General features: G+C 43.7%; 53 protein-coding genes, 4 tRNA genes and 1 other RNA gene (1 of these 58 running past the window's edge). 25 read left to right on the forward strand and 33 right to left on the reverse strand.

What is annotated here, in order from left to right:
• The first annotated feature begins 507 nt into the window (after window positions 1-507).
• Together HQK80_01685 and HQK80_01690 are read left to right on the forward strand one after the other, a co-directional pair.
• Entirely contained in the window at window positions 508-729 is a 222-nt protein-coding gene (locus HQK80_01685; GenBank protein MBF0220935.1) for a ParD-like family protein, read from the forward strand.
• Between the two features lie 3 nt (window positions 730-732).
• Entirely contained in the window at window positions 733-1020 is a 288-nt protein-coding gene (locus HQK80_01690) for a type II toxin-antitoxin system RelE/ParE family toxin (protein MBF0220936.1), read from the forward strand.
• A 151-nt stretch (window positions 1021-1171) separates the two neighbouring features.
• Here HQK80_01690 and HQK80_01695 read toward each other — a convergent pair whose 3' ends face one another.
• The 20 genes from HQK80_01695 to HQK80_01790 form a co-directional block, all read right to left on the reverse strand.
• Window positions 1172-1996 (reverse strand): hypothetical protein, encoded by an 825-nt coding sequence (locus HQK80_01695; protein ID MBF0220937.1) that lies wholly within the window; start codon window positions 1994-1996, stop codon window positions 1172-1174.
• 153 nt (window positions 1997-2149) lie between these two features.
• Window positions 2150-3424 carry a group II intron reverse transcriptase/maturase gene (gene ltrA, locus HQK80_01700; GenBank protein MBF0220938.1) on the reverse strand — a complete coding sequence of 425 codons (1275 nt, stop codon included), beginning with the start codon at window positions 3422-3424 and terminating at the stop codon, window positions 2150-2152.
• Between the two features lie 695 nt (window positions 3425-4119).
• On the reverse strand, window positions 4120-4983 hold the full coding sequence (locus tag HQK80_01705) for a hypothetical protein (protein ID MBF0220939.1): 864 nt from the start codon (window positions 4981-4983) through the stop codon (window positions 4120-4122).
• Between the two features lie 41 nt (window positions 4984-5024).
• Window positions 5025-7235 (reverse strand): ATP-binding protein, encoded by a 2211-nt coding sequence (locus tag HQK80_01710; protein MBF0220940.1) that lies wholly within the window; start codon window positions 7233-7235, stop codon window positions 5025-5027.
• A gap of 952 nt (window positions 7236-8187) precedes the next feature.
• A tRNA-Pro gene (locus tag HQK80_01715) sits at window positions 8188-8264 on the reverse strand.
• A gap of 25 nt (window positions 8265-8289) precedes the next feature.
• Window positions 8290-8649 (reverse strand): MerR family transcriptional regulator, encoded by a 360-nt coding sequence (locus HQK80_01720; GenBank protein ID MBF0220941.1) that lies wholly within the window; start codon window positions 8647-8649, stop codon window positions 8290-8292.
• A 25-nt stretch (window positions 8650-8674) separates the two neighbouring features.
• Entirely contained in the window at window positions 8675-8974 is a 300-nt protein-coding gene (locus tag HQK80_01725; protein MBF0220942.1) for an integration host factor subunit alpha, read from the reverse strand.
• A gap of 2 nt (window positions 8975-8976) precedes the next feature.
• On the reverse strand, window positions 8977-11391 hold the full coding sequence (locus HQK80_01730; GenBank protein MBF0220943.1) for a phenylalanine--tRNA ligase subunit beta: 2415 nt from the start codon (window positions 11389-11391) through the stop codon (window positions 8977-8979).
• Between the two features lie 11 nt (window positions 11392-11402).
• Window positions 11403-12419 (reverse strand): phenylalanine--tRNA ligase subunit alpha, encoded by a 1017-nt coding sequence (gene pheS, locus HQK80_01735; protein MBF0220944.1) that lies wholly within the window; start codon window positions 12417-12419, stop codon window positions 11403-11405.
• A gap of 20 nt (window positions 12420-12439) precedes the next feature.
• Window positions 12440-12784, reverse strand: a complete 345-nt coding sequence (rplT, locus tag HQK80_01740; protein ID MBF0220945.1) for a 50S ribosomal protein L20 — start codon at window positions 12782-12784, stop codon at window positions 12440-12442.
• 87 nt (window positions 12785-12871) lie between these two features.
• On the reverse strand, window positions 12872-13069 hold the full coding sequence (rpmI, locus tag HQK80_01745; protein MBF0220946.1) for a 50S ribosomal protein L35: 198 nt from the start codon (window positions 13067-13069) through the stop codon (window positions 12872-12874).
• Between the two features lie 15 nt (window positions 13070-13084).
• Window positions 13085-13630 carry a translation initiation factor IF-3 gene (locus tag HQK80_01750; GenBank protein ID MBF0220947.1) on the reverse strand — a complete coding sequence of 182 codons (546 nt, stop codon included), beginning with the start codon at window positions 13628-13630 and terminating at the stop codon, window positions 13085-13087.
• Between the two features lie 49 nt (window positions 13631-13679).
• The gene (gene thrS, locus HQK80_01755) at window positions 13680-15605 is read right to left on the reverse strand and encodes a threonine--tRNA ligase (protein ID MBF0220948.1); all 1926 of its coding nucleotides are present in this window, start codon (window positions 15603-15605) and stop codon (window positions 13680-13682) included.
• 81 nt (window positions 15606-15686) lie between these two features.
• A tRNA-Val gene (locus HQK80_01760) sits at window positions 15687-15763 on the reverse strand.
• Window positions 15764-15929: 166 nt separating this feature from the next.
• Window positions 15930-16535, reverse strand: coding sequence for a recombination protein RecR (recR, locus tag HQK80_01765; GenBank protein MBF0220949.1), 606 nt, complete (start codon window positions 16533-16535; stop codon window positions 15930-15932).
• Between the two features lie 2 nt (window positions 16536-16537).
• On the reverse strand, window positions 16538-16858 hold the full coding sequence (locus HQK80_01770) for a YbaB/EbfC family nucleoid-associated protein (GenBank protein MBF0220950.1): 321 nt from the start codon (window positions 16856-16858) through the stop codon (window positions 16538-16540).
• A gap of 81 nt (window positions 16859-16939) precedes the next feature.
• On the reverse strand, window positions 16940-18715 hold the full coding sequence (dnaX, locus tag HQK80_01775; protein MBF0220951.1) for a DNA polymerase III subunit gamma/tau: 1776 nt from the start codon (window positions 18713-18715) through the stop codon (window positions 16940-16942).
• 198 nt (window positions 18716-18913) lie between these two features.
• Window positions 18914-19012, reverse strand: an RNA gene (gene ffs, locus HQK80_01780) — signal recognition particle sRNA small type.
• Window positions 19013-19104: 92 nt separating this feature from the next.
• Window positions 19105-19192 (reverse strand) — tRNA-Ser (locus tag HQK80_01785).
• Between the two features lie 20 nt (window positions 19193-19212).
• Complete coding sequence (locus tag HQK80_01790) at window positions 19213-19374, reverse strand: hypothetical protein (protein ID MBF0220952.1); 162 nt, start codon at window positions 19372-19374, stop codon at window positions 19213-19215.
• A gap of 70 nt (window positions 19375-19444) precedes the next feature.
• Between HQK80_01790 and rmuC the strand changes: the two genes are divergently transcribed.
• The 9 genes from rmuC (at window position 19445) to HQK80_01835 (ending at window position 27410) form a co-directional block, all read left to right on the forward strand.
• Complete coding sequence (rmuC, locus tag HQK80_01795) at window positions 19445-20884, forward strand: DNA recombination protein RmuC (GenBank protein MBF0220953.1); 1440 nt, start codon at window positions 19445-19447, stop codon at window positions 20882-20884.
• 125 nt (window positions 20885-21009) lie between these two features.
• Complete coding sequence (locus HQK80_01800; GenBank protein ID MBF0220954.1) at window positions 21010-22221, forward strand: glyceraldehyde-3-phosphate dehydrogenase; 1212 nt, start codon at window positions 21010-21012, stop codon at window positions 22219-22221.
• Between the two features lie 18 nt (window positions 22222-22239).
• Window positions 22240-22725 (forward strand): ribosomal protein S18-alanine N-acetyltransferase, encoded by a 486-nt coding sequence (gene rimI, locus HQK80_01805; GenBank protein ID MBF0220955.1) that lies wholly within the window; start codon window positions 22240-22242, stop codon window positions 22723-22725.
• Window positions 22712-23887 (forward strand): phosphoglycerate kinase, encoded by a 1176-nt coding sequence (locus tag HQK80_01810; protein MBF0220956.1) that lies wholly within the window; start codon window positions 22712-22714, stop codon window positions 23885-23887. The genes rimI and HQK80_01810 overlap by 14 nt, the downstream gene beginning before the upstream one ends.
• Before the next feature lie 78 nt (window positions 23888-23965).
• Window positions 23966-24721 carry a triose-phosphate isomerase gene (locus tag HQK80_01815; protein ID MBF0220957.1) on the forward strand — a complete coding sequence of 252 codons (756 nt, stop codon included), beginning with the start codon at window positions 23966-23968 and terminating at the stop codon, window positions 24719-24721.
• 67 nt (window positions 24722-24788) lie between these two features.
• Window positions 24789-25247, forward strand: coding sequence for a preprotein translocase subunit SecG (secG, locus tag HQK80_01820; GenBank protein MBF0220958.1), 459 nt, complete (start codon window positions 24789-24791; stop codon window positions 25245-25247).
• Between the two features lie 11 nt (window positions 25248-25258).
• Window positions 25259-25344, forward strand: a tRNA-Leu gene (locus HQK80_01825).
• A 378-nt stretch (window positions 25345-25722) separates the two neighbouring features.
• Window positions 25723-26214, forward strand: coding sequence for an SET domain-containing protein-lysine N-methyltransferase (locus tag HQK80_01830; GenBank protein MBF0220959.1), 492 nt, complete (start codon window positions 25723-25725; stop codon window positions 26212-26214).
• Complete coding sequence (locus HQK80_01835; GenBank protein ID MBF0220960.1) at window positions 26211-27410, forward strand: diaminopimelate decarboxylase; 1200 nt, start codon at window positions 26211-26213, stop codon at window positions 27408-27410. Before HQK80_01830 ends, HQK80_01835 begins: the two co-directional genes overlap by 4 nt.
• Window positions 27411-27474: 64 nt before the next feature.
• On the opposite strand, the gene HQK80_01840 is transcribed toward HQK80_01835, so the two are convergent.
• Both HQK80_01840 and HQK80_01845 read right to left on the reverse strand, forming a co-directional pair.
• Window positions 27475-28233, reverse strand: coding sequence for an SIMPL domain-containing protein (locus tag HQK80_01840; protein MBF0220961.1), 759 nt, complete (start codon window positions 28231-28233; stop codon window positions 27475-27477).
• A gap of 88 nt (window positions 28234-28321) precedes the next feature.
• A complete protein-coding gene (locus HQK80_01845; GenBank protein MBF0220962.1) occupies window positions 28322-30868 on the reverse strand; it encodes a glycogen/starch/alpha-glucan phosphorylase in 2547 nt (848 codons plus the stop codon).
• A 193-nt stretch (window positions 30869-31061) separates the two neighbouring features.
• Here HQK80_01845 and HQK80_01850 point away from each other — a divergent pair, with 193 nt between their 5' ends.
• Window positions 31062-32648, forward strand: coding sequence for a dehydrogenase (locus tag HQK80_01850; GenBank protein MBF0220963.1), 1587 nt, complete (start codon window positions 31062-31064; stop codon window positions 32646-32648).
• A 127-nt stretch (window positions 32649-32775) separates the two neighbouring features.
• Here the strand turns inward: HQK80_01850 and HQK80_01855 are convergent, their stop codons facing one another.
• Window positions 32776-34155 carry a sigma 54-interacting transcriptional regulator gene (locus tag HQK80_01855; protein ID MBF0220964.1) on the reverse strand — a complete coding sequence of 460 codons (1380 nt, stop codon included), beginning with the start codon at window positions 34153-34155 and terminating at the stop codon, window positions 32776-32778.
• 354 nt (window positions 34156-34509) lie between these two features.
• Here HQK80_01855 and HQK80_01860 point away from each other — a divergent pair, with 354 nt between their 5' ends.
• A complete protein-coding gene (locus HQK80_01860; GenBank protein MBF0220965.1) occupies window positions 34510-34953 on the forward strand; it encodes a hypothetical protein in 444 nt (147 codons plus the stop codon).
• Window positions 34954-35058: 105 nt separating this feature from the next.
• Here the strand turns inward: HQK80_01860 and HQK80_01865 are convergent, their stop codons facing one another.
• The 4 genes from HQK80_01865 to HQK80_01880 form a co-directional block, all read right to left on the reverse strand.
• Window positions 35059-35511: a nucleoside deaminase gene (locus tag HQK80_01865; GenBank protein MBF0220966.1), complete on the reverse strand. Its 453-nt coding sequence runs from the start codon at window positions 35509-35511 to the stop codon at window positions 35059-35061.
• A gap of 668 nt (window positions 35512-36179) precedes the next feature.
• Window positions 36180-36476 carry a HigA family addiction module antidote protein gene (locus tag HQK80_01870; GenBank protein ID MBF0220967.1) on the reverse strand — a complete coding sequence of 99 codons (297 nt, stop codon included), beginning with the start codon at window positions 36474-36476 and terminating at the stop codon, window positions 36180-36182.
• Window positions 36477-36493: 17 nt separating this feature from the next.
• The gene (locus tag HQK80_01875) at window positions 36494-36772 is read right to left on the reverse strand and encodes a type II toxin-antitoxin system RelE/ParE family toxin (protein ID MBF0220968.1); all 279 of its coding nucleotides are present in this window, start codon (window positions 36770-36772) and stop codon (window positions 36494-36496) included.
• Between the two features lie 572 nt (window positions 36773-37344).
• Window positions 37345-38265, reverse strand: a complete 921-nt coding sequence (locus tag HQK80_01880; GenBank protein MBF0220969.1) for an NAD(P)/FAD-dependent oxidoreductase — start codon at window positions 38263-38265, stop codon at window positions 37345-37347.
• 236 nt (window positions 38266-38501) lie between these two features.
• Here HQK80_01880 and HQK80_01885 point away from each other — a divergent pair, with 236 nt between their 5' ends.
• Window positions 38502-39503 carry a hypothetical protein gene (locus HQK80_01885; GenBank protein MBF0220970.1) on the forward strand — a complete coding sequence of 334 codons (1002 nt, stop codon included), beginning with the start codon at window positions 38502-38504 and terminating at the stop codon, window positions 39501-39503.
• 16 nt (window positions 39504-39519) lie between these two features.
• Here HQK80_01885 and HQK80_01890 read toward each other — a convergent pair whose 3' ends face one another.
• Entirely contained in the window at window positions 39520-40146 is a 627-nt protein-coding gene (locus tag HQK80_01890) for a nitrite reductase (GenBank protein ID MBF0220971.1), read from the reverse strand.
• 214 nt (window positions 40147-40360) lie between these two features.
• Between HQK80_01890 and HQK80_01895 the strand changes: the two genes are divergently transcribed.
• The 3 genes from HQK80_01895 (at window position 40361) to HQK80_01905 (ending at window position 43989) form a co-directional block, all read left to right on the forward strand.
• On the forward strand, window positions 40361-40786 hold the full coding sequence (locus HQK80_01895; GenBank protein ID MBF0220972.1) for a hypothetical protein: 426 nt from the start codon (window positions 40361-40363) through the stop codon (window positions 40784-40786).
• Between the two features lie 17 nt (window positions 40787-40803).
• Complete coding sequence (locus tag HQK80_01900; protein MBF0220973.1) at window positions 40804-42096, forward strand: radical SAM protein; 1293 nt, start codon at window positions 40804-40806, stop codon at window positions 42094-42096.
• Window positions 42097-42243: 147 nt separating this feature from the next.
• On the forward strand, window positions 42244-43989 hold the full coding sequence (locus tag HQK80_01905) for a YcaO-like family protein (protein ID MBF0220974.1): 1746 nt from the start codon (window positions 42244-42246) through the stop codon (window positions 43987-43989).
• 18 nt (window positions 43990-44007) lie between these two features.
• Here HQK80_01905 and HQK80_01910 read toward each other — a convergent pair whose 3' ends face one another.
• Window positions 44008-45816: a DUF2339 domain-containing protein gene (locus HQK80_01910; GenBank protein MBF0220975.1), complete on the reverse strand. Its 1809-nt coding sequence runs from the start codon at window positions 45814-45816 to the stop codon at window positions 44008-44010.
• Window positions 45817-46017: 201 nt separating this feature from the next.
• Between HQK80_01910 and HQK80_01915 the strand changes: the two genes are divergently transcribed.
• The 3 genes from HQK80_01915 to nrfD are packed head-to-tail and all read left to right on the forward strand — an operon-like array spanning window position 46018 to window position 48508.
• Window positions 46018-46491: a cytochrome c3 family protein gene (locus HQK80_01915; GenBank protein ID MBF0220976.1), complete on the forward strand. Its 474-nt coding sequence runs from the start codon at window positions 46018-46020 to the stop codon at window positions 46489-46491.
• On the forward strand, window positions 46488-47258 hold the full coding sequence (locus HQK80_01920) for a 4Fe-4S dicluster domain-containing protein (protein MBF0220977.1): 771 nt from the start codon (window positions 46488-46490) through the stop codon (window positions 47256-47258). The genes HQK80_01915 and HQK80_01920 overlap by 4 nt, the downstream gene beginning before the upstream one ends.
• Before the next feature lie 17 nt (window positions 47259-47275).
• The gene (gene nrfD, locus HQK80_01925) at window positions 47276-48508 is read left to right on the forward strand and encodes a polysulfide reductase NrfD (GenBank protein MBF0220978.1); all 1233 of its coding nucleotides are present in this window, start codon (window positions 47276-47278) and stop codon (window positions 48506-48508) included.
• A 49-nt stretch (window positions 48509-48557) separates the two neighbouring features.
• Here nrfD and HQK80_01930 read toward each other — a convergent pair whose 3' ends face one another.
• From HQK80_01930 to HQK80_01940, 3 genes are read right to left on the reverse strand one after another with little or no spacing between them, the layout of a single operon-like run.
• Complete coding sequence (locus tag HQK80_01930) at window positions 48558-48842, reverse strand: GIY-YIG nuclease family protein (GenBank protein MBF0220979.1); 285 nt, start codon at window positions 48840-48842, stop codon at window positions 48558-48560.
• Complete coding sequence (locus tag HQK80_01935; GenBank protein ID MBF0220980.1) at window positions 48835-49584, reverse strand: methyltransferase; 750 nt, start codon at window positions 49582-49584, stop codon at window positions 48835-48837. Before HQK80_01935 ends, HQK80_01930 begins: the two co-directional genes overlap by 8 nt.
• 22 nt (window positions 49585-49606) lie before the next feature.
• Window positions 49607-50965, reverse strand: coding sequence for a DUF1015 domain-containing protein (locus tag HQK80_01940; protein MBF0220981.1), 1359 nt, complete (start codon window positions 50963-50965; stop codon window positions 49607-49609).
• Window positions 50966-51119: 154 nt separating this feature from the next.
• Here HQK80_01940 and queD point away from each other — a divergent pair, with 154 nt between their 5' ends.
• Both queD and HQK80_01950 read left to right on the forward strand, forming a co-directional pair.
• Entirely contained in the window at window positions 51120-51491 is a 372-nt protein-coding gene (gene queD / locus HQK80_01945; GenBank protein MBF0220982.1) for a 6-carboxytetrahydropterin synthase QueD, read from the forward strand.
• A gap of 4 nt (window positions 51492-51495) precedes the next feature.
• Complete coding sequence (locus tag HQK80_01950) at window positions 51496-52146, forward strand: radical SAM protein (protein ID MBF0220983.1); 651 nt, start codon at window positions 51496-51498, stop codon at window positions 52144-52146.
• 36 nt (window positions 52147-52182) lie between these two features.
• Here the strand turns inward: HQK80_01950 and HQK80_01955 are convergent, their stop codons facing one another.
• On the reverse strand, window positions 52183-54123 hold the full coding sequence (locus tag HQK80_01955) for a response regulator (protein ID MBF0220984.1): 1941 nt from the start codon (window positions 54121-54123) through the stop codon (window positions 52183-52185).
• Between the two features lie 249 nt (window positions 54124-54372).
• Between HQK80_01955 and HQK80_01960 the strand changes: the two genes are divergently transcribed.
• The 3 genes from HQK80_01960 to carB form a co-directional block, all read left to right on the forward strand.
• Window positions 54373-55683 (forward strand): hypothetical protein, encoded by a 1311-nt coding sequence (locus HQK80_01960; protein ID MBF0220985.1) that lies wholly within the window; start codon window positions 54373-54375, stop codon window positions 55681-55683.
• Between the two features lie 66 nt (window positions 55684-55749).
• Window positions 55750-56859, forward strand: a complete 1110-nt coding sequence (gene carA / locus HQK80_01965) for a glutamine-hydrolyzing carbamoyl-phosphate synthase small subunit (GenBank protein MBF0220986.1) — start codon at window positions 55750-55752, stop codon at window positions 56857-56859.
• Window positions 56860-56946: 87 nt separating this feature from the next.
• Window positions 56947-57671 carry the 5' portion of a carbamoyl-phosphate synthase large subunit gene (gene carB / locus HQK80_01970; protein ID MBF0220987.1) on the forward strand. It continues 2491 nt past the right edge of the window, so 725 of the gene's 3216 nt are visible here — the first part of the coding sequence; it begins with the start codon at window positions 56947-56949; its stop codon lies beyond the right edge, outside the window.

Here is a 57671-nt window from a genome sequence, read left to right on the forward strand (position 1 = left end):
AATGCATGTTTTCTGGCCTTAAACGGTCATTTTCAGGCGTGAAATGGGTGCTGTAAGGGATGTTAAGTTCTCGGCATTTTCCTTAACGGTTCATTTTTGATATCAAAATCGACCTTCTAAGGATGATTTTAGGTCATTTTTCTTTCTATTGTGTTGTCATATCGGAATGTTGGCTCGGTCCGACCCCATTCACGCCACCATTCACGCCCCCCATTCACGACCCCCGATTACCAGCAAAGGCCCATGGCGTAGCTCTAAAACTCCGGGAATACAACAGGCGTTATCAAATGCTTATCTGAAATCCCAGGGTCTTTATTCGTTACGCGATGGATGGATCAAGCTTCATCATCCCAAGTGAACCGCCCTGTGCGGAGCCGCATGCAAGGTGGTGTGGGGGCTGGGGGTTAAAAACCCCCGGCTACCCGATTATGACTTTTTGATACGTTTAGTTGCAATAAAAAACTTTATATGTCAATATAAAACAAAACTCAAAATAAAGGAGACGATATGTCAACCGCAGTCAAAATTTCTGATGAACTTGTCGCAAAAGCAAAAGTACAATCCAAAGTATTCAAACGATCAGTAGCAGGACAGATTGAGTATTGGGCAAAAATCGGCCAAATAATTGAAGAAAATCCTGAGCTACCACTTCCCTTTATCCAAGATATTTTAATTGGTAAAGAAGAAATAAAATCTGGACTAGGCACTCAATATGTTTTTGGAGAATAATGTATGGATAATATTTCAGAGATTATCCAATCTCCGACTTTTGCCCGACAAAAAAAGAAACTGAAGAAAAACCAGATTAAAAAACTGGATGAGGCCATCAAAACAATCATGACCACCCCTGACATAGGCGACTTGAAAAAAGGAGACCTACAAGGAATAAGAGTTTATAAATACAAAGTCGGAAACAACCTTATTCTGCTAGCATACGAGATCGAAGGTTCGATTCTTTACCTTTATTCTTTCGGGTCACATCAAAACTTCTATCGAGAACTCAGTAAATATCTCCATTAATATCCGTTCTATCCTTCATAACGTCGCGGTTCAACTGTCGCAGGGGCTTCCACAAAACTATCTAAATGCCAAGGACTCACGAACACATAAAATTTTCAAAAACGGCGCGGCCCCTGCAATCAGGTGCAACCGTCTTGTTCGGCTTTTATTATTATTCTTGACGATTAAGTACAGTGTTCGATTTGTTGTATGCACGCCTTACTTTGTTTAAAGCTTTATAAAGTCCTTCTTGGTCATCTGGGTTTGATACTGCAGATTGCGCAAATTCAATGCTTGCCTTAACCAAGCTAAATGCGGGACTAAATATTACCGGATCGGATGCCTTACCTGTTAATTTTTTGGAGCCATTGGAAAGCTCATTTAATTCAGATCTCCAATTTTTAAGAGGCGTATTCGTATTTTCTTTCTTTTTTTGGCTATCATTTTTAGCAGTATCAAAACTTTCAATAATACGATTGTTTTGCTTGGCTGCCATATAGGATTCCTTCAATTCACGTTTTATTCCACTACCAAAATAGATGTTATGTGCCTGAAAGAGTCCATCATATATAATTTTACCTTGAAATGGTAATAAAACTGTTTGGACATACATAGGGAGGCGAGAACGGTGAATAAGTTCATCGAAATTTTGATGGAGAGCTAACACTCCGTAGACTTCATCATTTTCAATGAATATTGCACATCGTTTTAAATATCTTTCAATATGGAAATTTCCTTTAACAAAGCATTTCCATCCAGAAATAATATCTAACCTCTCTACAGATAACTTCTGAGGGTTTTCTTGAATATAAGAATCAATAATTTTAATATCCGAATAAAGAGCTGTGCGGACTTCAAGCTTTTCTTCTGTGGAACATTTTATATATTCCTTCAAGCTTTTAATATTATTATTTATTTTTTGTTTCTGATTGACAAAATATTGAAGCCCCCACATCAAATCAAAAAAAAGTTGGGCGTCTCTATCCGATAATCTCATAATTTCTCCAATTGTTTATACGATCTATGACTTTTTTGTAGCCATCGAGATAGAACGGCCAGTTTCCCGACCGCCCTCTCACAGATCCCTGCGTGCGGTTTTCCCGCACAGGGCTCCTCAGTATTGTTCGCCTCGTACAAGCGCAAAGGGTTTCTACCAATATCCGATAATTCTTGGAGTGGGTATCTTGAAATAGGATAACATTTCTCTGAACCCTGTCCAATTACAGCTCTTCCTCTGACTTCGCCTATTTAACCACTTGAAGACTATCTGACACGCATGCCAGCGAAATTTCCGCAGCATATCACAGTTACCGCTAACTCCGTAATAATTGAAGTGTCCTTGCAGTTTCTGCTTGAGCTTGGTGAGCAATGCAGCGGTTCCAAGTTTGCTGCGATCTTTCTTTATCCAGTCTTCAATCGCAGCCAAGGCAACTCGGAACTTAGACATGGCTGTCTGCATCGTCATCAACGGTTTTCCTGCTCTACTCAGACCCCAGCGATATTCGAATCCTAGAAAGGTAAAGCTATTGTTATTCTCGGTCTCGAATCGGGTGAATTTAATCACCTTCGTTTTCTCGACAGACAGCTCTAATTTGAACTTTCCCAGGCGCATACCGAGGTCTTTGGAGAACCGTTGTTCATCTTCGCGATACTGAAAGCAACAGACAAAATCGTCTGCAAAACGCATCAGCATTACATCTCCGCTGCAACGTGGCTTTACAATCTTCTCAAACCATAAATCGAGTACATAGTGCAGGTAGATGTTGGCTAGTACGGCTGAAACTACACCGCCTTGAGGAGTTCCGGTTACAGGGAATACAACCTGTCCATCTTCCTCAAGAATACCGGCCTTCAACCATTTACGAATCAGCCCGATAAAAGCACGGTCATTGATCCGCTGTTCCAGCATTTTCAGCAACCACTCGTGGTCGATGTGGTCAAAGAACCCCTTGATATCGGCATCAACTACCCAACGATATCTACCCCGGTGCAGCTTTTGGCTAAGTTCGAGAGCAGCCCGCTGCGGGCCTTTGCCTCGTCGATAACCATGGCTACAGGGCAAAAAGTCCTGCTCATATATTGTTGACAATATCTGAGCGGCAGCAGACTGCACTAATTTATCGCCGATCACCGGGATTCCGAGCGGGCGCTGTTTGCCGCCGGGTTTTGGAATATTACGGCGACGTACCAGCTTGGCCTTATAACGCTTCTCCTTCAGAGCTGTTGCCAACTGGCTAACATTTTCTTCCAGATCCGTTTCAAAGGCTTTCCAGTCAACTCCATCCACTCCTGGGGCTGCCTTCCGGTTTAACTGCGGAAAGCACTCTATCAGGTTCTTTTCGTTCAACAGGCTATACAGATTTCCGAATCGGTGTTTTGGATCTTCCTTTGCTCTTTTTGCTATTCCCCGCAGTGAGGTTTGCATATGTTTATCAGCCTGTCGTATCTGCATATGTTTCCTTTGCGAGCTACACAATACCGTCATCCCCTTCCCCATGTGAACGGCCCTACCGTCTCAGAGTACTATGAGATGATCTGACTCCCTTAATCCCGTCGGACGCTCTTCTTGCGGTTGATACGTCCTACCTCCAATCCTTCGATCGGAGGAAGAGTAAGGGTCTCCCAGATAAGCGCAGACTTCGAGTTCCTGATGCTTCTCTCACTACATGCCACGCTCTCGGACCCCGGCAGTCCCTCAAGATCTCACCATAGCGATCTCTGTGTGCTGGCTTCCGGCACGTTAAAACCGTCGCCAACTGCTTCTTTTCTACTAACGGGGCTGAATTGCTTTGGGGAGGTACGTCTCCCCTGCGGCCTACAGTGTTCCCTGTGTACGCTTCACGACTGTTGTTCGCCTTAGTTCCAGCTCCGCGAGTCGCGCAACACTCGGTACGGGCTGCTGGTTAAGCTTTACCCGATTGGGACTTCTCACCTTGATACTGGGCAAGGCACCCTATAAGAAGCACCAAGCTGCGCTTGGCGCACGAACGTTGCAATCACCAGAAAACAGGGGAACGCTGGTGATTGCAGTGAGAGTGAACTTAAATTAGCCAATACACTTCAACATGCCTATCCCCTGCTTTTCTGGTGAATTGGCCTTGTTGGGCTATGTAATTGAATTTAATCATCATAATCTTCATCTATGTCGTATTCAATTGGCTTACGATACTCATAATCGTTTTCTAGGTTATTTAGTCTTTCCTTAAGGAGTTTGGCATTGACGTAGTCACCGGTCTCACTCAAGAACCGAGAATAAAAAGTTAAAGTGTATTTGTGATAAGGATTGTCATTCAAAACCTCTTCAAATAAGTCTCTGGCAAGACCATGCTCGTCTTGACGCCAATGCATGTAGGCTAATGACGATTTTATTGATGGGTCGTCAGGCCTATGATATGAAGCTTTCTCAAAATAATCTTTAGCATCATCAAAATAGTTGTAACGAGCTTTTATATGGCCCCAATCTCTATACAACCACCATACCTGCTGGCCAATCTTTCTTGCCACCTCAATAGCAGATTCAAAAGCCTGATCACAGCTATTCCATTGCCCCAGTCTAGCGTTGCATCTGCCAATATAAGCAAGCACCTCAACGTCATCTGGTACAATTTTCTGTAACAATCTATATAGTTCGAAAGATTTGCTGTATTGTTTATCTCTATATAATTTTCTTGCTGTTGGCTTTATCTCTTCTACAATTAATATTTTCAACTCCTTAGCTTTATCAATTTGTTCTGACATGGATAGATGATGAACAAACTCAGCCACAATACTTGGGTTTTTATTTATAAGATCTAGTTCATATTCGTATTTGTCCTGATAATACTTTGCAGCAGTATTATGAAATGAATCATTGTCTTCCTTTTTTATAGTAGTGATAAAATACCGTCTAACTGCTTCATTCATTTCCAAATATTTACCATCAAAATTCAAAATACATCTTGTTGATAATTCATTAATTATTTTCTCTAGTTCTGATTCCGACACTTTTTTTAGTAAGCTTAATTCGATAGGTTTTCTGAAGACAGCTAAAAGTTGTAGGCATTTTTTTCATCTTCTGAAAGTGAGACATGCTTGAGCAATTCACCAGCCACATAGCCACTAATTTCATTCACCTTTATAATGCTTGATAATTCACTGAATTCTTTATCTTTAATTGCATCGACAACAATTTTTGCTGAAAGAGGATGCCCCTTTACCAAATCGATTAAATCCTGTGGCGGCTCTGGTATTGACTCATCTTTTATAAGGTTGCAACGGCGCATGTGAAACTCAATAATTCTTCTTGCGTATATATCGTTGATTCTTTTTAGTGGCAAATGGGCAACACCTGAATTGTTCACCCATTTCCAGGGAAGCCATTGACTGCTGACAATAAACAATCTACCTCCTATATATTGTTTGCAGTTTGCAGCTTCTTCCATCATAATTGACAGTTGATTATGGTCGCGAGCCGTCCCTGATTTTAAAATATCATGGAGGTCATCAATCACTAATGCTCTTTTGGGTTTTTTATAAAATTCTATAAATATTTTCCTAACAATTTGACGAAAGACATTGCCAGTTGCAGTAGACAGGCTGTCAATATCAATAAAGATACCAACTAAATACCCAATCTCGGCAATAAGCCTTGGCGCTCTTGCTTCTTTTGAAATATAGACTCTTAATATTTCCCAATCCCCAAATTGTTTTTTAAACATCCAATGAACAAAAGAACTTTTCCCCATACCAATAGCGCCAGTAACAACAATTACCTTATTGTCCGGGTTGCCCAAAAAGTTACGAATTTGATCGACATCAGACCCTCGATTTTGGAAAGATTCAATGATTTCTCTTTCTCCGGAAAATTCTTGCTGAACAATAGGTTGTGTCGGAATTAAAGAGAGGTTTGCTGGAAGATCATTAGGTATAGAGGGTAATTTTTTGGAAATTTTTCTTAAATATTTTAGGCATGCAAATAAATCGTCCGCTAAATCATCAGGGATATTTTTTATAAGTTTAGAAAGGATATCGATTGTACTATTTACCCTAATTGCCCATAACAAAGTCGTATTTTCAACCTTCTCGTCGATTGGGACATTTAAAAATGACTTTTCAATAGTATCAATGCCGCCATCGTATAAAGGCAAAATGCTATGCCTGATATACTTCAAATTTTGCCCAACAAGATTCGGGAGTTTTGCAAAATTCTCTGACAAAAAAAGATCCATCCACTCTATAGCTGGTGATATATCAGATGCTTTCAGCCATTCAATTGTCTCTTTTTTAAATGCTTCAATATCATTTAACCATTCACTTTCCTTTATACAAATTATTGGATAAGGGAAAGGGTGGTAACAATTTGGTGCGTTATTTAATGATCCTTTTTTGGCATAAAAACAATTTTGATCTACGGTCAATTCAAGTATAGCTTCAGTTTTCGATGGCAACTTATCATAGAAATGCGCATGACCTTTTAGGTATGTCCCCCAAGCTTCTGGAATATTGTAAAACGACCCCCCAAATTCTGCTGTATTGGCATAACAAAAGAGTGTTTCACTGGAGGCAAGAAGATTGGCTATAGATTCAAATAAAGCTGTAGGTGGCGACTCTGAAGGGCAAATTATTATATTAGGTTGTTGTTCCTTGTTTGATAAAATTTTCCCTATAACTTCTGTGTGGAGACTGTCAATACAGGGAATTACAGAAATTAATATTGGTTCCCCCTTACATTCAATTCGAAAAGATTTTGGTTCTTTTTCCGGTGTAACTAAGTTCGGTTCCCATTTCGATTTTTTAATTTTTTTTGCGAGATACACTGTTCCATCAGGACAAATGATGGGGCTACATGCACTACCTACAAAATTGGAATCTTCATAAATTTTCAAATTACGGTATATCGATTCTGCATTGGCTCCAGACTGGACTCGATGAGTCCCTGCAACAATAATCATCGAATATTCTATGGATACTTTTCGTAATTCTAAAAGTACTTGCGGTGGGACCGAATATTCCGGAAAAACAAGCAGGTGGCAGTTGTTTTCACCTGACCAATTTGCAATATTCAGTAATTTGGCGCGGATATGCTCGACATATGTACTTTTGGACTCAACTAGGTACTCTTGTATTTCATCAATTGAACGTAATTTCCCGAGAGGATTATTCTTTTCGTTAAAAGCAACTGGCTCTTCAAGGTAGTCAATTGGAGGATCGTAATATGAAGTATTGTAATAAATCTGTGCAAGATGAATTTTGACCATTTTGACTCCTTTACTTACGATACTTATTTATATTTGTGCCTATTAAGCCCAACATTGTTAATAAGTGGAAACTTTCCATGCTATTGGCCGTAATATATTACGAAATTTTCCATATATTGTGATATATAGCCTTCAAAGTGGAAAATACTTTCCACTTATTCCACACTATTGCGTTTCTATGTATATTTTCCATATATTCCGATATTAGTGCCCTAACATGGAAAGTCACCAGTTTTTCGCGCCAATTCTGCCGTAAGGCGAATGATGAGCTGCCCCCCGACACTACTCTTTTGTTACTTGCTAGTCCCCAAACGTTCAGAGCCCTCCTGAGGCCGTGGTGTGCGAGCTACGAGCAATGGTACTGACAGGGCAAGATGGCAACTGCACAATGCTATTGTTTTCCTATCACACAAAACAGACTATTGCGAGATATATTGATGTTGTCAACAGAAAAGGAAAAGAAAGAAAAAAGAAGAAAAGGGGGCGAGTAAAAAAAAGGGGTCGGGTCCGCTCTTGACTTTTGCAAAACTTGCGTTCTGCCTCCATTGCCAAAGTAAGGGCAACGCTCTCGGCCGAAAAAACAGGCTGAATATATTTTCTCGTGATTATCCTAAAGAATTATCTGCGGGTTAAATATGGGAAGTGTCCCACTTCTTTCCTGGATTCCCGCCAAAAGCATGCGGGAATGACGAGAGAATTAAATGTGACAAAGTAGAACTAATATCAAAAATTAATCAATTATTTCAATTGATTAATGTGTCTTTAATGTAACAAAGTAGAGTTAATCAGAATATATTCAAGAGTGGGATATCGGAAATAACAATGGCAAGGAATACAAAGATACTCGACAACTGGTGATCTATCCTTTCCATTCCAGAGCAAAAGTTTGCAAATTGTTTGCAAATAAAAAAAGCACCTAACTCAAAAAGAGTTAGGTGCTTAATACTAACAATGGTCGGGATGAGAAGATTCGAACTTCCGGCCCCTTGACCCCCAGTCAAGTGCGCTACCAGGCTGCGCTACATCCCGACACAATCTTAAAAAACCATATTACTTACGACAGTATTTTTTTTATTGAGACCAGTTCTTCCTTAATTCTACCTAATATATTTCCGACCTGAGGGGAACTGGTTTTTTGTTCCTTATGATCAGTTTTTTCCTGTGCCAAATACTTTTTGACTCCGGCAAGAGTCATCCCTTTATCATAAATCAAGCTTTTGATTTTCAGGACATTTTCAACATCAACTTTCCGATAAAGCCGTTGCTTTGAATCGGCACGTTGAGGCTTTATTACAGTAAACTCAGACTCCCAATAACGCAAGGTGTGTGATTTAATTGCTGTAATATCACACACTTCACCTATTTTAAAATACGCTTTATCTGGAATTTGAGCAAATCCGTTTGGTTGCCCCACAGTAACAATCCAATTAAATGAATACTTACACTTGGCCTCGGTTAATTTCAGCCCGAAGAACCTTGCTTGGCTTAAATGAAACCATACTTCTTTGTGATATCTCCATAGACTCACCAGTCTTGGGATTACGTCCTACACGAGGAGATTTCTTCCGAACCTTAAAGGTACCAAACTGAACAAGTTTAACGTTTTTTTCAACAAGAAGATTTTGTTTAATACATTCAAAAAACTCATCAACGATGGTGCTGCAAGTGCGCTTAGAAAAGCCCATCTTATCGTTAATGGCGTCTGCAAGATCTTTTCGAGTAATGTTTTCCCGTGTCACCCCTACATCTCCCGTAATTTTCCGTCAAATTTAGCAGCTACCAAATCAATTATTTTTTGGTGAACTACACCAACTTTTTCATCATCTAACGTTTGCTCGTCTGAGTGATATGTAATCGAGAGGGCTACACTTTTAAAACCTTCTTCAATAGGTTTTCCACTATATACATCAAAAATCTCGGCGCCTTTTACCAGTGGTAACGCTGCAGTTAATATCGCGTCCGTAAGGGTGCCGGCACCAACTGAATCGGGAACAACCAAAGCAAGATCCCAGTTAACAGAGGGATATTTTGAAATTGGTACAAACACGGTTGGTGTTGTTGAAAGTTTAACAAGAGCAGTAATGTCAATGTCTAAGAAAAACACGTCCTGTTTAATCCCGAAGGATTTCAGACAGGATTTTTCAACTTTTCCCATATAGCCAATAAGCGTATCAGCAATATTGACCTCAACAGTAAATCCTTTTTCTGAGTAGGTCAAACCAGTTTCAGGAACTGAAAAACTAGCAGCGCTGAGTCGAAGCTCATTGACAATCGTTTCTATCTTTCCTTTTATATCAATGAGTTCGATACTGTCTGTACCATAATGATAATGTGATGAGCCAGGGTTACGTCTACCGCTGAAAACTGCACAGAGCCGTGTCACCTCATCAGGCAACTCTTGATCAGCACATGGCAGAAAAACCTTGCCAATCTCAAAGAGCGCCACATCAGATGTTTGGCGATTCAAATTATGCCGCACATTTTCAAGAAGTCCAGGCAGCAGCATAGTTCGCATCACCGACTGGTCATCAGTAAGTGGATTGATAATTTGGACAGAGTTGCGACGGTAATCATCAACGCTAAGCTGAAGCATATCGTAATGCTTTGGCGATATAAAACTATAATTCACAGCCTCGTAAAGGCCTAGAGAAACCATGATTCCGGATAGTTGCTTACGAGTCCGTCTGATATCATCCTGTTCAGAAAAACTCATCGGCACAGTTGGCAGCGTCGAGGCAATTTCGTTGTAACCTTTTAAGCGGGCAATCTCTTCAATAAGATCAATTTCTCGATCCAGATCAACCCTGAAACTTGGAGGGAACACCGTAAGGGTCTGATCGTCTTTGACTTCAGTGGCAATTTGGATTCCATTTAAAAATGAGGCCACTTCAACCAGGGAAAGATCCGTTCCCAACAAATCGTTGACCTTGCTAAGACGAAGTGCAATGGGTGGATTTTCGGGCAGCTTACCTACGCAGTCACATCCACCCTCATCTACTTGCCCCCCAGCCAACTCAACAATCAACTGTGCAGCACGGTCAAGTGCGACGATAGTCCCTTTTGGGTCAACACCTCGTTCAAAACGATACGAGGCATCTGTACTCAATTTAAGCGTTCTACTGGTACGTCGAACACTGATGGGATTAAAATAGGCGCTTTCCAACAGGATATCAGTTGTCTGGTTACTGACTTCAGAGTTCCCTCCCCCCATAACGCCGGCAATTGCGACAGGCTTTTCTGCATCACAGATAAGAAGCATCTGCTCATCAAGGTCGCGCACCGTACCGTCAAGGGTCTGCATCTTCTCATTAGCACCTGCATGCCGTACTACAATCTTCTGGCCAGCAATACGATTAAAATCAAAGGCATGAAGTGGCTGGCCGTGCTCAAGCATTACAAAGTTGGTAATGTCGACAACATTATTAATCGGGCGCAAGCCAACGGCCAAAAGTATTCGTTTCAACCACCACGGCGATTCTGAAATAGTGACATTTTTTAGAAGACGAGCAGCGTAGCGAGGACAATCATCAGGTGCATCAACAACAACACTAAAGGATTTGCTTCCAGTTAACACTGGTAAATCTGTTGGAGTACTGTTTTTTAAGGAGCCGCCGACAACACCGGCAACCTCACGGGCAACCCCTATAACACTCGTACAGTCTGGTCGATTCGGGGTAAGATCAACTTCGATAAGTGTATCATCAAGGTCGAGTGCCTGCGTAAGTGTCTGCCCGACAACTGAGGTTTCAGGAAGCACCATGATCCCGCCATGACCATCACTGAGACCAAGCTCTTTCTCGGAACATAACATCCCCTCAGAGGCCTCACCTCTGATCTTAGCCTTCTTGACCTTAAAGCCATTGATTGTACTTCCCGGTAAGACAATTGCGGCCAGCATACCCGCCTTAACATTGGGGGCGCCACAGACAACACGCTTTATGTCCCCACCAACGTCGACATCACATAAGTGCAGCTTGTCAGCATTTGGATGATCGAAAACATTGACAACTTTCGATACCAATATTTGGTCAAGTCCTGAGTAGAGTGGTTCCACCGCATCAACTTCAAGACCGAGCATTGTCAGTCTGTCAGCAAGTTCATCAGCCGAAAGTTCAAAATCGACGTATTGTTTCAACCAGTTAACAGTAAATTTCATAATTAAACCAACTAGAACTGTTTAAGAAAGCGTATATCGTTCTCGTAAAAAAGTCGGATGTCAGTAATCCCATATTTCAACATCGCGATCCTCTCCACTCCGAGCCCAAAGGCAAAACCGCTGTATGCCTCAGGGTCATACCCAACCTTCTTAAATACTTCTGGATCTATCAATCCGGCGCCCAGTATTTCAAGCCAACCAGTCTGCTTGCAAACTCGACAACCTTGACCTCGACAGATAACACAAGCTATATCAACTTCAGCACTTGGTTCTGTAAACGGGAAATAACTAGGACGAAAACGTATTGCCGTATTTTCATCAAACATTTTGGCAATAAAAACGGCCAAAATGCCCTTTAAATCGGCAAAGGATACCTTCGTATCAACCAGAAACCCTTCAACCTGGTGGAACATAGGGGTATGTGTAATATCAGAGTCACAACGGTAAACCTTTCCGGGCGCAATCATCCGCAGGGGCGGTGGCTGTTTTTCCATCGTCCGAACCTGCATTGGCGATGTATGCGTTCTCAGCAGTATGTTGCTGCTCACATAAAAGGTATCGTGCATATCCCGAGCAGGATGATGCTTAGGGATATTAAGTCCCTCAAAATTATAAAAATCGATCTCAACATCCGGGCCCTCAGCAACTGTAAATCCAAGTCTCTCAAATACAGTGCAAATCTCCTCCATGACTTGGGTAACTGGATGTAAACGCCCAAAAGGCAAAACTCTACCGGGTAAGGTCTGATCATCGAGAACAATCTTCTTCGTAGTCGTATCTAAAGAACTGCACAACTGCTCTTTTCTTTCACTAAAGGCAGTTTCCAGTTCATTTTTTATTGTATTTGCAAGTTTGCCCAGGCGTGGGCGATCTTCGGCAGGGGCGTTACCAAGATTACGCATTACTGAAGTAAAAAGACCCTTTCTGCCCAGATAATCAATCCGGAATGCTTCAAGGGCCTTTTCATCAGATGCAGCTTCAAGGCTACCCGATGCTTCGCTTTTCAGGCGAAGTAGTTCATCTTCCATAGCGTTACAGGACGTACAAATTAAGAGGCTTGTTTAATGACTTGTGAAAATGCGTTCGCGTCAACGATAGCCAAATGGGAAAGAACCTTTCGATCTAACTCAATATTAGCTTTTTTCAGACCGCCGATGAATTTACTATAAGAAGTGCCATTAATCTTGGCAGCTGCAGAAATTCGGGCAATCCACAGGGCCCTGAAATCTCTTTTTTTCTGACGACGGTCACGATAAGCATAACACAAAGCACGATCAACAGCTTCAGTTGCTGTTCTGAAAAGTCTATGACGTCCACCGACATAGCCTTTTGCCATTTTCAGTACTCTATTTCTTCGTCGACGCGCTTTAAAACCACGGGTAACTCGAGGCATCGTATTCTCCTTTCAATCAATTATAACCACCGGTTAAAATCCGGTGTTTAAATATTTTTATCGTAATGCACTAAAACTCATTCACATTTACATATAAGGAATCAATTTCCTAATGGACTTGAGATCTGCGCCATCTACCTCAGTACCCTTCCTTAAATTTCTTTTTCTTTTGGTACTTTTTTTGGTCAAAATATGGCTGGTGAAAGCCTTAGCGCGTAGTATTTTACCAGAGGCGCTTTTTTTAAAGCGTTTTGCAGCGCCTCTCTTTGTCTTCATCTTTGGCATTTCTATTTCTCCTTATTACGCTTTCGGACCGACATACATTGCCATTTGTCGACCTTCCATCTGTGGTTCCTGGACAATAACAGCTATATCTTCAAGTGCTTCTGCCATTTTCTGCAAGGTTTCACGACCCTGCACATCGGCATAAACTATTTCACGGCCTCTAAAACGAACCGTAATTTTAACCTTATTTTTTTGAAGTAAGAATTTACGAATATTCTTTAACTTGAAATCAATATCATGTTTTTCGGTTTTAGGCCGAAGTTTGATCTCTTTAACTTCAACAACAGTCTGTTTCTTTTTAGCCTCAGCCTGTTTTTTACTTTGCTCATAACGATACTTACCGTAATCCATTATACGGCAGACAGGAGGCTCTGCGCTTGGCGATACCTCGACTAGATCAAGCCCTGCTTCTTCAGCTTTAGCCAAGGCTTGTGCTACCGGCAAAACCCCTAATTGCTCGCCTTCAGCATCAATTACCCTGACTTCCTTACAGTTGATCTCGTCATTTATTCTGGCCCGGATCTCTTTGCCTTTACTGGCCTGATTTTTTCGACCTTTGATACTCCACCTCCTGCTGTTAACTTATCGTCTAACCGGTGCGTTTGCCGCCCTAAGCAACAACCGGCACCTTACTTTCCTCTGTCACATAGTCAATAAACTCCTGAACTGACATCGGTGAGAGGTTACTACCATCACGCAATCGTACTGTTACTGTCCTGTTTTCAACTTCCTTGTCACCAATAATCACCATAAAAGGTGTCTTAACAAGTTGTGCCTGACGAATTTTATAATTTAGCTGTTCGTTACGTATATCTTTTTCAACACGAACTCCGGCACGTTTAAGCTGCGTATAAACTTCGTTTGAATAATCAATCTGAGCATCAGATATATTCATAACTCTGGCCTGCACAGGTGCCAGCCACAATGGAAAAGCGCCTGCGTAATGCTCAATCAAGACCCCGAAGAATCGTTCAAGAGAACCCATTAATGCTCGATGCACCATGATGGGTTGATGATCCTTCCCGTCTTCACCAGTATAAGAGATCTCAAAACGTTCAGGTAGATTAAAGTCTACCTGTATGGTTGAACATTGCCAAGCACGGCCAAGAACGTCTTTAATTTTTATATCGATCTTAGGCCCGTAAAAAACACCCTCGCCAGGGTCAATTTCGTACGCCAATCCTTTCTTCTCCAGGGCCAGCTTCAAGGCCTCTGTGGATCGCTGCCAATGATCATCACTTCCTACATATTTTTCAGGCCTGGTTGAAAGATATATTTCAAAATTATCAAAACCAAAGGTCCTGAGGATATGCAAATTGAGATCAAGAATATTAAATATCTCACTCTCTAGCTGTTCCGGCAGACAAAAAATATGGGCATCGTCTTGTGTGAAACCCCGCACGCGCATCAAGCCATGCAGAGCTCCAGTCCGTTCGTACCGATAAACAGTTCCAAGTTCACACCAGCGAATTGGGAAATCTCGATAACTGCGCTTTTTGGTCTTATAAATTGCTATATGGAACGGACAGTTCATCGGCTTAATCTGGTAGCTGACGTCGTCAACATCCATAGGCGAGAACATATCATCTACATAAAAATCAAGGTGACCGGAAGTTTGCCACAGATCACGTTTGGCAATTTGCGGAGTAAAGAGCAACTCATAGTCGTTCTTATAATGCTCGTCCTTCCAGTAATCCTCAAGAAGTCTTCGGAGTTGGGCGCCTTTGGGCTGCCACAAAATAAGTCCGGGGCCTACCTGGTCACTTATTGCAAAAAGCTCAAGCTCTTTACCAAGTTTGCGGTGATCACGTTTTTTGGCTTCTTCAAGATTGTGCAGATACGACCGCAACTCTTTGGCATCACCAAAGGCCGTACCGTACAATCTGTGAAGCATGGCATTTTTTTCGTCACCACGCCAGTAAGCACCGGCAACCTTGATTATCTTAAATGCCTTTAACCAGCTTGTGTCTGGCAAATGTGGACCACGACATAAGTCGGTGAAACCGCCTTGCTCATAGAGGCTTACAGTATCACCTTCAATACCATCGAGTATTTCTACTTTATACCTTTGCCCCTGATTCTTAAAAAAAGCTGCCGCGTCCTCTTTTGACATCTCTCGCCGGGTAAAGGGAGTTCGCGAGTCAACAATCTCCTGCATCCGATGCTCAATTTTTTCAAAGTCATCAGTTGAAAAAGGCTCATTCTTGTCAAAATCGTAATAAAAACCATCTTGAACTGCCGGCCCGATAGTGACTTGAACATCTGTGCCGAAAATATCAATAACTGCCTGGGCCATGATGTGTGCAGCACTATGACGAAGAACGTCAACCCCTTCAGCACTGTCAAGAGTCACTGGCTCAACCAGTCCTCCAGCAGTAAGTTCCTGGGCAAGATCTATCAGAAGGCCGTCATGTTTGACTGCCACTGTTTTTTTTCTGACCTTATTGGAATAAAGCGCTTTTATGGCATCTGCAGCAGTAGCACCTTGAGGCACCTGCGCTGTCTCTACGCCATTTGTAATGCTAAATTCTGACATTTCTTTCTCGCTAACAGATTGAAAAATCTGTCATTATCAACAAATAAGCTCCGTACAATGTACGAAGCTTTATCGTAAATCTGGTAGGCACGAGCGGAGTCGAACCGCTGACCTCTTGCGTGTCGAGCAAGCGCTCTAACCAACTGAGCTACGCGCCTATGGGTTTTCTCTCTAAAAAAACACGATGTTATACTACGCATCAAAAATGCAATATTAAACAATCCGGAGCAATTACCAGCTATTGACGCCTGTGTCAAGCACAATCATTCTTTAACCCTGTCAAAAAAAGGCGCCATTTAATATTACAACTAACACTATTCTCAGCTATTTCCGAGCTGTTACTTCACGGGACTCAATCGAATGAGCCAAGGTATGTTCATCCGCATATTTAATATCCATACCCATTGGTATTCCACAGGCCAGACGCGATATAGTGACCAATCCCTGGAGTTTTTCGGCAAGATATGAAGCCGTTGCCTCACCAGGAACAGTTGAGCTGGTCCCAATTAAAACTTCGCGAACCGAACCTTGCTTTATACGACCGATCAAAGCATCAACTTTTATCTCATTGGGGCCGATACCGTCCATCGGCGAAAGCACACCGTGGAGAATATGATAGAGCCCCTTGAACACTCCCGTCTTTTCTATTACCAATAAATCTCCCGGACCTTCAACAACACAGATCAAGCCGTCGTCACGACTTTTGTCACTACAGATACGGCAAGGATTATCCTCTGAGAAAGCAAAGCAGTTATCACACATGTTAATCGAACTGTGCAAATCTGCCAGATCACGAGCCAGCTGATGCGCCTCACCCTCGGAACGACGCAATATGTGTAAAGCCAATCTAGTCGCAGTTTTCTTGCCTATCCCTGGCAATTTTTCCAAGTCACTTATCAGCCTGGCTAATGGTGCCGGTACTATTTCCATACTTAACCAAAAAGGTTTGAAAGGCCCGGAATATTCATACCACCAGTCATTTTAGACATCTCACTCTGCATTGCATCGCGTGCCTTCTTCATGGCGTCGTTGACAGCAGCAACAACAAGGTCTTGCAGCATGCCCTGATCCTCAGGATTGATCACTTCTTTTTCAATCGATAACGACAACAGTTCGTTCTTACCATTTACGGTAGCTGTTACCATTCCACCACCAACAGTTGAGGTAATCACCTGTTGCGCTAATTGCTGCTGAACGTCAGCCATTTTCTTCTGAAACTGCTGAGCCTGCTGCATAATTTGAGTCATATCCATATTTTTCTCCTGCTATAATTTCTGGTTTTTAGTCTCTAAACGAAAGTCAATTTTGTCGTATCATTAAGATGTTGCTTCTGTTTACCGACTGCGCGGACCAGTTCGTATTCCGGCAATCTGACCACCTAAAACTTCGACAGCGATTTGAACCCGCGGATCTTTGGCAAGGGCTCTGCGTTCCTCTTGCGGCTGCCCCTCTCCCCCGTCGACAACTCCATCAAGTCCTGCAACCTCTATTTTAATGGCCATCTCTTTTTGAAAAAAATCCTGAGCAAACTCAGTTAAAAGTTTTAAGTTAGCGGGATCCTGCAGATACAAACATTCCGACTGTTCATCAAATTTTATGACAAGCTGCCCATCTATCTCGCGCACCTTTTCTGCCAGGCCCAAAGTTGAACCCATCCATTTTTTCCGTTCACGCACGTGTCCGATAAAACCATCCCATTCCCGCACAACGTCTTTGGGCACTGGCGATGAGAGTTTAGCCTGTAACGATTTTAACTCAGGTTCGGATTCGTCAATTGTCTGGTCACTATCATCATAATCGTCGTCCAAACATTCATCAGAAACTTTCTCAGGCGTTGCAACTGGAACAGGAGTAACATCGTGCTGCGTAACAGCAGATGAATCAACTTCAGCAGCATGGTCTTCAGGCACCGGCTCACTTTTCACCTCCACATTTTCCATAAGTGGCTCATGACGAATGATCTCTGCTGGGCACCCTGCTATCAGAGCATCTAAACGAGAAAGCAATGTTGTAACGGGAACAATATCAGATGACTGGACCGCTTTCACAAAGCACATTTCCAAGGCCATCCTCGGTTGTGTAGAATACTGCAAGGCTTCAACACCTTTGAGCAAAATATCAAAAACACTGATTAACGATTCGGAGGTATAGGTACCTGCCAATTTTTTCAAGGCAGTCATCTCAGCATCAGAAACATCAAGAATCGCTTCGGGTTCTTTGCTGACCGCACATATAATCAGAGAACGAAAACAATACAACAGCCCTTGGGCAAAGCGCTTAACGTCCATACCCTGGCTATAGCTATCATTAAGATGCTTAAGCGCTAAAGCAAGATTTGCGCTTAACAGTTCTGTTGCCAACTCCACAAATATTTTACGGTCCACCAGGCCAAGCACCTGCCGCAGGTCTTTTTCTGTTACAGTTTCACCACCAAAGGAGAAAATCTGATCAAGCAGACTTAAGCCATCGCGCACACTGCCGTCTGCCTCAGTCGCTATAATCTCCAATGCGCCATCTGATATTGATACCGATTCAATTGCCGCAATTTTGGCAAAAAACGCCTTCAACTCTTGAAAAGGAATACGTTTCAACTCATAACGCTGACAACGAGACAAAATAGTGACCGGAACTTTATGAAGCTCCGTGGTAGCAAACATGAAATAGACGTGCTCGGGAGGCTCTTCCAAGGTCTTGAGCAAAGCGTTAAAGGCCTCGGTGGTCAGCATATGCACTTCATCGATGATAATGACTTTGAATCGTTCGCTGGCCGGCAGAAATCTCAAATTTTCCTTTAAATCACGAATTTCCTGGATGCCGCGATTGGAGGCGCCATCGATCTCATGGAGATCTATAGATTGTCCGGATTTAATCTCTTTACAGGAAGAACAGAGGTCACAGGGAGCCTTCTCTGGATTATGACAATTAAGAGCCTTGGCCATAATCCTGGCTATAGTTGTCTTGCCGACACCGCGCACACCGCTGAATATCATGGCATGGGCGACACGATCACGACTTAATGCATTTCGCAAGGTCTGCACGACAGGTTTTTGACCAACAACATCGTCAAAATTTTGAGGTCGCCATTTTCGGGCGAGAACGAGGTAAGACATAAATAACGGTAGATGAGACAGAGTTAGGTACTAAGAAAGAATAAGAGCGCCATTTTCAACGTGAGGCCGACAGTTGCTCAATATCAATATTAAATGAACTACCATGGGTTATTATTAATCGATGATAAATTGTCAATTAATAATTATCAGACCAGGCTCAATCGGAACAGTTAAAGGCACCGCCCTGCTATAAAAAAAGATAGCCAGGCACCCCTGCGGCACATAAAGGTGGTCATTACCGTTGCTTCCTCCCGGACCTGGCGGAGTTCATGAGCCTTTATTGCGCAGGACCCGGCTATCAAACTGCCTCCCCTTTTCACAGGGGTCAGATCCTGACAGAAATAACCATTAGAGAGATAAACGATTATTTCTAAAAATATGTAACAAAGTGGCGGAGAGGGAGGGATTCGAACCCTCGGTACGTTGCCATACACACGCTTTCCAAGCGTGCTCCTTCGGCCTCTCGGACACCTCTCCGCTGACAACTAAATACATCTTTAGTCAACAATTGAATGCGACAACCTACAACCAATTTCTTTTTTTTTAAAGGAAAAAATACCAAAGCCACTATTTAATGACTTGCCTCCACTTTCGTTGGTTAGTGCACTCATAATTGCAGCGCCTTCCTTCCCGGCCTTTAAAAGCAAATAAATTGACATATCGAATATCCTTTGTCATAGACTAATCTGCGCCGGAACATATCAATAACCTCCAATCAGTTCATCCAAAATGACAACACCTCTCACTGCCATACAAGTAACTATCGTTTTCTTTTCCGCCGGTATCAGTATCGGAGCTTTATTTGTTTATGTTTTCATGAAAAACAAACTGAGCAACCAACTGGCTGGCAAAGACACGGAGCGTAATACCCTTGTCCAAATTTCCACAGAAAGACTTGAACAAAAGCAACGAAAGATAGAAGAACTTACAGATTCACTTTCGGCCTTTGAACATAAACTTAACCAGAAAGACCTGTTGCACAGTAACCAGACTGAAACTGTAATGCACTTACGGGAACGCATATCAGAACTTGAAACACGCCTCTCCATCTTAAAAATAAGTGCCGAACAGCAAACTGACTTTATCGCGAAATCTCAAGAGGAGCTGAAAAACTCCTTCAAATCCCTTGCCTCAGACATTCAAACCAGCAACACCAGATCGTTTTTATCCTTAGCCAAAGAAGCCTTATCAACGTTACACCAAAAAAACAGCGTTGAACTCTCCAAGCAGGCCACTTCGATCCAGGAACTTTTTAAACCTGTTCAAAAGTCACTAACAAATGTCGATGCCCAGATTCGTCAAGTCGAAATAGATCGCGTTTCTGCCCACGCATCCCTCACGGAACAGATTAAAAACTTATCGATGACGCAGACTGCTTTAAAAAATGAGACTGCGACCCTATCCAAAGCCCTACGCAGCCCCACCGTACGCGGGCGCTGGGGTGAAATCCAACTGCGACGTGTCGTTGAGCTGGCGGGGATGGTTGAATACTGTGATTTTTTTGAACAGAAGTCCATAGCGAGCGACAATGGCCCACTGCGTCCGGACATGATAATCAGACTTCCCAATAACAAGGAAATTGTTGTTGACTCCAAAACTGTTTTACACAGCTATATGGAAGCCCAGGAAGCAAAAACCGAGGAGATTCGCCAGGAAAAACTTGTCCAACACGCCAGACATGTTAGAAAACAGATTACGAATTTATCAGCCAAGGCATATTGGGAGCAATTTATTCAGTCGCCAGAGTTCGTTGTGCTATTCCTGCCGGGTGAAAATTTCTTCAGCGCAGCTCTCGAACAAGATCCCCAATTGATTGAAGTTGGTGTTGAACAAAAAGTCATAATTGCGACCCCAACTACACTTATTGCCTTGTTGCGAGCCGTGTCATTCGGCTGGCGTCAGGAACATCTTGCTGAAAACGCACAAAAAATCAGCGAACTTGGCAAACTATTACACGACAGACTGGCAGTGCTGAGCGGTCACTTTTTTGAAATTAAAAAAGGACTCGAAAAATCAGTAAACTCCTTCAATAACGCTGTAGGCTCCTACGAAAGCCGGGTGATGGTAACTGCTAGAAAATTCACAGAACTTGACCCAATGCTTAAAACAAGCGATATTGACCTGAAAAGCATTGATTGCAGCCCACGAATCCCCACCGCGGAGCTATAAAACTGCTGCTTTATTCAGGTTTTTGTTGCCCAAAACATCACTCCCTCTTATAGTATGGTTCTTTTTTATCCACAAAAGAATTGAGTCAGGTAGACTTACATATTTAAACTCAGGAGTAATAAATCATGAAGTTAGGGATTAACGGCCTTGGTCGAATCGGTAAACTTTCTATTTGGCACCATGTTGGCAGAAAACATTTCTCTGAAATTGTCGCCAATATTGGTCGTGAAGTTGGGCAGGGACTTGAGGATTTAGCCGCATCTATAGATAGAGACAGTACATATGGCAGGCTGGGTAATTACCTGCATGGCTATAAAGGTGGTCGAGTGATTGAAAACCTCAATGATTCCGATGGGACTATGACAATCAACGGTGTGCCTGTAAAGATATTACGGGAATCACGAAATCCAGCGGAAATCAAATGGAAGGAAAACAATGTACGTGTTGTTGTTGATACGACTGGTGTTTTCAATGATCCCACAGCCGAGGCCAACAGCCCCCGCGGGGCTATGCGAGGACACCTTCAGGCCGGGGCTGAAAAGGTTATTCTTTCTGCACCATTTAAAATCAAGGCCCAAGGCCTCTCAATGCCGGAAGATGCTGTAACCACAGTTATGGGAATCAACACTGATGACTACATCTCTTCAAAACATTCACTGATTTCAGCTGCGTCATGCACCACAACCTGCCTTTCATATATGATTAAGCCTTTAATGGATAATTTCGGGGCCGATAACTTTTTAAGCGCCTCCATGGTCACGGTTCACGCCGCCACAGGCAGTCAACAGGTCCTTGACCGACTTCCTGGCGGAGGAGCGACTGATTTAAGGAAAAATCGAAGCATTCTTAACAATATTATCCTGACCACAACAGGTGCTGCAAAAGCCTTAAAACTTGTCATCCCTGAAATGGGCAACATCGGTTTTATCGCTGAATCTGTACGAATTCCCACCTCTACAGGCTCGCTGATTATTCTCGTTATTAATCTTCAAGATGACCTTAAAAACCCAATTAAACGAGATACCATTAACTCAATTTACAAAAATTACGCCGACAACTCGCCATATCTTACCTACTCCGAAGAGCAAAACGTTTCTTCTGATATTATCGGCAACCCTTTTGCCGCTGCAATTATCGAAGGTACAGAAAATCACACTCGGACTGCTGCAATCAAGGTGAATCTTAAGAAACTTGGTATCGGCGGTGCAAATCAGCCGGAAACCATTGACGTTCCTGTTACTCAGGCAGTTATTTATGGCTGGTACGACAATGAACTTGGCAGTTACAGCAACATGCTGGCCGACCGCACTGTCTCTATCGCCGACCAGTTGGTTTAGTTGAGGTTTAGCTGAAACTTGTCCAGCTCTTCCGGCATTGTAATTATTCCTGCACAACCGTGCCACCTGCCTGAAATTATTGCAATTGAAAAACAACTCGATTCACCATGGAGCGAGGGCCAGATCGCAGACGAACTGACCCTCGCCCATGGCTGGCAGTTTGTGGCAATCAACCCAATTTCCGAGAAAGTATTTGGCTTCATTATCGGTTCTATCTGTATCGATGAGGCTGAAATCCGAAAATTTGCAATTGCCAGTCAAGAGCGCCGAAAAGGTTATGGGCGAATTCTACTTGCTCATTGCCTCATTTTTTTAGACAATCAATTTACACGAGTATGTTTTCTAGAACTTCGAGAGTCGAACACAGCAGCTTTACAGCTATACACTTTTTTTGATTTTCAGAAAATTGGCCTGCGAAAAAACTACTATAGTAATCCTTGCGAGAATGCTATTATACTTCAAAAACAGTTTTCAAGAGAAGGAGATTTAGGTGAAAACAATTAAGGATCTCAACGTTACAGATAAGAAAGTTTTAATGAGAGTTGATTTTAACGTACCCTTTGATGATTCCGGAAACATTACAGATAATACTCGCATTGACGGCGTCTTACCAACCATCAAACACTTACTTGAGCAAGGCGCCAAGCTGATTCTCTGTTCCCACTGTGGCAGACCCAAAGGCGAGCGAATTGACAAGTACAGTCTCGCACCTGTTTCCAAGAAACTATCAGAACTTTTAGGAAAGGATGTGCCGCTTGCCCCAGACTGTATCGGGCCAGAAACCGAAAAGATGGCTTCCGACCTTAAAAGTGGCCAGATTCTCCTGCTTGAAAATCTGCGCTTTCATGGAGGTGAAACAAAAAACGACCCTCAATTCTCCAAGCAGCTTGCCTCGTTAGCCGATATTTACATAAACGATGCCTTTGCTGTTTCACATAGGGCCCATGCCTCAGTTGAAGGTGTCACTCATTATGTAAACGAATGCGCTGCCGGCTTTCTTCTTCAGCGCGAGATTGATTTTTTCAAACGATCTGTCGCGAATCCAGAACGTCCACTCACTGCTATTCTTGGCGGAGCAAAAGTTTCCAGTAAACTTGGAGCTATCAATAACATGCTGGATAAGGTCAACAACATGATCGTTGGCGGCGCCATGGCTAACACCTTTTTAAAAGCACAGGGCTTCGAGATCGGCAAATCTCTAGTGGAGGACGACTTACTTGAGACAGCTAAAACTTTAATCAATTTAGCTAAAGAAAAAAAAGTTGCCTTCCACCTGCCTGTTGACTGTGTTGTCGCAGATAGTTTCAGCGCAGAAGCAAAGACAAAAATTGTGCTCATCGCTGATGTTCCTCAAGACTGGATGATTCTTGACATTGGCCCTGCCACAATTCGAAAATTCGCAGAGGCCCTGACTGGTTCAAAAACGATAGTCTGGAATGGACCGATGGGTGCTTTTGAGATGGATGCTTTTGCCAACGGCTCACTGCAAATGGTGGAGGCAGTTACACAGTCAAAAGCACTTTCTGTTGTCGGGGGTGGAGACACAAATGTTGTGATTAATAAAGCAAAGGCGGGGAACAAGGTTTCATATATGTCTACCGGCGGTGGTGCTTTTCTGATGCTAATGGAAGGTAAAAGCCTGCCCGGTGTTGACGCACTTGGATAACGACTTTGCCTTTCAACGTATACATTTACTATTTGAGCTGCCACGAATACTATAGACGAAGCAGATGAGGAGAACAGCATGAAACGCCGTCCACTAATTGCAGGTAACTGGAAAATGAACCTCAGCGTTATTGAATCAAGGAAGCTCGCCGAGGCCATTAAAAAATCAGCTTCTAACGCTACTGACCGCGATGTTATGATCGCCCCTGCATTTACGTCCTTATCCATGGTTGCCTCAGCTCTTGAGGGATCCAGGGTACTATTAGGCGGCCAAAATGTCTGCTGGGAGGAAAAAGGTGCCTATACAGCTGAAATTTCACCACCCATGCTTAAGGAACTTGGCTGTACTTTCGCAATCGTTGGTCACTCAGAGCGACGTCATATTTTCCATGAAGACAATGTGATGATCAATAAACGGGTTAAAGCCGCAATCAACTTTGACTTAACCCCAATTCTTTGTATTGGTGAAACTCTTGAGGAACGCGAATCGAACAATACAATGCCAATATTAGAGTCACAGCTACGAGAAGGATTACAAAACCTGTCCCTACCCTCTGCGAGTGCCATTGTAATCGCTTATGAACCTGTTTGGGCGATAGGAACTGGCAAAACTGCCAGCAACGAGCAAGCCCAAGAGGCTCATGCCTTTACGCGTAAAATTCTTGCCGATATTTTTGAAAAAACTATTGCTAGCCAAATAAGAATACTGTATGGTGGCAGCGTCAATCCGGACAATGTTGACAATCTGATGAGCCAAGACGATATTGATGGAGCTCTGGTTGGTGGAGCGGCACTTCAACCAGATACATTCGACCGGATTATTCATTTTAACTAACAAATATGTATTTCATAAGGGGTTAACCACTTACCCCTTTCTTTTTTTTGGGCACCGGGATGTAACAATGGTTTCGATTTTAACAGTAGTACATGTCTCAGTATGTATTTTTTTGATCATTATTGTGCTCTTACAGCATGGTAAAGGCGCTGATATGGGTGCGTCCTTTGGTGGCGGCGGATCAGGTCAAACCGTATTTGGCACAGATGGCCCGCTGCCACTGCTCAACAAAATTACTACTGCAAGTGCAATTATATTTATGCTGACATCTGTAACCTTGGCATATTATTCGGCAAACATTTCAAAAGGCTCCATTATGCAAAATGTTCGCCCAACACCATCCCAGATTGAAGAACAGGTTGATATAGCACCTACAACAGTTGAAATCCCGACAGAACGTTCTAACACTGAAGGTGATTCAATGGGAGCATCAGGTGATGCAAGTGCAACATTTCCAGGAGAAGCATCAACTGACCCGACTCCTGTTATGATGGAAGAACAACCAGCTGCAGATCAAAAGCAGTAAAAAAATATAGTGCCGAAGTGGTGGAACTGGTAGACACGCTGTGTTGAGGGCGCAGTGAGCCATGCTCGTGCGAGTTCGATTCTCGCCTTCGGCACCATTTAAAGGAAAGCCTGCTATGACTTTATGTTATAGCAGGCTTTTTTTTTGACAACAGTCAGATCGCCACTCCCGTATATGTTATTATTTGGCGCTGCACTCGAAACAAACCCTTACTCAACATAGCGGCTTCGCCTTCCCTCATTCTATTGTTTCCGTTAGCATAACCCCCTGCCCATCACTCCTATTTACAAAAAGAAGAAATTCGTTTCTCTCTCCAATGTGGTTGACAAATTACAGTCAAACCAAAAGCTATTTTCGCGCAAAAAAAATATTGCTAATAGTAGTGTAAAGTTGTAAAGCTTCGCGATTTTCATCATAGCAGTTACTCTACATATGGGTAGCCTTCAGACCAACTTATTTCGAAAGGAATAACACAATGTATCCTGCTCACTTTGGGAATAACCCTCTATTCCCTAACAAAAAAGATTTCAAAGTCGTGTTGAAAAACCATGTCAGCGGTATGGGGGTTATGACCTTCAAATCTTTTTCAAAAGGAGCACTTATCTGTGCTCTGGCCGGTGATATTATAACCGATATCCGCCAGCACAGCCTCCAGATCGAACCTGATCTGCATCTTTACGATACTTATTTTTCCGGTTACTTCCTGCACTCCTGCTCCCCCAACGTTTATCTGGACATGAAAAATCTGTTGGTTTACGCGACACAAGAGATCAACTCTATGGACTATCTATTGATGGATTATGCCCAGACCGAAGATTATCTTTATAAAGAGTTCCCATGTACCTGCGGGGCCTACAACTGCCGTGGCTGGGTTACCGGTAGAAAGCAATTGCCCGGTAATCGCCAAATCGACCAGGATATTATGGATATCGCAATGCATCCTTTTGAAAGGCGTCAAAGCATATGAGTAATTGGTGGGAGCGGGAAGATCTTGCCATTCAAGACGGATCATTGATGTTCGCTGGCCATGTTGTTAACAACCTCGCTGGCCAATTCAACACACCCACTTTTTTTTATAACGCCAATAGAGTAACCGACAATATCAAAAGGCTGCATTCGGCACTCAACCAGACCGGTCTCAGGAACAGATATCGTCTGAAATATGCCATGAAAGCCAATCGATTTGCCCCACTGCTGACCCATTTGAAGAAGACGGGATTAGTTGGGATCGATGCCTGTTCGCCAAATGAGGTTGAACATGCAATTGGTTGCGGTTTTCGTGCCGATGAAATCTCCTTTACCGCTACCAGCTTGTCGGATAGCGACCTGGCCCGACTCTCGAAAATAAAAGGCCTGTCCATGAATTGCGACTCCATTAGCACTATCCGCCGCTGGGGTGAGCTTGGATCAGACCGAAAAATTGGCATCCGCATTAATCCTGCCATGGGCATCGGTCGTGCTCAGAACGATAAACTTCAGTATAGCGGAACCAACACCACCAAGTTCGGAATTTACCGCGAGCAATTCAGCGAGGCTGTATCGATTGCGCACCACCATGGTCTCACAATCGACACAATCCACTTCCATACTGGCTGCGGCTACCTGACTCCCCAATTGGAGACCTGGGACGCCATTATAAAAAACTGTCTCTGGTTCGTTGATCAACTTAATACCGTAAACACGGTCAACGTTGGTGGGGGGCTTGGCGTTCCGCATATCGCTACCGATGCCCCGCTGGATCTTACCCACTGGGCACGAATCCTGGCAGAGCATTTTGCCCACCGATCACTCGCCGTCGAAATTGAACCTGGCGACTACCTGGTCAAGGATGCCGGCATTTTGTTGCTGACAATCAATACCGTAGAGAAAAAACAGGAGACTGTTTTTGTGGGTGTGGATGCCGGCTTCAACCTTGCGGTAGAGCCTGCTGTCTATGGCCTTCCCTTTCATCCGGTTCCAGCCCTCACGCAACCGGGGGAACAAGCACCTGTAACTATTGTCGGTAATATCAACGAGGCCCTGGATGTCTGGTATGCCGACATCAAGATGCCGCCGCTCTCTGCCGGCCAGTGCCTGGCGCTTATTAACGCCGGGGCCTATTCCTCTTCAATGTCTTCCAACCATTGCATGCGCGGAGAGTTCAAAGAGTTTCTGCTATTGTAATTTCGGTATCCGTCCTTATGCGTAATTCACTAAAACGGCCAGGTTATTTTCTGACAATGGCGTATTAGTTTTTCGGAGCGATTTCATAGACCAGCGTCATGTTCGCCCGAACCTCAACCTCGCCGGGGGCAATGATCGGCTGTGCATCCGGCATGGCCCGACTCGATAGCATTCCGTAGCCTTCGGCCTGCATTATTTGCGGGCGAGCGCCAGCGTCATCAAGAAGCAAGGACAACACGCGAACCAAGCGAACCTTAGCGGCATCAGCAAGCACCTGGGCATCGGCCAGTGCATTTTCCGTGGCCTGCCGAATCGCCGCCTCCCGGTGAGTGCGAGGGTCCGCCAGTCCGAACTGGATGGCTCTAATGTCGTTGGCACCGGCCTCGGCAGCCATCCCGATGATTTTCCCGGCCAGCGAAAACTGCCCGGTCGTGACCTGAAAAATATTCGTGGCGGTAAATCCGTCTATCTCCGTTTGCCAGTCATCACCAGCTATTTTAGGACGGGACGACCAATTGGACCTTACCTGAAACCGGCCAGTCTGATATTCCGCCCCAGACAACCCGGCCCGCTGCAGCGCCCGCTCCACCTCGGCCATAATCCGACTGTTTATTCTTACGACCTCGTCCGCCTCCAGGGCTGTGCTCACCACTCCAATGGCCAGGCGCAATTGGTCGGCCGGCACCTGAAGCAGCGCCTCGCCGCGCACAGTTAATTGGGGTGCTGAAATGACAGTATCATCCCCCAAAACAGTGTATGGAAAGAGGGCAAGCTGAAAAAAACATCCGAAAATAATCGCCAACTTCAAGGTGCTTAGAACCAATTTTCTTCTCCCACTAAAGCGCAGATTTTTAAGAACACCAACCTCTTGCCGTGGCCCACTAAAAGTCTGAAGAGTAGCGCTAATCAGGTTAATGAATCATCTCATAAAATTTCTTGAAATTCGGAACCTTATCCTTCCACAGCGTCAAATAATTATCCAAAAACCGCTGCATTTGAAAGCCCATGGTGAACATTGCATACTGCTCAATCTGTTTATCGAGCCACAAATCTTTATTGTTATAAAAGACATCAACCGCTTCTGACATTTTATCTTTTAATGCATCTGCATAAATTTGTTCCGTCCCACCGCCAAAATAGTGCTTCTGCTTTTCAGTGGGCCCAAAACCAAACGAAGGATCACTTATGCCAAAATATTCATTTGCCAGATGTTTGTACTCCGCAAAAAAGCCATCATAGGTGTGCATTATTAAACGCAATGGCCCTTTCATCGGACTTGTACCCGAGGCTTCCCACCCAACCACCGGATTGGCAATCGACAGATCAAACTTTGAAAACTTCTCCCCATCGGCCATATCATAATTTTGTTTATAGACTATCATGACTTTATGATCAGTCAGCTCAGCAATAACTTTTGATCTATGCAAAATCTTATCGACAAACCCCCGGGCTTCCATGTCTCGCGCGTGTGCTTTACCAGCCATAACAATGACTATGCGTTTATTCGTTTCCTTCAATGTTTCAGCTATTTTCACAAATTCCTGCACAACGCTGTTCGAGACCATCAAAGCATTTTGTTTATAGCCCTTTGCCCGTCTGGCAAAGACAGCAGTCAAAACATTTGCGACATCATCATCACTTGATACGCGAATTAAATTACTCGACCGGAACCCGTTTTCAAGTATCAACTCGTTAATATACGGGATAATTTCCGCCTTTGCTGCCAGTTGATACGAAGCGATTAAATCTCTAAATATTTTATGACCTTTTAATTGTAAAAACTTAAACCCATTCATGTAATCTTCGGCACTATTACCAACAACAGACTCCATTATTCTTTGGACTTCAGAAGCCGGCCCCCACCACGTATCCGAATGAATCGCGTTAGTTACATTACTCAGCTTAAACTTTTCTTCCGGAAATACATCTTCGCTAGTAATATTGTAATGAATTTCAGCGACTGAGTTGATCGAGCTGGCCATAAAGGCAGCTAAGTCGGCCATTGAGATTCCATGCATTTCATACTCGCCGTGCATCCCCTGGACAACCCGCAGGCACCGAAACCCCCTAAAATTCTGAAAACCGGGTTTATTTTTAAGGAACGGATTATTCAACATGAAAATCACATTTAAATCCGTTTGATTTAAAACCCGTCGAACATGAGCCTCTTCCTCGTAGGTATCAAAGGCTGAAGAATCAATAGTATGAGTGACAAAACTAGTTATTGATCGAACCTCATTGAGTGCCTTTTCAATTTTTTTAAAATTTCGTTTCACAATCTCATTAATCTTTGATTCATCGCGCACATTTACCCCAGCGTTCTCTAATTTTTTTCTCATCAATATGACGGGAAGCAGTGCGGCATGTCCCTCATTTAAGTTCACCAGTGGAACCTTAAATATATTCATAAAATATTCAGAGATGCATGCTAACGAGTATTGGGACGCCAGCTTCAAATCTCCATCGGGATACAACTGCTCTGTGACGTTTTTTCCCTGATACGATTTACTAACTCTTGTTGTGTTAAAATAGAGGATAGGATTAATCCAACCAGTTTTACCAACATGGCCATACACCATAATGTTGGCCTTGATTTCACCAAAATAATGCTGTTTCTCCTGACTGGCAGGAACAACAATCTCAAATGGCGCATCGATCTCATTTTTTTTCCACTTCCTGGTGTCGCCCAAAAGAGCCATATTACGATTACTTAACATAAATATTTCCGGGTGCCTTCGAATGCTCCACTCGTCAGGAAGCGCATACTGAGCAACACTGATAAAGTTGATCTTCTGAGCGCCATAACCATTTTCAGAACCAATCGCCACCGTAACCTCAGGCACCTCCTGATCAGCATACTCTTTATGTTTATCACCAGCCAAGACCCCGAGGCCGCCGCTATACGTTTTGATATCGTTTTTCACGGCAATTTCGGATGTTACTTCCATGATCACAGGGATTTTTTTACGTATCAAAAAATGCATGAATTGCAACGTGGCTTCTGCTTTTTTATACCCCAGTTCGTAAATCAAATCTTTATCAGCGGCTATGACGGCACGATCAAAATCAGCCTTCAACGCCAAGTTGTTCTGTTGTAATTCCCGTAACAGAACAACATCTTTTTTTGATAGCTTTCGTAAAATAGCCTGGCTGTACTCTTTTGAGATACCCGGCTCAACCGAAAAATGTCGACAGAGATCAGCTCGAACTTTCTCACCAGATATTTCCAGCCCTTTATCAGTACCAGAGTCAACAACATAACTATCCTTGGTGTTAACAATTTCAATCATTTCGGAAAGTTGCGCTTCTGTAGGTGTATTAATCTTATGCAATTGTCGTGATACACCTCCGAGCCGATCAATTTCCTTTTGTTTTTTCTGGTTAGACTTTATAACGTGATACTCGATGGCAAATTCATCTTGTACCGGTTTAATTGGGTGAGTAGTTTTCTTTGGCATTGTTTCTATAAGTAATTGTTGTTTTATGGATTTTGGTAATTGAGATAAAAGCGAAGGCCTTTATCTATTTTCATTTAAAATGATACAATAACTTCGACAAAAATACACCAAGTGCATTGCATTAAAATGCTATTGCACCGAATAATTTCATTGGCACTGTACAATTGTACGAATTCTCACAAAAGGCTTATTTTTGGACTTAATACTCTCATTTAAAATTCCCATCGAAAAAGATGGAATCACTGAATACATAAAGGCCGCCTCAAAACAGCTCCATAAAAATAATGGTTTTGCTCTTCTAAAAATCCTCAGCAAATCTCTTGATATTCGTGACCAGGAACAGTTTTTCTACAAACTGTCACTGGTAGTTCGACTTCCTGATTCTCATAATAACTGGCAGGCTTTTCCGGTTTATACCGATCACTTACCGCCCCCTAAACAAATCGGTTGCCCACCAGACAAAAACCCTATAGTCGTCGGATTTGGCCCTGCCGGAATGTTCGCTGCTCTTGAACTTATCGACTTAGGCCTTAAGCCCATAATCTTTGAACGCGGCAAAAAAATTGCCGAGCGTTCCCTTGATGTTCAAAAATTCATAAAAGAAAGAGAGCTGAACCCTGAATCGAATATTCAATTTGGGGAAGGTGGAGCCGGTTCTTACTCCGACGGCAAACTGTTCTCCCGGCGCAACAATAACTCAAGTTATGTTGATAGGGTTCTCAAAACCTTTATTAAATTTGGAGCACCACAGGAGATTGCCTACATCAGTAAACCTCACCTTGGAACTGATGTTTTATGTAAAATTGTCCGTAATATAAGGCAGTATATTTTAGATCGTGGCGGTGAGTTACATTACAGTTCCAAAATGACGGATATCCTTATTTCTAACGACAAGGCATCAGGAGTTATAATCAATAATAACTTGGAGTATCTTTCTTCAAATATCTTTCTTGCCTTGGGACATTCTGCCAGAAATACTGTCAAAATGTTGTATGAAAAAGGTGTTACCATTGAACAGCGACCGATTGCAGTTGGTGTTCGCATTGAACATCCGGTTGAGACGATCAACTCCATGCGCTATGGCCGCAAATATATCAAGTTCCCCGGGCTTGGGGCTGCCACCTACTCCTTAAATTATACAAATCGGACTATGCGCCGTGGTGTCTATACATTCTGCATGTGTCCAGGTGGTGAGATAATCAACGCCTCCTCATCCCAAGGCCTTCTTGTTTTAAATGGAATGAGTTACTCCCACAGGTCGTCGCCATTCTCCAATGCAGGTCTGGTGATCGGTTGCCGGACAGATGATTATCTATCTGTTAATCCTTTAGCTGGAATCGAGTTTCAAAAAGATATTGAACGAAAATCGTTTAAAGCAGGAGGGCAAAACTGGAAAGTACCAGCTCAAAACTTAATGAACTTCCTGGACAAAAAGCAGCCTGCCGACCTGCAAACATCATCATATAAAATGGGCGTTGTAGCCGCAGACCTGAACGATTTACTCCCTGCCTTTGTCTGTGAACAACTGACAGCTGCTTTTAAACTATGGCACAAAGAGGTCCCGTCATTTATCTCACATGAAGCCATTTTGTTCGGCTCTGAGACCCGAACTTCCTCTCCAGTTCGAATTACACGTAACGAGAACTATGAATCCGTCTCAACCAAAAACCTCTATCCAATCGGCGAAGGCTCGGGGTACACTGGGGGCATAACAAGTTCCGCCGCAGACGCCATCAAAGCCGTTGAAACAACCATGCACATATCTGACAGATCAGTATAGAGTTCACTAGCTGCGAAAAAATCAGGACCATTGCAGTTAAATTGCTGCCTTATCTTTCATTTCTGAAATTGTGCAATGCAATACTCTGCAACAATGCAACAATTTGACTATATGCACACGTTTCAACTCAAGTATACAAATCACTCTGTTTCTTGCGATAGACCGGAAAATGGATATGATATTTTTTCATTTTCCGCCAGAGTGTGGTTGTTGAAATCCCAAGATATCTGGCAGTATCCTCACGATTACCGCCATACTTCTGCAACATATCAAGAATCACCTTGCCCTCGTGGTTGGCAAGGGGTGAAACCATCTCATCATCTCCAAGCTCTGGAACCTCTTCCACTATTGACTCAAGAAACTCCGCCGACAGATGCCCCATCTCAATTTGACGCCCATGGCATAACACAAAACAAAATTCGATAATATTTTCCAGCTCCCGGATATTGCCCGGAAAGGCATAGGACATAAAGGCGTTAAGAACCTCAGGCGACACTGATTCAATATTTTTTTGCTTTAAATGGTTGTATTTGTTAACAAAGTGATCAACTAGCAAAGGGATGTCTTCCTTGCGCTGGGCCAATGTCGGCAGAACAATTTTTATAACATTAAGCCTGAAAAAAAGGTCATCGCGAAACTTATCCTTAGAAACCAACTTTTTTAAATTCTTATTGGTGGCAGCAATTACCCGGGCAGTTGTTCTGACTGGTTCAGTACCACCTAACGGTTCATACTCTTTTTCCTGCAATACACGCAAAAGTCGTAATTGCAGGGCAGGAGAGATATCACCAATTTCATCAAGGAAGATGGTTCCATTTTCAGCCAGTGCGAATCGACCCTTTTTATCAGTTTTTGCACCCGTGAAAGCGCCCTTTTTATAGCCAAACAGTTCGGATTCCAACAAGGTATCCGGCAAAGCAGCACAGTTAAGCGCCACGAACTTGCCTCTTTTCTTACTCAGGTTATGGACTGAGCGGGCAAACAACTCTTTCCCTGTTCCGCTGGGCCCTTCAATAAGCACAGTGCTGCCACTCTCTGCAATATCAGGGAGTGTCGATAGTATCTGTTGAATTTTATAATTTTTACTGATTATGTCATCAAAGACATAACCTCTGGAAACCTCCTTACGCAAAACCTCGATGGCTGAAATATCCCTAAACGTTTCGACCCCACCTATTATATCACCAGCATCATTTTTTAAAACTGAGGTGTTTATAATGAGAGGCGTTTTGCATCCTTTGCTGTTTAATATCTCAACCTTAAGTTCGACAACATCCTGTCCAGTTTTTAACGATTGCCTCAGAGCACACGCAGCCTGACAGATGTTCGCCCTGAACACATCAAAACATTTTCGTCCAACGGCATTTTCATGCATTATGCCTGTGATACGTTCAGCGGACTTATTGAAGAAATTTATGTTCATCTCGCTGTCGACAGTGAACACACCTTCTGTAATTGAATTTAAAATTCGTCTACTGATATTGTTTTGACTATGATCCACTTTCATTCCATTTAATAACATTTATCACCCCCATGAAATATTCAGGTCGGTGGTAGAAGATCTCGATCTTTCGCACAATCGAGGTCGGACTCCTTTTTGACCTCATACATATCAGTGTAGCTAATTCTCTTCATAAATCAAAGATAACTGGAAAAAATATACTGGAAAAGTTCCTTTCAGACCGTCATTTTTACTCCATACACTCACACTATCGGATACATTTTTGAATGTGCGGCAAATCGACGCACTGTTTTTATGAGTTATGGCATGACGACTGCAAAGGTTAACTTGTGACAGGGTTGTTAAAGACATGACGGCAATTATTAAAAAAACAACCACCAATACGAGGAGGAAGAGGCCATGAAAAAACTACACATCCACAGAAGTATTTACAAAACAGCAACGTGTGTTGTCTTATCTCTCTTTTACTTTGCACTGCTTGCCTACCCTTTCGGCGTCACGGCTGAGGGATTCATGGTTGAAAGGATGATAATTGCTGCGGTTGTCTTTTTTGCGATTTCGATTCCGGCCTGGATTATCAATGTGAAAAGGGAGCTATTCAGCCCTGAAGAAGAGGGTGCTGATATCGTAGAGGCAACTTCGTCCAGACAGATCAATACAGATAGCGACATCGGTCAACTTGCCCTGCAAAACAATTGGATAACCCCACAGGAGCTCAAGCAAATCTTGTTCTGTCAGGAGTGTGACGATAGAAAATTCGGTGAGGTAGCCATAAAAAGAAATTTTCTTACCATGTCTCAGGTCAAATCTCTGCTGCAACTGCAAAGTGAACAGCGTCACTAAGCAGTGAGTGCCGCAACGGAAACTCTCGTATAGACAGGGGGGGTCTACCTCGAAAAAACTCAGGGCCCTGAGTTTTTTCGTCTGTGCGGCGCTTCGGCAAAAAGATTAACGCCGGGCCTTAAAAAATTCGGTTAACAGTCGTCCGCACTCTTCAGCCATAAGACCTGCGCTCACAGTTATATTATGATTAAGCATACCATCAGAACCAACCCTATATCTACTGACGATTGCCCCAGCCTTAGGATCTGCGGCTCCATATACCAGACGAGTTACCCTGGCGCTGATTAATGCGCCACTGCACATCACGCAGGGTTCGAGAGTAACGTACAAAGTAGTGGCAAGCAGACGATAATTGGCAAGCTGACTGGCAGCTTTTCTCAGGACAAGAATTTCAGCGTGGGCAGTTGGGTCTGACAGTTCAATTGAGCGATTACCATCTTGAGCAAGAACGTCTCCCTCTCCCCCGACCAGAACTGCCCCGACGGGTACTTCTTCTCGTCGAGCCGCCAGTTGGGCCTGCGCATAGGCAAGCTGCATATAGTGTTCATCAGTGGTCATAATAAACCTGATTAGCGCCAATCTTCCGAAACACAATAGAAGTGATATTTTTGAAGCGATTTTGACCAGGAACAAACTTAATGTCCTGCGAACGGATTTAGATATTCAAGCAGCGACAAATATGATTTAATCCACGCCTTCACAAAATCCCCCGTAATCCCCATTTCCATGGGGATTACGGGGGATTTTTCATCTTATATACAAATAAAAACGGCTATCCGGATTAGTGTGTTGTTCGGTGATTGTGTCAAGTAGAAAGTCTCCGGAACTTCCTGTTGACGATTTTATCACCTCAAAAACAAGCTGTATAGATAAAAGTTTTGACTTTTGGGAGTAGTTGAATCGACAAGACCTGCCGGTCATATCTTTACTCATGATGAAATCTTTTTTGAGGGGGTTTTCATTTTTCAATTACTCAAAACTTGGCATTTTTCAAACGTTTTGAGCATGTTATAACTTTAAAAATTCAGCTTTAATTATTTCTTTTTATAATTTTCCTGCCTGAAAATCTACTCATGGAGGAGTTTGCTTTTTTGAAGTCTGGAAATTGGACAAGACCTGAAAAGCACATCTATACCGCCCAAGTAAGCTTGTTTGTGGAAGGATTTCATGTTGAATCATCTTTTGAAGTGTGACAATCTTCCGATGTTTCTTAAAAAGAATCTTTTTCAAACTGCAAAAGCGATACCTTCATAGTTGCTCAAGTCAATCTCTTTTCGTGCTTTCCAAAGATCGTAGTTGTCTTGCATCAGCAACCAACTTTCAGGTGAACGGCCCAAAACCTTTGATAGTTTCAGGGCCATCGTCGGGGAAACATCTGTTTTACGATTGAGTAAACGGCTGACTAACCCAGGGCTTACTTGGAGTTTTCTGGCTAACTCGTTTGAACCGACACTAAAAGGCTCTAAATATACCCTTTTGATGAAAACTCCTGGGTGCAGAGGGTTGTGTTGGTGGATCGTCATTTTATACCTCCCAGTTTTCAATGATAGTCCTCATAATTGACCACATAAGCATGACCATCTTTAAATTCGAATACAACTCTCCAATTACCGCTTACAATGACTGACCATAAACCAGAAAGGTCACCTTTAAGTGGGTGTAGTCTCCATCCTGGCAAATCCATATCATCAATGGTTATAGCTGTATGCAAAGCCTGTAATCGTTCTTCCAATCTTGGAGCATGTTTAGGGTTAATCCCTGAAGTGCTTCCGGTTGAGAAAAACCGTTGCAACCCTTTATGCTTAAAACTTTTAATCATATTTACAATATATAACACTGTTCACCGATGCGCAACAGTGAATCTACCCATGAAGCAAAAAGTCCCCTTGATGTCTAGTCGAAAATGATAATTTGGTGAAGATGTGGTCGGCAGAGATCAACAGGTGTAGGATTCCCAGAGGTTAATAACCTCTTTTGGAAGCAAATTGTCGGGAACAGCGCCTCTGAAAATGTGGCATGCAAGAAAACTAATTTGTTAATTCGCTCATGGAGCATCTTTACTTCTTGTAGTAGTGGATTTGGCAAGACCTGAAGGAGAGATCTTGACTTTCACATCTCACTCAGGGATTGCGACTTTTCCAAACATTTCAGACTCGCTTATTAGGAAATTGTGTGTATTGACTTACTTTGACATATATTTATTTCGTCTTTTATTTCTCTTTTATTTCTAAAATAAGTATTGCGCTGGACTCATAACAACACACTAATCCGGAGAACCATAAAAACTCCTTACTGTCCAATTATAACCGTTAGAAATCATTGCTCACCGATAAAAACCTCTGGTAATGGTGAGCTTATTGTGGAAAATTAGCGATAATTCAGAAATACCTCCTAATCGGCCATTTCCTCACGTTTTTGTTTATTGGCGTAATTGGCTGCTTCCCACCCTGCCACACACCCTTCCCCTACAGCTTTAGCCATTTGATAGGGTTGTCCGGCGATATCACCCGCGGAGTAAATTCCGGCAATATTTGTTTCCTGCTTCTTATTGGTTGCAATATGGGTCATAGTCTCCATATCCAGCATAACTCCGAGGTTCACTGCTAATTCAACAGCACTTTTGGCTCCCAGCTCAACAAAAACCCCGTCAAGAAGCAGCACGCTGTCATCATCAAGCAGCACCGACTCCACTTCGTTTTCACCCTGAATTTTTTCTACCCACCTACCCTCTTTAACTCTGACATCGCTAGCTAGAAGTTTTTTCTCTAACTCCGCTGAGACGGTTAACTGCTTGGTAATAAGACTCACTTCTGCGGCATATCCCAACAGAGTTAGAGCTCCATCAACAGCAGCACTGCCATTACCGACAACAGCAACTTTTGCATTACGATAAAAATTGGCATCACAATCAACACAATAGCTTACACCACGGCCAAAAAGTCTTTTTTCGCCTTCAACCTTAAGTTTCTTTCGTGATGTTCCAGTGGCAAGAATCAGGGTTCGCCCCAGATATTCATTTGAATCGGTTTTTACGACAAACAAAGCCCCACTCTGCTCTATGCCTAAGACATCCTCTTCTTTAACCTGAGCGCCAAACCTCTTGGCTTGCCCCACACCAATAGCAAGCAAATCAGCACCATCCGCTACTCCATCCACACCTAAATAATTTTCAACATGTGCTGGGTAGATAGCGCTATTAGCGCTTTTACCAAGAACAATAACGCTGGTTTTTTTACGTGCCGCGTGCAAGGCTGCCTGTAATCCCGCCGGGCCTGCGCCAACAATTATCACATCAACTATTTCATGATTCATAAAGTACACCTGTAAGAATATCTGTTCCTAAAAAAAGTGAGTAAAAATTTTGATAAATTGTATCGTTAATATATGGCGTTTATATTTTATCCTGCGTAAAATAATTACAGCATTTAAAACCAATCACTTTTCACAAATTTAACTTGTCAACTATTAATAAAATAGAAGCCACACTACTATTCCTCCATATTGCTGTCAAGAAGGGTCGATAGATTTAGAACACAAAACAACAGACAATGAAACTTCACATCTCAAACATATTATCAAGCATCATTATCATAACGGTAACCGCAGTAGTTATTTTCCCGCTCTACATCATCTTTTATGTAGAACCATCGTTTAACCAGTTCATCATAAACAATACGGAAAATGACGCAGCTAAACTCGGTCAACACCTCAGCCATAGTTTTTTCACAAAACACCGCCCGGTGAACAGGGCTTCTCTTACCCCGGAAACCCTTAAGGCTTTCAGCAAAGTTAAAAATGATTTTCATATCATCAAAATTAAACTATTCGACGCCAAAGGAGAAATACTCCACTCTTCTGACGTTAGAGACATTGGCACCGTCAACACCCGTGAATATTTTCACACCGTTGTAGCCAAAGGCCAGCTCTACACGAAAACTGTGCATAAAGACAAAAGCTCGCTTGAGGGTAAAACAATGCCGGTTGACGTGGTTGAGGTCTATGTCCCCATCATGCACGATGAAACCTTTGCCGGTGCTTTTGAAATTTATTACGACATTACAGAGAAACGTTCACAGCTCGCTTTTCATATTAACCAGATAACAATCTCAACCCTGATGATTTCAGTTCTGCTGTTAGGAGCTGTTGTCTGGGCAATTATACAGGCGAGTAAAAATATACAGGCTCGAGAATTCGCCGAACAAAAACTTATGGATGCCTATGAAGACCTTGAGCTCAGAGTCTCTGAGCGCACAAAAGAACTCACAAAGGTTAACGAAGCACTGGAGAAGGAAATAACCGTAAGACAAAAAACAGAAAAAGAGAATAAGCTGCTGATCGATGAGCTGAGAGCCGCGATAAATAAGGTCAAAACGTTAAGTGGATTACTGCCGATCTGTTCATCCTGCCAACAAATTCGCGATGCAGAAGGTAAGTGGAGCAAGGTTGACGAATATATCCAAAAAAGAACTGATGCCGAATTTACCCACGGCATCTGCCCAACCTGTGCTAAAAAGCTTTACCCCGACCTCTATGACGACCTCGACATCTAGGATGTAAAAGCCAATATCACACCTCAGGGTAGGGAAAATCCGGGAGATCTATCACCTTGCTCATCCGCTGCTTCTTGGTTGTATGCTGATCATGAAAATCGACAACCCTTTCGATAACTTCAAGAACTTTGAACTCATCTGCCCCTTTTGCGATTCTCCGACCGGTTCTCGGAATAGCGCCCCCCTTACCCCCTACATAAATTTCATACCCTGAACGAGTAGCCTTAACGCCAATATCAGTGGTATGAGTGCCAGCACAAGATGCGGGACAGCCTGAAACCGCAATCTTAAATTTTGGCTTAACCCCGGTCCTCCCACCAAATTTAGCAGTTATTTTTTTTGACAGGGCAAAGGTATCAACAACACCTAACTTACAATAGTTTTCACCGACACATACCCTGGGCAGAGGGAATTTACCCGGCCCTTTAAACACCGCGCCTACAGAAGCTAAAGCCTTCTTTATAGCCTCCTCGTCTTCATCTTTAAAATTAAGAATTCGCAGATTCTGAGCTGTGGACAGATACACCTGCAAACCATATTTTTCGACAAGATCGTTTACGGCATTAAGAGTTGCTAGCGGAACCAGCCCCTCAGGAATAAGAATAGTCATACTTTTTTTCTGTACATTTGCCGCGCTGGTCATTATTAATCTCCGTGAAAACTGTTTGATTTTGAAAGGTTGTACAGCGGCTCATGAGTCGATCAGACCAGCAAGGCCGCCTGGCTCACAACTCGAATTTTCCATTAATAAAATCTTTATTTAACAAAACGCAACCCTTTACTTTAATTTTTTCTTAGAATCAATTACTTTAGGGCAAAAATCATCTACCAAATTATGTAATAGGGAGAAAAAAGGCATGGCAAGAGCACACAATCCATATGGATCTCAAATAAAGGCTTCGGACTCGATAGATAGGGAGCGTGATCGTGAACGGAGAATTATGCTTCAGGCATGCTACAAATATGCTGGCGAGCTATCAATGAAACTCGTTCAAAAACTTCTCGACAATAAAATTGTTGAGACCAATTCAGAGCAAGCCTTGCGCGAACTCTTCGAAAAACTCTTTGGCAAGATTGCTGATCTTGAAGAGTTTGAAATGCAGTTTAAAGTTGCACCGATTCGCAGTTTGGTTGGTAATGCAAACCTCGTAAGCCTCTACATCACCCAATACATTATCGAAGATGTTGTTGAACACCCTTCAGTTCAAGATATTTTCGGTGATGACCTTGAGATATACAGAGTTGTTGACTCGGTGTTGGATAAAATCAGGCCGCGTCATTAATTACAGCCTTTGAGAGCATGGCGACACAACATCCAAACCAAATGCCATGTTTGCTATTTGCCAATAGCCGTGGAGAAATTCAAGAGTTCCCGGAACTAAATATGGCCGGCAGAAGCGCGTATAGCTTCTGCCAGCCAAAACTTTCTGAGCTGATCCCCCTCCCGGAAGGGAGTGAAATTTTTGTTTTGCCCAACCGTCTCCCAGTTGGTTTTGCGCCAGATGATATCGAAGCTGCTAAACTGGCCGAAAATCCATATGCAGTTGAGGATGGTATCCAGGCGGTTGCTGCCTTTATTTCACCGGCACACACAGCAATTCATCTTGCCGCCTACGAAAAAGATGATAGTTCCCCTATACCATTACCCCTCTTTGCCTATACCGCTGTTGGCTGGCATGACGGTCAATTCTGGGTGTCAGCTTTTCGAAGTGATCCCAGCCCAAGACAGGAGATCGCCCATTTTGATCTCAGGGAAATCCAGAAGAATACCGAGCGTGCTTTAAAAGCCAACCCCGGCAATCGTTTAATTCAACATCTTGGCAAATGCTGCCTGACGTATAGCTGTCCTGCGGCCAAGAATTTTTTTCTGGGCCGCCACGAAGCACCACTACCCACATCGCCAACCTGTAATGCCCGATGCGTCGGCTGTATCTCTCTGCAACCTTCCGGCTGCTGCCCTTCCACCCAAGAACGAATTAAATTTGTGCCCAGCGTTCAAGAAATCGGCGAAATTGCTATACCACACCTTGCTCAAGTTAAAAAAGCTGTCGTCAGTTTCGGACAAGGTTGTGAGGGAGAGCCCCTTTTACAGGCCGAAACTATTGAAAACGCTATCCGGCATATACGTAAAAGCACCAGCAAGGGGACCATCAACCTTAACACCAACGCCAGTTTACCCGATGAGATTGAGATGCTTGCCGCAGCTGGACTCGATAGTATCCGGGCAAGCCTGAACAGTGCCCGACTTCATGAGCACAGCCTTTACTACCGACCCAAAGGGTTTGACCTGAACAGCGTTAAACAATCAATAAAAATCATGAAAAAACATGATCGTTTTGTCTCTCTAAATTATTTTCTTTTCGCAGGCTTTACCGACTGCGTCCCCGAATTTGACGCCCTCTGCGCGCTCATTGAAGAGTGCCGCCCTGACTTTATCCAACTCCGCAATCTCAACATGGATCCAGACTGGTATCTGGAAACAGTCAATCAGCCACTTACATCATCTGCCATGGGCATTCTACCCTGGCTGGCAAAGCTCAAACAACTATTCCCCTTTTTAAAGTTCGGTTATTTTAATCCACCCTTGCGTTAACTCGACAGTTTCTTTTTTTCGTCTTAATCAACATATCCTCGCAACAAAATAATTGCAGTTTCCTGCCCCACGGTTTATGTTGTACCACTCTGTGCCACAACAATAACCATAGATATTAAGATTACACAGTACTGAACGAGGAAAACAATGGAAAAGAAACCGATTCGATTAACTGATTGCTTTAAACACTATACATTTGACCAGGATAAAGTTTGTGATCCAACAGAGACCGTTAATCGATTCAAAAACAAGCTCAAAGAGGTTGACTTAGATATTCTTCGCGAGGTGAAACGCATTGACACCGGCAGGCTCGATATCCCAGTTTATTTCAGTGTCTGCGGCAAAGATGCCCGTGATATTATCGGCAACAAAAAGCAGATGGGCAAAGGCAGTACCCCCGAGCAGTCTCAGGCCAGTGCCTGTATGGAACTCGGTGAACGATTCAGCTTCTTCAGCTTTATTAAAAATCCTAACAACTTCATTACCGAGCGCTACGCCAATCTTAAGTCAATGGACTTTCCGGTAATGCCCCTTGAAAATCTGCTGAAGTCCGTACATGACGTTAATACTGACATTGGCCTTCTCGAACAGCTTATCCAGGATATCCCCATTCAGTGGACATGGGCCACCCACCTTAACCAGAGTGAAGAACTGCTGGTACCCTTCAGCTGGTTTTTTGCCATCAATGAGTTTAACGGCCCTTCTGCTGGTAATACTTACGAAGAGGCGATCAGTCAGGGTATCTGTGAAATTGTCGAACGTCATGTCTGTGCTCTAATTACCCACCAGAAGATCAAGACTCCGGCAGTCGATATCTTGAGCATCAACGATAAAGTTGCCCTTGATCTTGTCAATAAATTCACTCGCAACGGCATCGAACTTTACCTTAATGATTTCACCTTGGACACCGGCATACCAACCATCGCAGCCCTTGGTATCGACAGAAACACCTTCCCTGGCTCCAGTGAGATTGTTTACACGGCCGGTACAACACCAAACCCGACTAAAGCACTTATCAGAGCCATCACCGAGGTCGCTCAACTCGCTGGTGATTTTCATTCAAATGCCAATTACGTTGCCAGTGGTTTACCAAAACCCCTTTCCATGGATGAAATTACCTATGTGACCCATCCAGGTTCTAAAATTCGCCTCGATGCTATGGCTGACCTGACTAATGACAATATGAAAGTTGAGATAGAGAGCATGCTTTCTGCTCTTAAAAAGCGCGACATGGAAGTATATCTACTCAACACCATGCATGACAAACTGCAGATTCCAGCCATCTACACAATCGTTCCAGGCGCCCATTTCCGAGAACGATCCATGATTAATAATGTTGGTCTTTTTGCTGCTAAGCTGGTTGCTGAACGTACTCCTGATCCGGTTGAGTCAAGTAACCAACTTGTAACGATGCAAAAACTTCTTCCAGATGCCTATTATATCGATTTTTATCTCGGCAGAAATCTTCATACCTTGGGGAAATTCGACGAAGCCATGCCGCATTTGGAAAGAGCCCTCAATCTGAACCCCCAAGAGGAGGACATTCCATACATCTACTCTTACATGGGAAATTGCTTGCAGGATCAAGGCAAATTTAAAGCCGCCATTGATGTTTTAAGGAAGGGCCTTGCCCTTGATGATGAACGGCCCGACCTTCACAATATGATCGGCGTCTGCAGCTATAAACTAGACGACTTCTCCGCAGCCGTAGATCATTTTACTCGGGCGGTTGAATTGGCCCCGTCTTCTGCAATTGACTATGCTAATCTTGGCGTTAACTACCATAAACTTAACGATAAAGAGCAAGCGATCAAAAACTTTGAAACGGCCCTGGCGCTTGATCCGAGCATTGAATTTGCCCAAAAACAGCTGGCAGAACTACTTTCCCCTTAAGATTTACGTTTCAGAGTTTCAGCTTACTTCAATGTTCTTCCTGACCACAGACCATTTTCTCATAACCACGGAACTAGTCGCAGCCACCACCCCAAATGAAAAAACACTTAAGACCAGGGGAACTCCGTCTGTCCTCAGCAGATCAAACAAAAAGACCTTAAAGGCTGCAACCAACACCACAAAGCCTGCCACCACAAGTATCTCCTTGTTTCTCAATCTTAGTCCAGTTATAAGCAGGATTACTATTCCAGAGTTTAAAACAACACTCTGCGCGCAGTAAAAGGCATTTTCCGGGTCAGATAAACCTACAGTAAAGCGCCCCACCAGAAAACGGGCTGCAACATAGGCCTCAAAAAGCCCAATGATCAAGAGAACCACCGCGCTATAGTCCTTTTTATCAAACAGACCAAAAAACGTACTCTTAAATTCAGGTTGGTGAGTTCTGCACCAGCTAAAGAGCCATAAGGTCATCGCCGATAAAAGTGCAGCGGTCAGCGCCCCGCTTAACCAGGCTGTGCTACCAACCGTGAAGACACCATTTTTTATAGCAAAAGCCAGAATGAACATCTGGAACAGATATGAAATAACTCGTATTCCACCGCTGTGCCATTGACTAGAACGAATAGTTAAGGCCCCGGCGGCAGCCACCCAGACAGGTAACGCCCACAGAGGTGGAACCGATACCGCAAGGCCTTGAATTAAAAGTACTGTGGCCGCTGTAACAAACTCTTTACCACCGGGGATATCATTCTCCTGACGTTTTGCCAGCCAGGCAACTAAGGCCATAAAAGCAGCCGAGACCAGAACAGTCGCAAAGCCGATTAGCCGCTGCTGGCCCACCCATGGCTTGAGTACACCGTTGGCGGCAAAAAAAGTGCAACCGCTGACAACTGCTGGCAAAAAAGTATGGAACACCCCGAACTCATTAGCTTTGGTCAGAGTTTTCCACAAAGATGTATATATGTAAAAGGCCCAGAGTCCAAATAAAAGAGGCAGAAAATATGGTAAGCCCATCTCTCCGGCAAGATCGGGAGTATTGCCCATAATAAAATTAAGTTTGTAGGTCCACAGCGTCCAGACAATAAGTGCGAACAACAAACTATACCAGCGAAGTTTTGTCGTTATCTGATAACGAGCTGCAAGATGCCCGACAACAGCATTCACAATAACCACACAGGCAACCATGGTAAAATCCATATTAGCATAATCAAGGGCGACTGCCACCACGGTCGAGCCAAAAACCGCTATATAGAGCAGAACAGCAGCTCTGCACCGAACAGCAATAAAAGCGATACTAATTTCAACAACGACTAAGAGGATGTAAGCATATTGGACAGAGTCTGCCAAAAAATAGGAGTGAGTTTCATAGATAATTGAAAAAAGAAGTAAAACACCGCAGGCAGGAAAAACAGGTGCCAATCGGTTCTCTTTCCGGTACATAAAACATCCAACGCCTATTAAACCTGTCGCATATGTAAAGCCAACAATTGACCCGGCCACCTGGGCAACCATACCGTTGTCAGTAGCAGTACGCAGCAGAAGGGCAATCACCAGCATAAAACTTACTGCAGCTATTCGGGGTAAAAGCACTTCCTGAGAGAGTTTCGACCACGACTCCTCAGCGCCTGGTTCTTCAGGTAAGTTAGCTGAATTAATCGGTGATATCTGCTCATGGGAACGGGCCGACGTGGCACTTTCAGGCAGAACACCTCCACGCTCCAATGCCTCCATCCTGCCGGTTAGACCGATCAAACTTTCTTTCAGTATCAATATCTCATCAGCAAGCCATTCGATCTGATTTTCAAGTGATTTTTGTTCTCGCGGCATCTCCCCCCCCATACGGGTTGTAGGTATGATTGAAAAATATTCAGAAAATCAAATTTAACACTTGCACATTTTTCACGAGCCATCTATTGTGCCAACCACCACAGTGTGGTATAGGACTGTCTGCCATAGATTATTTTTCATGTCAAGAAATGTTTTTCTACAAATAGCTTAAAACATTGACTCAAACCAAGGAGGTGTCGTATGGGGAATCATGCCTGGAGGCCATTTTTAGTGGCGATAGGCGCTGTAGCTCTTCTTTTGACTGTCAGGGCCAACGTTGTTCCTTCCGACTTCGGTGTACATGGTAAAAATTTTACCTACGGGTTTCACCGAAAAAGCAGTATTGACGAATGGAAAGAGTTTAAGGTCAAGTATCAGGGAAAAGAGTACTGTCGCGAGTGCCACGAAGAAAAAGTTGAAGAAAACCTGACGTCACCCCATAAAATAATCCAGTGTGAAAACTGTCACGGCCCGGCAATTGACCACCCAGACAACCCCGAAAAACTTTCCATTGAAGTCGATAGGCTACTCTGTCTTAGATGCCACGCCTTTCTGCCGTATCCACAAAGTAACCGTGCCGATATGCCAGCGGTAGACCCCATTGAGCATAACCCAGGTGAAAACTGCATCAGTTGCCACAATCCCCATCACCCTAACCTGGAGGAGATGCAATGAGCACAAGCAGAAGAAAATTTCTTAAAACTGCAGTTGCCGGTTGCGCTGTAGCTTCCTTACCTCTAACCGCATTCAAAACCTTGAGCCCCGCCGAGGCAAAGGCATCGATAGGAAATGATAAAGTGCGGTGGGTATTTTTAGTCGATATTCAAAAATGTGTGGGCTGCGGATTTTGCGTAAAGGCCTGTAAAAGTGAAAATGAGATCCCCTACAACGTGCCGGTAACTCGTACCTGGGTTGAACGCTATGTTATCACCAAGGACGGCAAGTCACATATTGACACACCACACGGTGGCCGTGATGGATATACCGACCCCACAATTCGTGAGCAGGATATCAACCCAGACGACATCACCAAGGCATTTTTTCTACCCAAACTCTGTAATCAATGCCAAAACCCGGCCTGCGTCCAAGTCTGCCCCGTTGGCGCAACCTACCAGACCTTAGATGGTGTCGTGCTGGTCGACAAAAAATGGTGTATTGGCTGCGGCTATTGCGTAATGGCATGTCCGTATGGCGCCAGATTCTTTCATCCAGTAGATAAAGTCGCCGATAAATGCACCTTTTGCTATCATCGCATCAATAAGGGGCTGAAAAGTGCCTGCGTCCAAGCCTGTTCTTTTGGCGCACGTCTAATGGGCAACCTAAAGGATCCAGATGATCCGGTCACTCACACCATTATGACCCAGAGGGTGGGTATTTTAAAAGACGAATACGGAACAAAACCACAGGTCTATTATATTGGCCTTGATGAACGAGTGAGGTAGAAACTATGGAAGAAATAATTGTACACGGAATGGAATGGACGATTAAAGAGCTGTTTGTCTACCCCAATGAGTTCATATACTGGAGTATTCAAATCGTCATGTATCCTTACATGACCGGTCTGGTTGCCGGAGCTTTCGTATTATCATCCCTTTATCACGTTTTCGGCCAAAAAGACCTGCGCGGCATTGCCCGCTTTTCTCTGGTCTTCTCCCTGGCCCTGTTACCCACAGCTATGATGCCGTTGCAGATGCACCTGCTACAGCCCTTTCGCGGATTGAACGTTATGTTCACACCACACTTCACCTCTGCAATTGCAGCCTTTGGCATCGTTTTTTCAACCTACGCCATGATTGTTTTAAGCGAAATATGGTTTGTTTACCGGAAGTTTTTTGTCGATCAGTCACATGCTTTAAAGGGCAAACAAGGCTTTGCCAATGTTCTTAAGTATTTCACCTATACAGTACTGACATTAGGGGCATTCGACACAAGTGACAGGGCAATCGCAATTGACAAAAAAGGGGTTAAGATCTTAGCTGGCATCGGAATACCTGTAGCTTGCTTTCTGCACGGCTATGCCGGTTTTATCTTTGGTTCTGTTAAGGCCAATGCCCTTTGGATGTCACCGTTAATGCCGGTAATATTCATCATGTCAGCAGTTGTATCTGGTATTGCCCTTTGCATGCTGACCTATATCATCATCATGGAGTGGAAGAAATTTAGAGCAAAGCTGGCCAAAGGTCGGGGAGATGAATCCGTTAAAGAACTGGGTGGTGTCGAGATAGATGTCATCACCAAAACAAGCCGATACCTGCTTGGCTTTTTGATTGCCGCTATCTCTTTGGAGCTGCTGGATCTGATTTTCCGCGGCTACACTGCAATGAAATCCTGGGACATACTGCGAGACGTCATGTTTGATACGGATTTCACCAAAATCTTTATTCTGCAATATGGTTTTGGAAACCTCATCCCCTTCATTCTTTTACTCATTCCGAAACCATCAATCAAACGAATGGTCGTAGCGCTTATTCTCGTCCTTTACGGGGTATTCATGATGCGTTGGAATGTTGTTATTGGCGGTCAAGCCTTCTCCTTGTCCTTTGAGGGCTTCATGCACTATGACCTGCCAATCATTCCACACAACCTGGAAACCTATAAAGAGGGGTTATTCGGTGCTCTGACAGTAATTGTAACCCCCTTCGTTCTGTTCTGGGGAATCAACAAGCTTGTCCCCTCTCTGCGGGATGCCTGATGCAAAAAGCCTAGCGGCAGCTTCCATTGCAGTAGAAACCCCTTTTGGCCTATGTCAAAAGGGGTTTCTTATTGGTGTCAGCTGTATTGATTAAAGAGTTTTTCTGTTGAACAGTCATTTTCTTAATCTGGTTCTCGCGCTTGCACACCGCCGACCGGGAAATACCAGCCTCAAAATATACCATTTCGACAGGCTTCCGGGCTCTGGTATACCGCGAACCTCCCGCCTCAGAATTATGCTCGAAAACTCTTCGTTCAAGATCTTTAGCAATCCCTGTGTACAGGGAGTTATCACTACAGCGCACAATATAAACAAACCACAAACCATCAGTCATTGTATAAGGCCTGCATCTGAGCGCTATAACCACCGTCCTTTGAGTTATAGATATAAAAGGGCTCAAGAATAGTGAGCCCCTCACCTCCACACCTGACTGATTCAATCAACAGATGCGTCGCGTCAGTGCCTGGGTAAGGATAGACCGCCTGAACTCTTTTTGGTTCTAAGCCAGAGAGCTTGAGGTTGGCAAGAAGAGTGGCTGCCCGCTCAGCAGGATAAATCAAAGCAACTTTTCCTTTGGTTCTAACTGCATAATTACAGGCTGCAAGAATAGCCTTCTGATCTGCCAGAACTTCATGGCGTGCAATTGACTGCTCCAGGCCAGGGTTTTTCCGGCCACTGCCAAGCTTATAATAGGGGGGATTACAGACCACATAATCAAAGCTGCCAGGACAGATACCTTCCATCTTCCGCAAATCGGCCTGCAGTAAAGTAAGTCTATCTTCAAGGCCATTAGCGGCAATATTTGCTTTAATTAATTGAGATAAATAGTTCTGAAGTTCAAGGCACGTTATGGAGATCAAGGGGTTACGGTATGCGAGTATAAGAGAGATAACGCCGGAACCGGCGCCCAGATCAAGAATTGAATGCCGGGCTGGATGGATAAAATGAGCAAGCAGGACAGCATCGACTGAAAACCGATAGCCATTTCGATGCTGACAACAGACTAACTTCCCGGCAAAAAGAGAGTCATGGGTAAGCTCCAGTTTATCAGTCGCGATTTTATGCCCCTCTGTCACCTTTCACCTTTCACCGAAAACCTCACTTGATGGTATCTGTACCAACCAATTTATTAATTACCAGACCGGTAAGCACTTTGGGGTAAAAATAGGTCGATTTGTGCGGCATGACCAGGCCCTCATCGGCAATTCGACGAACCTGTTCAACCAAGGTAGAGTTCATCAGGAACAAGACAGGACTGCATCCGTCATCAACAGCAGTTTCTTTAACAGCCGCATCCAAGGCTTCGTCTGGATCAGCAAAATAATTAATCAGTCCGTCTTTCTCGCATAAGTCTTTTGAGAGATCAAGAGAGCATTCAAGAACAAGCTCAGAGAGAACGACAACGTCAAGTTCCTGCAATGATTTTGGATGCTTAGCAGAGCAAGTCTGCTCCATCACGCCATCCTTTAAGGACAATAAAAAACACCGGTCACTGGCGGTATGATAAAAACCAAACATCGTCGAACTTGCATGTTCTTCCATGCGGCCCAACACTTCACCGATCAATGATTCCCGAGACCCGTTCATGAGTTCCTCCACATCAAAACTCTCCATTAACCTGGAAACAAGGGAGTCGACAGTGGCAATATAAGGAATACGTACCAACCTATGAGTTGGCAGAACAGAAAGACCCTCATCTTCCATAGCACAGAAATACATCATCGTGTAGTCAAAGGGGCTTGTGGGTTCAACAGAGCCAAGCCGTTGGCGCATCAACTCTCGTAACTGCAAAGAGGTTGTGTACCGATGATGGCCGTCGGCTATATAGATTGACTTTTCAACAAAAAGATTCTGCACCTTTTCTATCGCCAGACGATCAGTAACGGCCCAGATTGTATGACTACAGCCGTCCTGATCACTGACAGAATATAATGGCTCTGAGTCACAGGCCTTTTCAAGACAGGCCATTACATCGCCAGCCGGATCCGAGTACAGTGAAAAAATCGGACTAAACTGAGCCTTACAGGCATCGATAAGATTAAGCCGATCAGTTGTAACCCCTCGAAAGGTCTTCTCATGGGGCTTCACAACTCCCTCCGCAAACTCTGCAAGACCTGCCAGCGATATAAAACCCTTTCGAATAAATTTTTTGCCGGACGGGGTCGTATAGTCGGTAGAATAAAGATACATTGCAGGTTGCTGATCTTGAATAAGCACCGATTCGGCCAACCATTTGTTAAATCTCTCACTGGCCTGTTGATAGCGTCCATCAGCCAGCGCGTCAACCTTAACGCTTTTCCGCAGGTCAAGATTGATCATATTATACGGGTTTTTACCAATTAAGGCAGCCTGCGACTGCACATCAATTACATCATAGGGAGGCGAAACAACATCTTCCATTTTCTTGATTTTGTCGGTGTTATAACGAACACCACAGAGCGGGGCAATTCGAGCCATTTTCCAGGATCTCCTCTATGAATAAAAATACAAAACTTTCTTGGCAAAAAAAGTAAAACTCATTTAAGATGTCGTACTTATATTGGTATAAAAAAACAAGCTCAAGACACTAAAAAAACCTGGCAGATAATGCAAGATAATTATGGAGAGTATCATGTTTGATGTATTTATAAAAACACATTTTTCAGCTGGCCACCACCTCAGAAACTACCCGGGCAACTGCGAATTTCCCCACGGCCATAATTGGAATGTCGAGGTAAAAGTTCGTGCGACACAGCTTGATGAGCTGGGCATGGGCATCGATTTCAGAACGGTAAAAGAGGCGGTCGAAAAGGTCATGGATGACCTTGACCATTGTGACTTAAACCAGCACCCCGACTTTTTAGATAAAAATCCCTCATCAGAGAACCTGGCCCAACATATTTTTAATCGCTTAAAAACCCCGCTTTCTTCTGACCGATATCATCTTCACAGTGTTACCGTGGGTGAAACCGAAAGTACCGGGGTCACCTATAGTGAAGGATAGCCCAATCCTCAAGGTTTCAGAGCTGTTTTTCAGCATCCAGGGCGAATCGACCTTTGCTGGCTTGCCATGTGTATTCATCCGCCTGCATGGCTGTAACCTGCGATGTCATTATTGTGATGCCCGCTACACGTACGAGGAGAGTGGTGCAGAAAAATCGCTGGATGAAATTATCAATTTTGTGGATCAATACCCCGGTGCACTTGTTGAGATCACCGGCGGCGAACCACTTCTACAGCCAGCTTGTGTCGATCTGGCCACAGTTCTGATTAAATCAGGCCGAACTGTTCTCATTGAAACAAACGGTTCGCTGGATATCTCCCACCTGCCCTCTGGTGTCATTAAAATTATCGATCTTAAATGCCCTGACTCCGGAATGTGCCAGCAGGTTGCCTGGGACAATCTCGACAAATTAGGCCCTTTAGATGAAGTGAAGTTTGTCTTAAGTTCACGTACTGATTATGACTGGGCCCTTGAGACTATAAACAAGTATACCTCATTATCGACAAGAGCTTCTGGCAGAGTGCTTTTTTCACCAGTTCTGGGTCTGCTGGATCCTGCACAACTCGTAGAATGGATGCTCAAAGATCAACCTCCCGCCAGATTACAGCTTCAACTCCATAAACAACTTTGGCCAGACTGTAACCGCGGGGTATAACGCACAAATGCAGGGAAAAAACCAACAAGCTGTCTCTTAGCGTAACACTCTTTTGGTCAGCAACGCATCTATGGTTGTAGCAAGAAGATTTTTACAGACTGGTTTGCCAAGATAGGTAACATTAAGGTCAGCGGCATTCTTCTCATTGACATCAGTGCTGTAGCCGCTGCAAAGGACAATTGGAATTTCAGGTCTAATCCGGTGAACGTGTTCCGCAAACGTAACCCCTGTCATTTCCGGCATTGTTTGATCTGTAACAATTAAATCATATTTTTGAGGATCGGCAGAAAATTCCGCTAAGGCCTCAACACTGCTCGTAAAATTACTGTGCGTATAACCAAACTTCTCCAGAATCTCCCCAACCAGACAGACGATTGCTTCCTCGTCATCAAGGACAAGAATATTGGCATGACCATGAGGCGCCTCAACTATTTGAGGTTGAGAAGCAACAACAGAATCTCCTGTTGCAACCGGGAAATAAACCTCAAATGTTGATCCGACACCAACGGTGCTGCTCAGCAAAATCCGTCCTTTGTGTTCATCGACAATACCATGTACCATGGCAAGTCCCATGCCTGTGCCGGCACCAACACCTTTGGTCGTATAGTATGGTTCAAATATTCGACCATGCAGATCACTGCTAATCCCAACCCCTGTGTCGCTAACCGAAAGCCTGACATACTTACCAGGTTCTAAACCTCGGGAATCAGCTTCATCTGAAATCACTACTGGGACGAGTGACACTTTCAACACCCCTCCCACTCCCATAGCGTGATAGGCATTCGTACAAAGATTCATTATCACCTGATGAACCTGAGTCGGTTCGGCAAAAATCGCCTCGCAATCCGGGCTTATTTCAGATTGAATCTCAATTGTTGATGGAAATGTAGCCCGCAGCAGCTTCATAGTCTCCTTGACAACGGGCTGAATCTTCATGTTGGCAAACAGTTTCTCTTGCTGCCTGCTAAATGTTAAAATCTGTTTCACCAGGTCTTTGGCACGATTAGCAGCCTTAAGCAACTCAGTCATGTTATGGTGCAGACCACTATCTTCCTCAAGCTTATCAATCGTCAGTTCAGCATAACCAAGAATTGGGGTTAGAATATTATTAAAATCATGGGCAATACCACCGGCCAAGGTGCCAACTGCTTCCATTTTTTGCGATTGTCGTAATTTCCTGTTCAGCTCAGCTCTTTCCTTTTCAGCCTCAACTCTTTGACTGATATCATTGAAGGTAAAAATGTAACCAAGCGACTCTCCTGACGAATCAATAATCGGAGCACCCGAAAAATCGACAGGAATGACAGTGTCATTTTTTTTCTGTAGCTCCAACTCAACCTTGCTCGAATCAGATCCACACACCTTTTGCTGCGTAACTATATCCATGAATCCCAAAGGGTTATCGGTACCGACAACCCTTATAACATCTGCGATATTTTGCCCGACTGCCAACTCTCCCGACACCTCACACATCAACTCGGCAATCGGGTTTATAAATGTTATTTTACCCCCGACATCAGTTGCCACAACGCCATCACCAATGCAGCGCAGCGTTGTCTCAAACATCTTTTTGTCCAGCTCAGCCTTTCTCTTCACCCTGAAAAGTTCGCAAAAGATAGCTACTTTACTTGCCAGAACTTCCGGATCAATCGGTTTAAACAGATAGTCTACGGCACCCGCTTCATAGCCTCGAAAAACATGCTTCTGTTCAACACTGATGGCAGTTACAAATATAATTGGGATGTGCTGCGTGGCTGGATTTGAACGCATCAATTCCGCCGCTTCAAATCCGTCCATATCCGGCATTTGTACATCAAGTAAAACCAGGGCAAAATCATTTTCCAGAACTAACGACAAAGCCTCATTTCCAGAAGAGGCTTTAACAACCTCGACACCAGGGAAATCAAGTGAGGACTCAAGTGCAAATAAATTTGCAGGCTTATCATCGACAGCTAATATTTTAATTGTCCGTTCCATAGAGTTCACTTATATGCAGCAATCGGCTCCACCTAAAAATTAACCTCACCCGTCTGAGAATGACCTGCTTCGAGGTTATAATGATAAAATCAGTTCCCTTACTTAGTATATTGATCGCTACGCAAAAGTAAAGAGATGAAAACTTTCACGAACTGTCAAAATGATGTTGACGAAAAGACCATTTAAAGTTTAAATTGGGCGGTTTTACTTAACGCCTTAAACAGACAGGAAATTGGGTAAATTAATCTTTTGTACTATGAAATCTACACTTTATTAGGCTGGTTGCTTATCATCGCAGCCACACCCTTTTTCATACCATACTGTTTAATTACAGGAAAACACCTAAATAGCCTGAAGCAAAGGTTTGGTTTCTTTGCAGTAAACAGGTCATGGCAGCATCAACAGCGCATCTGGTTTCACGCCGCCTCTGTCGGTGAGGTACAAGTAGCCAAAGCATTAATTGAAGAATGCCACGCATTGAAGCTAGCGGCTGACTTTATAATTACTACCGTAACCGACCAGGGTCAGCTAGTTGCCCAAGCCCAACTGGGGGAAAAAGCCCTTTGTCTTTATGCACCGCTGGATCTGCCCCATATTGTACATGCTTTTCTAAGAAAACTACAGCCCACAGCGTATGTTTGTCTTGAAACCGAACTATGGCCGAACATCATTCGGATTCTGCGCAACAATGGAGTGAGAACCGTTTTGCTTAATGGCAGAATGTCTGAAAAATCTTTTAACAATTACAACAGATTTGCAGACTTTTCGCGACAGGTATTAGCAAATATTGAAAAAATTGCTGTCATTAACGATACAGACAAGAAGCGTTATACAGCGTTAGGATATCGACGGGATAAAATTGTGGTTACTGGTAACGCTAAATATTCACTGCGTCTCCCTGATACAACTTTGTATTCTGATTACAACACCACAGACAGCTCCCAACAGCGATACAGGCAGTTGCTTTGCCTCCGCGAAAACCAACCGCTTCTGGTGGCGGGCAGCACACATACCGGTGAAGAAACCTTGCTTGTCGAAGTTTATTTAGAACTTGTATCATCGATGCCCGGCTTAGTAATGATCTTAGCCCCGCGGCATTTAGAGAGATTAGCGCAGATTCAAAAGATCCTTGATGATTTCAAGGTAGACCACCAGAGATTTTCAGAGCTACTCTCTGGAAAAGTGCGTAGCGCCTCAATCATTTTACTTGATACAATGGGAGAACTACGCGGATTATACTCAATCGCAACCTTTGTTTTTTGCGGTGGAAGTTTAGTCGAGAAAGGCGGCCACAACATCATGGAGGCAGCACTTCACGGGAAGGCTCCAATCTATGGACCACACATGAAAGATTTCCTTGATGCTGTAACGTTACTCGAAAATAATGGCGGCGGCTTTATGGTTGCCAACTCTTTTGAACTTAAGAATCTATTGCTCTCATTTGCAAACAAACCTGATCTGCTAAACAAAGCAAACGAGAAAGCTGTGGCAACAGCCAATGCTCAGCAAACTGCAGCCCGCAATCAGGTAAAGATACTTCTGGATGTTTTAGCTCATTAGTTTATCGCCAACCATCGTTTATTAATGTAATGTTTGCACGGACACCAAACAAATAGGACAAATACTATGAAAGCGCTTGTTGCCTTAGAAGACGGCAGAATTTTTGAAGGTCGGTCATTTACCGGCCCTGGTGAGGCCCTCGGGGAGATTGTTTTCAATACCGGCATGACCGGTTACCAGGAAATCCTTACCGATCCTTCCTACTGCGGACAAATCGTCACGATGACCTACCCTTTAATTGGTAATTACGGTGTCAACAAAGACGATATGGAGTCATCTTCAATTCATCCCGGTGCCCTTCTGGTTCGCGAGTATAACGCCATTCCCAGCAACCACCTCGCTGACGCCACCCTTGCTCAGTTCCTCACAAAAAACAATATTCTTGGCGTTGAAGGTCTCGACACCAGAGCAATTACCAAACACACGAGGGTTGCCGGAGCACTGAAGGGAATTGTCTCTACAGACGTACTTGACCCCCAGGCACTGATCCAGAAAGCCAAAGACTGGTCAGGTTTAGTTGGTCACGACATGGTCAGCAGAGTCACCTGCCCTGAGCCTTACTGCTGGACTGATAGCGGACCTGTGCCTGGGACAAATTTCAGTAGTGCCGGTTCTGGAAAATTCAAGGTTGTCGCCATTGATTTTGGCTTGAAGTATAACCAACTTCGCCTGCTCGCTGCGCGAGGCTGCCAAATTCAAGTTGTTCCTGCTCAGACATCTTCAGAATCAATACTTGCTTTGAACCCGGACGGCATATTCTTAACCAATGGCCCCGGAGACCCCGCTGGTGTGCCCGGTGTTGTCGACACCATCCGAGACCTGCTCGGTAAAAAACCAATTTTTGGTATCTGCCTTGGCCACCAGATTCTTGGTCTGGCTTATGGTGGCACCACCTACAAACTTAAATTTGGTCATCGGGGCTCAAACCAACCGGTCAAAAATCTTGCCACCGGCAAGATTGAAATTACCGCACAAAACCATGGTTTTTGCGTTGATCTTGACAGCCTTAACCCTGACGAAGTAGAGCTGACCCACGTAAATCTTAATGACGGCAGTCTTGAAGGAATGCGACACAAAAAACATCCATCCTTTTCTGTTCAGCACCACCCTGAGAACGCCCCTGGCCCTCATGATTCCATTTACTTATTCGATCGTTTTATTGAGATGATGAAATAGAAGAAAGACAACGTCATGACCAAGTATTTTGCTTACCCCAATTACAAACACCTGAGTTTCAGGAAACAAGAGATTAGGTACTAGATTATGCCAAAAAGAGAAGACATCAAAAAAATACTTATTATCGGCTCCGGTCCAATTATCATAAGTCAGGCATGTGAGTTCGACTACTCTGGAACCCAGGCAGTAAAAGCTTTGAAAGAAGAAGGTTACGAAGTTGTGCTGATTAACTCTAATCCTGCAACCATCATGACCGACCCGGAGATTGCCGACAGAACCTATATTGAACCAATTACCCCGGAAATGGTTGCCAAAATTATTGAAAAAGAACGCCCGGATGCACTGCTCCCTACCCTTGGCGGCCAGACTGGTTTAAATACGGCCTTAAAACTTGCCGAGATGGGTGTCTTGGACAAATTTGGCGTGGAAATGCTTGGTGCTGATGCCGATGTTATCCGCAAAGCTGAGGGACGTGATTCATTTCGAAACGCCATGCATAAAATCGGCTTGAATGTGCCCAAAAGCTCCATTGTTCATACCATTGAACAAGCGCGAGCCGCCGGGGATGAGATCGGTTTTCCCGTCATTGTTCGCCCGAGCTTTACCCTTGGAGGAACTGGCGGCGGTGTTGCCTATAATGGCCAGGAACTTGACGCGTTGTGCACTGTCGGCCTCGACTTAAGCCTGAACACTGAGGTCATGATTGAAAAAAGTCTGCTCGGCTGGAAGGAGTACGAGCTTGAAGTTATGCGCGACAATAATGACAATGTCGTCATTGTCTGCTCAATAGAAAATCTCGACGCCATGGGCGT

The sequence above is a fragment of the Desulfobulbaceae bacterium genome (assembly GCA_015231515.1).
Classification (GTDB): domain Bacteria; phylum Desulfobacterota; class Desulfobulbia; order Desulfobulbales; family VMSU01; genus JADGBM01.

Bases quoted from the DNA above. Each gene is read 5' to 3' on its own strand.
- rpmI (MBF0220946.1), bottom strand. From the start codon at position 13,069: ATGCCAAAGATGAAGACAAAGAGAGGCGCTGCAAAACGCTTTAAAAAA.
- HQK80_01930 (MBF0220979.1), bottom strand. From the start codon at position 48,842: ATGACTGATGGTTTGTGGTTTGTTTATATTGTGCGCTGTAGTGATAAC.
- HQK80_01895 (MBF0220972.1), top strand. From the start codon at position 40,361: ATGGCAAGAGCACACAATCCATATGGATCTCAAATAAAGGCTTCGGAC.
- dnaX (MBF0220951.1), bottom strand. From the start codon at position 18,715: ATGTCTTACCTCGTTCTCGCCCGAAAATGGCGACCTCAAAATTTTGAC.
- HQK80_01890 (MBF0220971.1), bottom strand. From the start codon at position 40,146: ATGACCAGCGCGGCAAATGTACAGAAAAAAAGTATGACTATTCTTATT.
- HQK80_01855 (MBF0220964.1), bottom strand. From the start codon at position 34,155: ATGAAAGTGGATCATAGTCAAAACAATATCAGTAGACGAATTTTAAAT.
- thrS (MBF0220948.1), bottom strand. From the start codon at position 15,605: ATGTCAGAATTTAGCATTACAAATGGCGTAGAGACAGCGCAGGTGCCT.
- queD (MBF0220982.1), top strand. From the start codon at position 51,120: ATGTTTGATGTATTTATAAAAACACATTTTTCAGCTGGCCACCACCTC.
- HQK80_01865 (MBF0220966.1), bottom strand. From the start codon at position 35,511: ATGACCACTGATGAACACTATATGCAGCTTGCCTATGCGCAGGCCCAA.
- HQK80_01730 (MBF0220943.1), bottom strand. From the start codon at position 11,391: ATGAAATTTACTGTTAACTGGTTGAAACAATACGTCGATTTTGAACTT.
- HQK80_01690 (MBF0220936.1), top strand. From the start codon at position 733: ATGGATAATATTTCAGAGATTATCCAATCTCCGACTTTTGCCCGACAA.
- HQK80_01685 (MBF0220935.1), top strand. From the start codon at position 508: ATGTCAACCGCAGTCAAAATTTCTGATGAACTTGTCGCAAAAGCAAAA.
- HQK80_01870 (MBF0220967.1), bottom strand. From the start codon at position 36,476: ATGACGATCCACCAACACAACCCTCTGCACCCAGGAGTTTTCATCAAA.
- HQK80_01830 (MBF0220959.1), top strand. From the start codon at position 25,723: ATGTATCCTGCTCACTTTGGGAATAACCCTCTATTCCCTAACAAAAAA.
- carA (MBF0220986.1), top strand. From the start codon at position 55,750: ATGAAAGCGCTTGTTGCCTTAGAAGACGGCAGAATTTTTGAAGGTCGG.
- HQK80_01910 (MBF0220975.1), bottom strand. From the start codon at position 45,816: ATGCCGCGAGAACAAAAATCACTTGAAAATCAGATCGAATGGCTTGCT.
- HQK80_01835 (MBF0220960.1), top strand. From the start codon at position 26,211: ATGAGTAATTGGTGGGAGCGGGAAGATCTTGCCATTCAAGACGGATCA.
- HQK80_01920 (MBF0220977.1), top strand. From the start codon at position 46,488: ATGAGCACAAGCAGAAGAAAATTTCTTAAAACTGCAGTTGCCGGTTGC.
- recR (MBF0220949.1), bottom strand. From the start codon at position 16,535: ATGGAAATAGTACCGGCACCATTAGCCAGGCTGATAAGTGACTTGGAA.
- HQK80_01845 (MBF0220962.1), bottom strand. From the start codon at position 30,868: ATGCCAAAGAAAACTACTCACCCAATTAAACCGGTACAAGATGAATTT.
- ltrA (MBF0220938.1), bottom strand. From the start codon at position 3,424: ATGCAAACCTCACTGCGGGGAATAGCAAAAAGAGCAAAGGAAGATCCA.
- rmuC (MBF0220953.1), top strand. From the start codon at position 19,445: ATGACAACACCTCTCACTGCCATACAAGTAACTATCGTTTTCTTTTCC.
- HQK80_01900 (MBF0220973.1), top strand. From the start codon at position 40,804: ATGGCGACACAACATCCAAACCAAATGCCATGTTTGCTATTTGCCAAT.
- secG (MBF0220958.1), top strand. From the start codon at position 24,789: ATGGTTTCGATTTTAACAGTAGTACATGTCTCAGTATGTATTTTTTTG.
- HQK80_01875 (MBF0220968.1), bottom strand. From the start codon at position 36,772: ATGATTAAAAGTTTTAAGCATAAAGGGTTGCAACGGTTTTTCTCAACC.
- HQK80_01800 (MBF0220954.1), top strand. From the start codon at position 21,010: ATGAAGTTAGGGATTAACGGCCTTGGTCGAATCGGTAAACTTTCTATT.
- HQK80_01955 (MBF0220984.1), bottom strand. From the start codon at position 54,123: ATGGAACGGACAATTAAAATATTAGCTGTCGATGATAAGCCTGCAAAT.
- HQK80_01885 (MBF0220970.1), top strand. From the start codon at position 38,502: ATGAAACTTCACATCTCAAACATATTATCAAGCATCATTATCATAACG.
- HQK80_01790 (MBF0220952.1), bottom strand. From the start codon at position 19,374: ATGTCAATTTATTTGCTTTTAAAGGCCGGGAAGGAAGGCGCTGCAATT.
- rplT (MBF0220945.1), bottom strand. From the start codon at position 12,784: ATGCCTCGAGTTACCCGTGGTTTTAAAGCGCGTCGACGAAGAAATAGA.
- HQK80_01880 (MBF0220969.1), bottom strand. From the start codon at position 38,265: ATGAATCATGAAATAGTTGATGTGATAATTGTTGGCGCAGGCCCGGCG.
- HQK80_01860 (MBF0220965.1), top strand. From the start codon at position 34,510: ATGAAAAAACTACACATCCACAGAAGTATTTACAAAACAGCAACGTGT.
- HQK80_01905 (MBF0220974.1), top strand. From the start codon at position 42,244: ATGGAAAAGAAACCGATTCGATTAACTGATTGCTTTAAACACTATACA.
- HQK80_01915 (MBF0220976.1), top strand. From the start codon at position 46,018: ATGGGGAATCATGCCTGGAGGCCATTTTTAGTGGCGATAGGCGCTGTA.
- HQK80_01815 (MBF0220957.1), top strand. From the start codon at position 23,966: ATGAAACGCCGTCCACTAATTGCAGGTAACTGGAAAATGAACCTCAGC.
- HQK80_01770 (MBF0220950.1), bottom strand. From the start codon at position 16,858: ATGGATATGACTCAAATTATGCAGCAGGCTCAGCAGTTTCAGAAGAAA.
- HQK80_01695 (MBF0220937.1), bottom strand. From the start codon at position 1,996: ATGAGATTATCGGATAGAGACGCCCAACTTTTTTTTGATTTGATGTGG.
- HQK80_01710 (MBF0220940.1), bottom strand. From the start codon at position 7,235: ATGGTCAAAATTCATCTTGCACAGATTTATTACAATACTTCATATTAC.
- pheS (MBF0220944.1), bottom strand. From the start codon at position 12,419: ATGGAAGATGAACTACTTCGCCTGAAAAGCGAAGCATCGGGTAGCCTT.
- HQK80_01940 (MBF0220981.1), bottom strand. From the start codon at position 50,965: ATGGCTCGAATTGCCCCGCTCTGTGGTGTTCGTTATAACACCGACAAA.